At 51.1% G+C, this 56,923-nt stretch carries 55 protein-coding genes and 1 pseudogene (1 of these 56 cut by a window edge); 22 read left to right on the forward strand and 34 right to left on the reverse strand.

All coding sequences use genetic code 11. From position 1 onward, the window contains the following. The 3 genes in view from BLS62_RS02980 to BLS62_RS02990 are tightly spaced (at most 56 nt apart) and all read left to right on the forward strand, a layout consistent with a single transcriptional unit that may run on beyond the window. A protein-coding gene (locus BLS62_RS02980) for an ABC transporter ATP-binding protein (RefSeq protein ID WP_093176730.1) crosses the window boundary here: on the forward strand, nt 1-725 show its 3' portion. Its footprint begins 271 nt before the window's first position; the window shows 725 of its 996 coding nt (coding positions 272-996); its start codon lies off the left edge, out of view; its stop codon occupies nt 723-725. Then, entirely contained in the window at nt 722-1,723 is a 1,002-nt protein-coding gene (locus BLS62_RS02985) for an ABC transporter ATP-binding protein (RefSeq protein ID WP_093176733.1), read from the forward strand. Before BLS62_RS02980 ends, BLS62_RS02985 begins: the two co-directional genes overlap by 4 nt. Nucleotides 1,724-1,779: 56 nt before the next feature. Continuing rightward, the gene (locus tag BLS62_RS02990; protein ID WP_208990655.1) at nt 1,780-3,555 is read left to right on the forward strand and encodes a M24B family metallopeptidase; all 1,776 of its coding nucleotides are present in this window, start codon (nt 1,780-1,782) and stop codon (nt 3,553-3,555) included. A 75-nt stretch (nt 3,556-3,630) separates the two neighbouring features. On the opposite strand, the gene BLS62_RS02995 is transcribed toward BLS62_RS02990, so the two are convergent. The 7 genes from BLS62_RS02995 to BLS62_RS03025 form a co-directional block, all read right to left on the reverse strand. Beyond that, the gene (locus BLS62_RS02995; protein WP_093176977.1) at nt 3,631-4,794 is read right to left on the reverse strand and encodes an iron-containing alcohol dehydrogenase; all 1,164 of its coding nucleotides are present in this window, start codon (nt 4,792-4,794) and stop codon (nt 3,631-3,633) included. A gap of 5 nt (nt 4,795-4,799) precedes the next feature. After that, a complete protein-coding gene (locus tag BLS62_RS03000) occupies nt 4,800-6,179 on the reverse strand; it encodes an aldehyde dehydrogenase family protein (RefSeq protein WP_208990668.1) in 1,380 nt (459 codons plus the stop codon). A gap of 40 nt (nt 6,180-6,219) precedes the next feature. Further along, on the reverse strand, nt 6,220-7,617 hold the full coding sequence (locus tag BLS62_RS03005; protein ID WP_093176739.1) for a glutamine synthetase family protein: 1,398 nt from the start codon (nt 7,615-7,617) through the stop codon (nt 6,220-6,222). 134 nt (nt 7,618-7,751) lie between these two features. Further along, a complete protein-coding gene (locus BLS62_RS03010) occupies nt 7,752-8,807 on the reverse strand; it encodes a TRAP transporter substrate-binding protein (protein WP_093176741.1) in 1,056 nt (351 codons plus the stop codon). 137 nt (nt 8,808-8,944) lie between these two features. Next, nucleotides 8,945-10,270: a TRAP transporter large permease gene (locus tag BLS62_RS03015; protein WP_093176744.1), complete on the reverse strand. Its 1,326-nt coding sequence runs from the start codon at nt 10,268-10,270 to the stop codon at nt 8,945-8,947. Then, the gene (locus BLS62_RS03020) at nt 10,267-10,776 is read right to left on the reverse strand and encodes a TRAP transporter small permease subunit (protein WP_093176746.1); all 510 of its coding nucleotides are present in this window, start codon (nt 10,774-10,776) and stop codon (nt 10,267-10,269) included. The genes BLS62_RS03015 and BLS62_RS03020 overlap by 4 nt, the downstream gene beginning before the upstream one ends. Nucleotide 10,777: 1 nt before the next feature. After that, nucleotides 10,778-11,584, reverse strand: coding sequence for an N-formylglutamate amidohydrolase (locus BLS62_RS03025; RefSeq protein WP_208990669.1), 807 nt, complete (start codon nt 11,582-11,584; stop codon nt 10,778-10,780). A 183-nt stretch (nt 11,585-11,767) separates the two neighbouring features. Here BLS62_RS03025 and BLS62_RS03030 point away from each other — a divergent pair, with 183 nt between their 5' ends. Then, entirely contained in the window at nt 11,768-12,643 is an 876-nt protein-coding gene (locus BLS62_RS03030) for a MurR/RpiR family transcriptional regulator (RefSeq protein ID WP_093176983.1), read from the forward strand. Here BLS62_RS03030 and BLS62_RS03035 read toward each other — a convergent pair. Next, on the reverse strand, nt 12,640-13,617 hold the full coding sequence (locus tag BLS62_RS03035; RefSeq protein WP_093176986.1) for a TDT family transporter: 978 nt from the start codon (nt 13,615-13,617) through the stop codon (nt 12,640-12,642). The genes BLS62_RS03030 and BLS62_RS03035 overlap by 4 nt on opposite strands. 157 nt (nt 13,618-13,774) lie before the next feature. On the opposite strand from BLS62_RS03035, the gene BLS62_RS03040 reads away from it, so the two are divergent. From BLS62_RS03040 to BLS62_RS03050, 3 genes are all read left to right on the forward strand, one after another. Next, the gene (locus BLS62_RS03040) at nt 13,775-14,668 is read left to right on the forward strand and encodes a LysR substrate-binding domain-containing protein (RefSeq protein ID WP_093176752.1); all 894 of its coding nucleotides are present in this window, start codon (nt 13,775-13,777) and stop codon (nt 14,666-14,668) included. A gap of 531 nt (nt 14,669-15,199) precedes the next feature. Further along, entirely contained in the window at nt 15,200-15,535 is a 336-nt protein-coding gene (locus BLS62_RS03045; RefSeq protein WP_093176755.1) for a hypothetical protein, read from the forward strand. A 57-nt stretch (nt 15,536-15,592) separates the two neighbouring features. Beyond that, on the forward strand, nt 15,593-16,183 hold the full coding sequence (locus BLS62_RS03050; protein ID WP_093176758.1) for a hypothetical protein: 591 nt from the start codon (nt 15,593-15,595) through the stop codon (nt 16,181-16,183). Between the two features lie 10 nt (nt 16,184-16,193). Here the strand turns inward: BLS62_RS03050 and BLS62_RS03055 are convergent, their stop codons facing one another. Beyond that, nucleotides 16,194-16,475, reverse strand: coding sequence for a hypothetical protein (locus BLS62_RS03055; RefSeq protein ID WP_143521484.1), 282 nt, complete (start codon nt 16,473-16,475; stop codon nt 16,194-16,196). A 647-nt stretch (nt 16,476-17,122) separates the two neighbouring features. Between BLS62_RS03055 and BLS62_RS03065 the strand changes: the two genes are divergently transcribed. Next, nucleotides 17,123-17,557, forward strand: coding sequence for an RbsD/FucU family protein (locus tag BLS62_RS03065; RefSeq protein WP_093176766.1), 435 nt, complete (start codon nt 17,123-17,125; stop codon nt 17,555-17,557). Between the two features lie 183 nt (nt 17,558-17,740). On the opposite strand, the gene BLS62_RS03070 is transcribed toward BLS62_RS03065, so the two are convergent. Then, the gene (locus tag BLS62_RS03070) at nt 17,741-18,769 is read right to left on the reverse strand and encodes a 2-oxoacid:ferredoxin oxidoreductase subunit beta (RefSeq protein WP_093176769.1); all 1,029 of its coding nucleotides are present in this window, start codon (nt 18,767-18,769) and stop codon (nt 17,741-17,743) included. A 2-nt stretch (nt 18,770-18,771) separates the two neighbouring features. Beyond that, on the reverse strand, nt 18,772-20,754 hold the full coding sequence (locus BLS62_RS03075) for a 2-oxoacid:acceptor oxidoreductase subunit alpha (RefSeq protein ID WP_208990656.1): 1,983 nt from the start codon (nt 20,752-20,754) through the stop codon (nt 18,772-18,774). A gap of 246 nt (nt 20,755-21,000) precedes the next feature. Between BLS62_RS03075 and BLS62_RS03080 the strand changes: the two genes are divergently transcribed. After that, nucleotides 21,001-23,745 (forward strand): DUF2339 domain-containing protein, encoded by a 2,745-nt coding sequence (locus BLS62_RS03080; RefSeq protein WP_093176992.1) that lies wholly within the window; start codon nt 21,001-21,003, stop codon nt 23,743-23,745. Between the two features lie 54 nt (nt 23,746-23,799). Here BLS62_RS03080 and BLS62_RS03085 read toward each other — a convergent pair whose 3' ends face one another. Next, entirely contained in the window at nt 23,800-24,792 is a 993-nt protein-coding gene (locus tag BLS62_RS03085; protein WP_093176772.1) for a threonine dehydratase, read from the reverse strand. 259 nt (nt 24,793-25,051) lie between these two features. Here BLS62_RS03085 and BLS62_RS03090 point away from each other — a divergent pair, with 259 nt between their 5' ends. Beyond that, nucleotides 25,052-25,834: a helix-turn-helix domain-containing protein gene (locus tag BLS62_RS03090; RefSeq protein ID WP_093176775.1), complete on the forward strand. Its 783-nt coding sequence runs from the start codon at nt 25,052-25,054 to the stop codon at nt 25,832-25,834. 26 nt (nt 25,835-25,860) lie between these two features. On the opposite strand, the gene BLS62_RS03095 is transcribed toward BLS62_RS03090, so the two are convergent. The 8 genes from BLS62_RS03095 to BLS62_RS03130 form a co-directional block, all read right to left on the reverse strand. Next, nucleotides 25,861-26,637: an SDR family NAD(P)-dependent oxidoreductase gene (locus tag BLS62_RS03095; protein WP_093176778.1), complete on the reverse strand. Its 777-nt coding sequence runs from the start codon at nt 26,635-26,637 to the stop codon at nt 25,861-25,863. A 404-nt stretch (nt 26,638-27,041) separates the two neighbouring features. Beyond that, nucleotides 27,042-27,392: a RidA family protein gene (locus BLS62_RS03100; protein ID WP_093176781.1), complete on the reverse strand. Its 351-nt coding sequence runs from the start codon at nt 27,390-27,392 to the stop codon at nt 27,042-27,044. A gap of 41 nt (nt 27,393-27,433) precedes the next feature. Then, complete coding sequence (locus tag BLS62_RS03105; protein ID WP_093176784.1) at nt 27,434-28,549, reverse strand: NAD(P)/FAD-dependent oxidoreductase; 1,116 nt, start codon at nt 28,547-28,549, stop codon at nt 27,434-27,436. Next, nucleotides 28,546-29,961, reverse strand: a complete 1,416-nt coding sequence (locus tag BLS62_RS03110) for an FAD/NAD(P)-dependent oxidoreductase (RefSeq protein ID WP_093176787.1) — start codon at nt 29,959-29,961, stop codon at nt 28,546-28,548. Before BLS62_RS03110 ends, BLS62_RS03105 begins: the two co-directional genes overlap by 4 nt. Continuing rightward, a complete protein-coding gene (locus BLS62_RS03115; protein WP_093176789.1) occupies nt 29,954-30,283 on the reverse strand; it encodes a (2Fe-2S)-binding protein in 330 nt (109 codons plus the stop codon). The genes BLS62_RS03110 and BLS62_RS03115 overlap by 8 nt, the downstream gene beginning before the upstream one ends. Before the next feature lie 155 nt (nt 30,284-30,438). Further along, on the reverse strand, nt 30,439-31,443 hold the full coding sequence (gene dctP, locus BLS62_RS03120) for a TRAP transporter substrate-binding protein DctP (protein WP_093176792.1): 1,005 nt from the start codon (nt 31,441-31,443) through the stop codon (nt 30,439-30,441). A 95-nt stretch (nt 31,444-31,538) separates the two neighbouring features. Further along, a complete protein-coding gene (locus BLS62_RS03125) occupies nt 31,539-32,837 on the reverse strand; it encodes a TRAP transporter large permease (RefSeq protein WP_093176795.1) in 1,299 nt (432 codons plus the stop codon). Nucleotide 32,838: 1 nt separating this feature from the next. Further along, a complete protein-coding gene (locus BLS62_RS03130) occupies nt 32,839-33,354 on the reverse strand; it encodes a TRAP transporter small permease (RefSeq protein ID WP_093176797.1) in 516 nt (171 codons plus the stop codon). Between the two features lie 143 nt (nt 33,355-33,497). Between BLS62_RS03130 and BLS62_RS03135 the strand changes: the two genes are divergently transcribed. Further along, nucleotides 33,498-34,439, forward strand: coding sequence for a LysR substrate-binding domain-containing protein (locus tag BLS62_RS03135; protein WP_093176800.1), 942 nt, complete (start codon nt 33,498-33,500; stop codon nt 34,437-34,439). A 34-nt stretch (nt 34,440-34,473) separates the two neighbouring features. Here the strand turns inward: BLS62_RS03135 and BLS62_RS03140 are convergent, their stop codons facing one another. Genes BLS62_RS03140 through BLS62_RS03150 form a run of 3 tightly spaced genes read right to left on the reverse strand, consistent with a single transcriptional unit; the run spans nt 34,474 to nt 36,170 of the window. Then, complete coding sequence (locus BLS62_RS03140) at nt 34,474-35,091, reverse strand: pyridoxamine 5'-phosphate oxidase family protein (protein ID WP_093176803.1); 618 nt, start codon at nt 35,089-35,091, stop codon at nt 34,474-34,476. A 17-nt stretch (nt 35,092-35,108) separates the two neighbouring features. Further along, on the reverse strand, nt 35,109-35,573 hold the full coding sequence (locus BLS62_RS03145; RefSeq protein ID WP_093176805.1) for a nuclear transport factor 2 family protein: 465 nt from the start codon (nt 35,571-35,573) through the stop codon (nt 35,109-35,111). A 51-nt stretch (nt 35,574-35,624) separates the two neighbouring features. Further along, nucleotides 35,625-36,170, reverse strand: a complete 546-nt coding sequence (locus BLS62_RS03150) for a carboxymuconolactone decarboxylase family protein (protein WP_093176807.1) — start codon at nt 36,168-36,170, stop codon at nt 35,625-35,627. 130 nt (nt 36,171-36,300) lie between these two features. Here BLS62_RS03150 and BLS62_RS03155 point away from each other — a divergent pair, with 130 nt between their 5' ends. Then, complete coding sequence (locus BLS62_RS03155; protein ID WP_093176810.1) at nt 36,301-37,200, forward strand: LysR family transcriptional regulator; 900 nt, start codon at nt 36,301-36,303, stop codon at nt 37,198-37,200. 56 nt (nt 37,201-37,256) lie between these two features. Here the strand turns inward: BLS62_RS03155 and BLS62_RS03160 are convergent, their stop codons facing one another. From BLS62_RS03160 to BLS62_RS03170, 3 genes are read right to left on the reverse strand one after another with little or no spacing between them, the layout of a single operon-like run. After that, nucleotides 37,257-38,048 (reverse strand): enoyl-CoA hydratase-related protein, encoded by a 792-nt coding sequence (locus BLS62_RS03160; protein ID WP_093176812.1) that lies wholly within the window; start codon nt 38,046-38,048, stop codon nt 37,257-37,259. 2 nt (nt 38,049-38,050) lie between these two features. Then, on the reverse strand, nt 38,051-39,364 hold the full coding sequence (locus BLS62_RS03165) for a ferredoxin reductase domain-containing protein (RefSeq protein WP_093176815.1): 1,314 nt from the start codon (nt 39,362-39,364) through the stop codon (nt 38,051-38,053). Then, the gene (locus tag BLS62_RS03170) at nt 39,364-41,001 is read right to left on the reverse strand and encodes an AMP-binding protein (RefSeq protein WP_093176818.1); all 1,638 of its coding nucleotides are present in this window, start codon (nt 40,999-41,001) and stop codon (nt 39,364-39,366) included. The genes BLS62_RS03165 and BLS62_RS03170 overlap by 1 nt, the downstream gene beginning before the upstream one ends. Nucleotides 41,002-41,153: 152 nt before the next feature. Between BLS62_RS03170 and BLS62_RS03175 the strand changes: the two genes are divergently transcribed. Continuing rightward, complete coding sequence (locus tag BLS62_RS03175) at nt 41,154-41,975, forward strand: DUF6502 family protein (protein ID WP_093176821.1); 822 nt, start codon at nt 41,154-41,156, stop codon at nt 41,973-41,975. Next, entirely contained in the window at nt 41,972-42,865 is an 894-nt protein-coding gene (locus BLS62_RS03180; RefSeq protein ID WP_093176823.1) for a DUF5666 domain-containing protein, read from the forward strand. The genes BLS62_RS03175 and BLS62_RS03180 overlap by 4 nt, the downstream gene beginning before the upstream one ends. 58 nt (nt 42,866-42,923) lie before the next feature. Here BLS62_RS03180 and BLS62_RS03185 read toward each other — a convergent pair whose 3' ends face one another. Next, nucleotides 42,924-43,325 (reverse strand): VOC family protein, encoded by a 402-nt coding sequence (locus tag BLS62_RS03185; RefSeq protein WP_093176826.1) that lies wholly within the window; start codon nt 43,323-43,325, stop codon nt 42,924-42,926. A gap of 94 nt (nt 43,326-43,419) precedes the next feature. Between BLS62_RS03185 and soxR the strand changes: the two genes are divergently transcribed. Together soxR and BLS62_RS03195 are read left to right on the forward strand one after the other, a co-directional pair. Then, nucleotides 43,420-43,887: a redox-sensitive transcriptional activator SoxR gene (soxR, locus tag BLS62_RS03190; protein WP_093176995.1), complete on the forward strand. Its 468-nt coding sequence runs from the start codon at nt 43,420-43,422 to the stop codon at nt 43,885-43,887. A 216-nt stretch (nt 43,888-44,103) separates the two neighbouring features. Beyond that, the gene (locus BLS62_RS03195) at nt 44,104-44,457 is read left to right on the forward strand and encodes a DUF1330 domain-containing protein (RefSeq protein ID WP_093176829.1); all 354 of its coding nucleotides are present in this window, start codon (nt 44,104-44,106) and stop codon (nt 44,455-44,457) included. Between the two features lie 110 nt (nt 44,458-44,567). On the opposite strand, the gene BLS62_RS03200 is transcribed toward BLS62_RS03195, so the two are convergent. From BLS62_RS03200 to BLS62_RS03220, 5 genes are all read right to left on the reverse strand, one after another. Continuing rightward, on the reverse strand, nt 44,568-45,401 hold the full coding sequence (locus BLS62_RS03200; RefSeq protein ID WP_093176832.1) for a tyrosine-type recombinase/integrase: 834 nt from the start codon (nt 45,399-45,401) through the stop codon (nt 44,568-44,570). A 173-nt stretch (nt 45,402-45,574) separates the two neighbouring features. Beyond that, nucleotides 45,575-45,958, reverse strand: a complete 384-nt coding sequence (locus tag BLS62_RS03205; RefSeq protein ID WP_093176834.1) for a hypothetical protein — start codon at nt 45,956-45,958, stop codon at nt 45,575-45,577. Nucleotides 45,959-46,159: 201 nt separating this feature from the next. Next, entirely contained in the window at nt 46,160-46,672 is a 513-nt protein-coding gene (locus tag BLS62_RS03210) for a hypothetical protein (protein WP_093176837.1), read from the reverse strand. After that, a complete protein-coding gene (locus BLS62_RS31240; protein WP_200798442.1) occupies nt 46,669-47,319 on the reverse strand; it encodes a ubiquitin family protein in 651 nt (216 codons plus the stop codon). The genes BLS62_RS03210 and BLS62_RS31240 overlap by 4 nt, the downstream gene beginning before the upstream one ends. A gap of 603 nt (nt 47,320-47,922) precedes the next feature. Beyond that, nucleotides 47,923-48,729 (reverse strand): hypothetical protein, encoded by an 807-nt coding sequence (locus BLS62_RS03220; protein WP_093176840.1) that lies wholly within the window; start codon nt 48,727-48,729, stop codon nt 47,923-47,925. Between the two features lie 484 nt (nt 48,730-49,213). Here BLS62_RS03220 and BLS62_RS03225 point away from each other — a divergent pair, with 484 nt between their 5' ends. From BLS62_RS03225 to BLS62_RS03250, 6 genes are all read left to right on the forward strand, one after another. After that, a complete protein-coding gene (locus BLS62_RS03225) occupies nt 49,214-49,954 on the forward strand; it encodes a class I SAM-dependent methyltransferase (RefSeq protein ID WP_093176844.1) in 741 nt (246 codons plus the stop codon). Between the two features lie 981 nt (nt 49,955-50,935). Beyond that, the gene (locus BLS62_RS03230; RefSeq protein WP_093176842.1) at nt 50,936-51,466 is read left to right on the forward strand and encodes a GNAT family N-acetyltransferase; all 531 of its coding nucleotides are present in this window, start codon (nt 50,936-50,938) and stop codon (nt 51,464-51,466) included. A gap of 115 nt (nt 51,467-51,581) precedes the next feature. Beyond that, nucleotides 51,582-52,094: a YgjV family protein gene (locus tag BLS62_RS03235; RefSeq protein ID WP_093174758.1), complete on the forward strand. Its 513-nt coding sequence runs from the start codon at nt 51,582-51,584 to the stop codon at nt 52,092-52,094. Nucleotides 52,095-52,236: 142 nt separating this feature from the next. Beyond that, nucleotides 52,237-53,358 carry a type III polyketide synthase gene (locus BLS62_RS03240; protein ID WP_093174763.1) on the forward strand — a complete coding sequence of 374 codons (1,122 nt, stop codon included), beginning with the start codon at nt 52,237-52,239 and terminating at the stop codon, nt 53,356-53,358. Continuing rightward, complete coding sequence (locus BLS62_RS03245; RefSeq protein ID WP_093174768.1) at nt 53,351-53,851, forward strand: isoprenylcysteine carboxyl methyltransferase family protein; 501 nt, start codon at nt 53,351-53,353, stop codon at nt 53,849-53,851. Before BLS62_RS03240 ends, BLS62_RS03245 begins: the two co-directional genes overlap by 8 nt. A gap of 137 nt (nt 53,852-53,988) precedes the next feature. Further along, the gene (locus tag BLS62_RS03250) at nt 53,989-55,506 is read left to right on the forward strand and encodes an aldehyde dehydrogenase (NADP(+)) (RefSeq protein ID WP_093174773.1); all 1,518 of its coding nucleotides are present in this window, start codon (nt 53,989-53,991) and stop codon (nt 55,504-55,506) included. A gap of 441 nt (nt 55,507-55,947) precedes the next feature. Here the strand turns inward: BLS62_RS03250 and BLS62_RS32015 are convergent. Together BLS62_RS32015 and BLS62_RS32020 are read right to left on the reverse strand one after the other, a co-directional pair. Next, nucleotides 55,948-56,196, reverse strand: a pseudogene (locus tag BLS62_RS32015) (transposase); the annotation flags it as partial. 97 nt (nt 56,197-56,293) lie between these two features. Further along, nucleotides 56,294-56,446: a transposase gene (locus BLS62_RS32020; RefSeq protein ID WP_244283428.1), complete on the reverse strand. Its 153-nt coding sequence runs from the start codon at nt 56,444-56,446 to the stop codon at nt 56,294-56,296. Nucleotides 56,447-56,923: the final 477 nt, after the last annotated feature.

Raw genomic sequence — 56,923 nt, forward strand, 5'->3', positions numbered from 1 at the left:
GGGGCAGCCAGATCTCCATGATCTTTCAGGAGCCCATGACATCCCTCAACCCGCTGCTGAACATTGGCCTGCAAATTGAAGAGAACCTGAAAGCTCACACGCAACTGGACCGCCGCCAACGCAGGGCCCGCGCTATTGAACTGCTAGACACGGTTGGCATTCCCAGCGCCTCCTCCCGCTTGAAGGATTACCCGCACCAGTTCTCCGGCGGTATGCGGCAACGGGTGATGATCGCCATTGCCCTCGCCTCCAACCCGGAACTGCTGCTGGCCGATGAGCCGACAACGGCGCTTGATGTCACCATTCAGGACCAGATCTTGCAATTGCTGCTGTCGCTCGCCAAAAATCTCAACATGGCTATTGTTTTGGTTACGCATGATTTGGGTGTGGTCGCACAAACCTGCGATCGCGTCGCAGTTATGTATGCGGGCCGATTGGTTGAAAACGGATCCGTTCGCGATGTCCTCAAATCACCGCGCCATCCCTACACGCTTGGCCTGCTCAAATCGGTGCCGGAAAATATCCCCCCCCGCACCGCGCTCTATTCTGTTCCGGGGACACCGCCTGCCTTGGATGCATTGCCCGTTGGATGTTCCTTCGCTCCGCGCTGTAACAAGGCGCAGGAGGATTGCTATCAAGTGAAACCATCATTGCAAACGATCGGTGAAGGTATTTCAGCTGCCTGCCATCATCTGGACGTTGCGCGACAGGAGGAGCTGGCATGACCTTGGAAGCGCCGGTGCTGGAGGTAAAGGACCTCCATTTACACTTTCCACTCAAAAAAACCCTCTTCGACGCAATTCAACGCAAACCTCAACGCATAGTCAAAGCCCTGAATGGGGTTAGCCTTGAGGTCATGCGAGGGGAAACGCTTGGTATCGTTGGAGAATCTGGCTGTGGCAAGTCCACGTTAGCCCGTTGTTTGGCACGGCTTTACGAGGCGGATAAGGGCACCATTCATTATGACGGGCAGGAAGTAGCTGCCAAAGATGCGGCTGCGCTGCGGGAGTATAACCGCCGGGTCCAGATGATGTTTCAGGACCCCTACTCCTCCCTCAATCCCCGCATGAGTGTACGGCAGGTCTTGTGTGAAGCCCTGAGCGTTCACAAAATGCGCCCGCCAGAACAGATTGATGATCGCATTGCAGAGCTGCTGGAGCTGGTGCGTCTGCCGCAAGATGCTGCGGAAAAACTACCTCACGAATTCTCGGGTGGGCAACGCCAACGCATTGCAATTGCACGGGCTTTGTCCGTAGAGCCTGAGGTGTTGGTGGCCGATGAACTGGTCTCCGCGCTGGATGTCTCTGTTCAGGCGCAGGTGGTGAATCTGCTGTTGGAGCTTCAGGACAAGCTCAAGCTGACAATCCTGTTTGTGGCGCATGATCTGCGACTTGTCCGCCATGTATCCCACAGGGTTGCGGTGATTTATCTGGGCTCAATTGTTGAGATCGGGGACTCAGAACAGCTGTTTAACGCCCCAAGACATCCCTATTCCAAAGCCCTTCTCGCAGCAGCTCCTTCTTTAGATCCAGACAAGCGCAATACCCGGCCTTCAATCTCCGGAGAATTACCCAGTCCTCTTAACGTTCCCAAGGGTTGCGCTTTCCATGCAAGGTGCCCTCATGCTACTGCAAGATGCCAGAGTGAAACTCCCCAATTGAGAGCTATTGACGAGCTGGGTCATGTTGCTTATCACCATGCCGAAACCCTCATCCAGTCATAGAATAAAAAGTATATATCAGGCAAATTATGTTGGAAAATCAGAAGTTTGAGACCATAATGGATCGCCTTTCCCTCCTGCGGGAGGAGATGAAAAGCAACTCGCTGGATGCACTTATCATCCCTCGCTTTGACGAGCATCAAGGGGAGTATTGCGCGCCTCACGATGAGCGCTTGGCGTGGACAACCGGCTTTACCGGGTCCGCTGGTCTGGCACTTATTACCCTCAAAGAGGCCGTGGTTTTTGTGGATGGGCGCTATACCGTTCAAGTCCGCAACCAATGCAGCGCTGAAACGTTCGCTTTCCAACATTTGTTTGAGGAACCGCTGGAACACTGGCTTTCCGCCAACGTGAACCGCGGGGAAAGAGTGGGGGTTGATCCCATGCTTATTCCCTCCAACTGGTGGGATAGATTTGACGGAGGCGTGGAACAGGCCAAAGCCACACTGGTCGCTACACCGTACAATCTGGTGGATGAAGTCTGGGAGGATCAGCCAGAAAAACCACTCGCTCCGGTTACCCCCTACTCCGTTGAACATGCGGGCAAAACCAGCTTGCAAAAACGCGGAGAAATCGCTGCTCAGATGAAAGAGGCTGGTGCCAAGCTTCTGGTGGAAACACAACCGGACAACATCGCATGGCTGCTCAATGTGCGCGGGGATGATGTGGAATTTAATCCCATCCCGCATTCCTTCCTTTTGTTGAAAGATGACGGCTCAGCCTGTTGGTTTGTGAATTCCCGTAAACTCTCCAACACTCTAGAAGACTATGAATTAGACGGCGTTGAAACCGCTGATCCTCGCGATTTTCTGGATGGCATTGAAAACCTGACTGGCGAGAACGCGCAAGTCCTTGTTGATCCAGACTTTTCTCCCGTTGCTGCACGCATATCAGTAAAGCAGGCAGGCGGAATTCCGCTGATGCAACGCGGTGCAATCACCCTCACAAAGGCACAGAAGAACTCCTGCGAACTCAATGGCTTACGCGCCTGCCACATCCGCGACGGCATTGCATGGACCGAGTTTGCAGCTTGGCTGAAACGAGAAGTTCCCCTTCGTGCAAAAGCTGGTAATCCGGTTTATGAACTGGAAGCAGAAGAACGCATACTAGGCGAGCGCCAACGTCAAAGCGGTTTCGTCTATCCAAGTTTCCGAAGTATTTCAGCAGCTTCCGGCAATGCTGCCATGTGTCATTATGCTGCGAGCGATGCTACCAACACGGAAATTCTACCAGAACAGACCTACCTTCTGGATTCTGGCGGCCAATACATTGACGGCACCACAGATGCAACGCGCACCTTCGCGTTTTCCGAAGTCAATGATGAGTTCCGCCGCGCCTACACCGCTGTTTTCAAAGGCTTTATCGCACTGGCTTCACTACGGTTTCCAAAAGGCACACAAGGCTATCACATAGATGGCTTCGCCCGCAAACCGCTTTGGGATCTTGGTCTGGACTATGACCATGGAACCGGCCACGGTATTGGTCATTACCTCTCCGTCCACGAACAGCCGCAACGCATTGGAAAGCCGTACAATCCGGTGGATCTTTGTGCAGGCATGGTGATGTCCATAGAACCGGGTTTCTATGTGGCGGATAAGTTTGGTATCCGCATCGAAAACCTCTTTGAAATCATAGAGGAAGCCGATGGGTTCCTCTCCTTCAAGAACCTCACCTACATTCCGATTGAACCGCAAATGCTCAACATGGTGGAGCTGACGCGAGCGGAAATGAAGTGGCTTGGCGATTACAACGCTGACCTCAAGACCATACTCGGCCCTGAGCTCAGCCCTGATGGATTGGACTATCTGCACGATTGCATCGAATTGCCGGACTAAATAGTACTATCTCAAAACGAAAAAGCCCCGCAAAACAACTTGCTCTGCGGGGCTTATCTATTGATATGTAACAGGTTAAGCGCTTACTGGCTCACCGATCACTTCAACAAGCAGAGCCTTCGCCGCCTCCAGCGTCAGCTCAACGGGGTTACCACCAGCACTTGGATCTTTGATTGCCTCAGCTGCCAACACATCAATTTTATCTGTGCCAACACCCAACGCGCTCAAAGTCTCCGGAACGCCCATGTCCGCCCGCATCTTCATCACAAAATCATAAAACCCATCAAACCCGCCAGAAATACCCAGATAAGACGCAAGCATCTCAATGCGATCCTCAATTGCAGCGCGGTTGAACTTCAACACAGCGGGCATAATCACTGCATTGGTCATACCGTGATGTGTGTTGTAAACCGCACCAATCGGATGCGCCAAAGCGTGGATGCCGCCAAGGCCTTTCTGGAAAGCCACTGCACCCATCGCCGCTGCACTCATCATGTGGCCGCGCGCTTCAATATCATTCGGATCAGCAAAAACCTTTGGCAAGTTCTCTTTGACCAGTCGCATACCCTCAAGCGCAATGCCTTGAGACATTGGATGATAGTGAGGGGAACAGAATGCCTCCAGCGAGTGAATAAACGCATCAATGCCTGTACCAACAGTGATCATCTGCGGCATACCAACAGTCAGCTCAGGATCACAGATCACGATGCTTGGCAGGATCTTTGGATGGAAGATGATCTTCTTCACATGTGTTTGCGAGTTGGTTATGACGCTTGCGCGGCCCACTTCAGAGCCCGTACCAGCTGTTGTCGGCACGGCGATATTCGGGTAGATCGCATCCGCATCTGCGCGGGTCCACCAGTCCCCAATATCTTCAAAATCCCAAACCGGACGCGTCTGTCCAGCCTGAAAAGCAACCAGCTTGCCAAGGTCAAGACCTGAACCACCGCCAAACGCAACCACGCCGTCATGGCCACCTGCGTTAAACGCAGCAACGCCAGCGGTAAGGTTAATCTCGGTTGGGTTTGGATCAACATCGCAGAACATGCCGCGACCAAGGCCAGCCGCTTCCATAATGTCTAGCGTGTTAGATGTGATCGGCAGGCTGGCAAGGCCTTTGTCGGTCACCAGCAACGGCTTTTTCATGCCAGCAGCAGCACAGGCCTCGGCCAGTTCTTTAATGCGGCCAGCTCCAAAACGGATAGCAGTTGGGTAGCTCCAGTTTGCTGTCAACGACATTTTTCTCATGCCTTCTTGAGATGGTAGGATTTAGGACGGGTCAGGTTCTGATAGCCGATGGACGACAGACCGCCACCACGACCAGTGTCCTTGCAACCAGTCCAACACAGAGCAGGATCCAGATAGTCAGCCCGGTTCATGAACACGGTCCCAGTTTCAACCTGCCTCCCAATTTTAGCTGCACGTACAGGGTCTTGTGTCCAAAGCGATGCTGTCAGCCCATAGTGACTGTCATTCATCAAAGCGATCGCTTCTTCGTCGCTCTCAACCTTCATGATGCCAACAACGGGTCCAAAGCTTTCCTCCCGCATGACATCCATAGAGTGCGTCACGTTGGTCAGGATCTGCGGTGCAAGGTAGGCCCCGCCATCATCCTGCGGGAACAGGCTTGCATCAATCATCGGGGTTGCGCCAGCAGCAACAGCGTCTGCTGTTTGCTTGCGAACAACTTCGGCAAAACGGACATTTGCCATTGGACCGATGGTTGTTTCTTTATCCAGCGGAGACCCGAGTTTGTAGCTGGAAACGATCTCAACAGCCTTCTTCACAAACGCATCATATTTGGAAGAATGCACGTAGATCCGCTCGATCCCACAACAACACTGACCGGAGTTGAACATGGCACCGTCAATGAGCGTTTCAGCTGCAGCCTCAACGTCTGCATCATCCATCACATAACCGGGATCTTTACCACCAAGTTCAAGGCCAAGACCGGTGAAGGTGCCAGCTGCTGCGATTTCCATTGCACGGCCACCACCAACAGAGCCGGTGAAGTTCACGAAGCCAAAGTGACGCCCTGCGATCAGGTGCGATGTGGTGTCATGATCAAGGAAGAGGTTCTGGAACACCTGTGCAGGCACACCCGCTTCAGCAAATGCGGAGGCCATACGCTCTCCAACCAGCAAGGTCTGGGTCGCGTGTTTTAAGATCACAGCGTTACCGGCAATCAGAGCCGGGGCAACAGTGTTGATCGCGGTCATGTAAGGGTAATTCCATGGCGCGACAACGAGGATAACACCGTGAGGTTCTTTCTCGATCCGACGCTCGAAATTGTCGCTTTCCTCAACCACAATCGGCTTGAGGCTTTCCGCCGCAATTGTCGCCATGTGAGAAGCCCGCTCGTTAAAGCCACCAAACTCACCGCCATACCGGATAGGACGACCCATCATTTTCGCGAGCTCAGGCACGATCTCGTCGTTCTGTTCACCAATCCTGGCAACACCAGCCATCACCAGCTTAATGCGCTCTTCCAGCGGGCGAGAGGCCCATTCCTTTTGAGCGTATTTTGCTTCAGCGATGACAGCTTCTGCTTGTTTTTGGTTTGCCACCGGACGTTCTGCAAACACAGATCCATCTACAGGCGAAATACATTTTAGTGTCTTGATCATGGTCAACTCATCATTCGCAGCGTAAGGGCCGCATAAATCAGGATCGTTCAAATCCGCGCATAACTTCCCAGTCAGTTACACCGCGGTCGTACTCGTCTTGCTCGATTTTGGCTGCGTGCGCATAGTGATCAATCACATCGCTGCCAAACGCGTTTCGAAGCATCTCAGAGGATCTTAGCTCTTGCGCCGCATCGCGCAACGTCTTTGGAATCTCGCGAATGTTCTCGGTGCCGTATGCATCTCCGCGGAACTCTGGTTCCAGCTCCAGCTTATTCTCGATACCATCAATTCCAGCAGCAAGCAGAGCCGCCATCGCAAGGTATGGGTTGAGATCAGCGCCGCCAACACGGCATTCAACACGCACGGCTTTGCCGCCTTCCCCACACACACGGTAACCAGCGGTCCGGTTATCAAGGCTCCAAATCGCTTTGGTCGGCGCAAAAGTGCCTTCCGCAAAACGTTTGTAGGAGTTGATGTTTGGCGCAAGGAAATAGGTGATCTCGCTGGCGTGTTTCAATAGCCCTGCCAGATAGTAGCGCATCAATTTGGACATGCCGTATTCGCCAGCTGGATCGTAGAATAGAGACTCGCCGTCCTTACCCCAAAGTGACTGGTGAACATGTGAGGAGTTGCCAGATGCCTCATTGCTCCACTTCGCCATAAAGCTCACGCTCTGGCCTTGCTGCCATGCAATTTCTTTACAGCCGTTTTTAGTAATTGAGTGGCGATCTGCCATCTTCAACGCATCGGAGTAGCGAACGTTGATCTCTTCCTGACCTGCATCAGCTTCGCCCTTTGAGCACTCCACTGGAATGTCCGCGCCGTTAAGGCCATTACGAATGGCGCGCATGACGTTCTCTTCCTTGGTGGTCTGGAAGATGTGGTAGTCCTCATTGTAATTGGAAACCGGAGATAGCCCGCGATAGCCCTGAGCTCCAGCTTCTTCATAGCTTTGTTTGAAGATGAAGAATTCCAGCTCAGTCGCCATATTGGCGGTCATGCCCATGCCTTCAAGACGATCCACCTGTCTCTTCAAGATGGCGCGAGGCGAATGGGGAACTTCTTTATGGGTGCGATGATCCAGAACATCACAGAGAACCAGTGCGGTGCCATCAAGCCATGGAATGACACGCAAGGTATCCAGATCCGGCTTCATGACATAATCGCCGTAACCCGCTTGCCAACTGGTGGATTTGTAGCCGTCTGGCGTGCTCATCTCCATATCCGTTGCCAGCAGATAATTGCAGCAGTGAGTTTCTTCCCATGCGCTGTTCACAAAGAATTCTGCCTGAAACCGCTTGCCCATCAAGCGGCCTTGCATATCAACCTGTGCCGCGACAACGGTATCGATCTCACCAGCAGTGACCAGCTCACGCAAATCGTCGAGGGTTAACTTTCCGGTTCTACGTGTCTTTTTAGTTTCTTCTCGCAACATACCTGTTCCCCGAGGACCAATTTGAAAGTGGCTGATGTGATCGCCTCTCCTGCGAACACCAGTGGCACTGAGACCTTAAAAGAATTGGGTGGTCAGCCCCCATAGGGGCCAACCGGTTTCAAATGCGTCGTCACTTAGCTGTAACGGTATGGACGTCCAGCTTTCGTCATTGCAGCGTTGTATTCCTTGAGGATTTTAACAACACGTGCATTACGCTCGGATTTGGCTGCAATTTCATCCCAGAACTTGTGAGCTTCTGCTTCAACAGTTGCCCACTCCTCATCAGGAATAGTTGTCAGTTCCATCTTCTCGCCTTGCGTGCGCAGCTTTGCTTCGCCTGCCCAGTACCAATGCTGACGGTAGTAATGTGAACTATCCATGCACAGGTTGAAGAGGGTTTTCAGGTGCTCTGGCAACTCATCCCAACGCTCGGAGTTGGCAAAGTAAGAGCCTGCCCACGCGCCGGAAATGTTGTTGGTGAGGAAGTAGTTGGTGACATCTGCCCAACCTACTGTGTAATCCTCAGTGATACCGGACCATGCAATACCGTCCAGTTCGCCAGTTTGCATCGCAACTTCAATGTCTTCCCATGGCAATGTTACCGGCACAACGCCAAAGCGTGTGAGGAACTTGCCAGCTGTTGGGAAGGTGAAGACGCGTTTGCCTTTAAGGTCAGCAAGGCTGCGGATTGGTTCTTTTGTCGCAAAATGACAAGGATCCCACGCACCAGCTGAAAGCCATTTAACGCCTTCAACTTCATCGTAAGCTTCTTCCCAGATTTCCTTCAAACCCCAATGGTTAAACAGGGCAGGAACATCAAGGCTGTAACGAGAAGCAAACGGGAAGTAGCCACCGAAAACGGAAACATCTACTGGCGCAGCAATGGAATCATCATCAGACTGCACTGCATCAATTGTGCCGCGCTGCATCGCACGGAACAGCTCGCCAGTTGGAACCAGCTGATCTGCATAGTACAGCTGAATTTCCATCTCGCCATTGGCAGCCTTGTTGAAGGCATCAATGGATGGCTTGATGACGTGCTGTGCAAGTGCTGCACCAGCATAGGTCTGCAAACGCCATGTAATTTTGCGGCCTGCTGCGTGAACGGCAGGCGCTGCAAGAGTGGAAGCACCAGCAGCTGCAACGGTTGTTAAACCGGCTTTTTTAAGAAAATCACGTCTATTGGTCATACTCATTTCCCCTTGGAATATGAATTTCAAACCCTCAGCACCGGTGGAACTTTTTATAGTGAGGGAGGTGATTTTTCTCTCTCCAGCCGGTATTCTCAAATAATATCAATCGTTACGCTGACAAAACAGCTCCTTCGTCAGCGTGCATAATAAAGATTTGGTAGCCACAGAGCGATCTGCGGGAAGATCGTAACAAGAGCCAACCCAAAGACCATGATCGCCACAAACGGAACGATGGACTTATAGATGTCAGTCAGCGAAATCTCCGGCGGTGCCATAGCGCGCATCAGGAACAGGTTGTAGCCAAACGGCGGTGTCATGTAGGCGATCTGACAGGTGATGGTGTACAGCACGCCGTACCAGACAAGATCGAAACCCAGCACTTTCACCAATGGGATGTAAAGCGGAGCCACAATCACCAGCATGGCCGTGTCATCCAAAAACATACCCATGACAATGTAGGAAAGCTGCATCAGGAGCAGGATTTCCCATGGACCAAGGCCAAGGTCGCCAACAAAGAAGCCTTCAATGGCACGCACTGCGCCCAGTCCATCAAACACGGCCCCAAAGCACAGAGCTGCCAGAATGATCCACATGAACATACAGCTGATCTGAAGCGTCTTTTCCGTGGTGATATGAATAAGCCGGAAGTTGAGGCGACCTTTTAAACCAGCCGCAATTGTTGCAGCTGTTGCCCCAACCGCAGAACTTTCCACCAGACTGGTGATGCCCATCAAAAACAGGCCGGTCATGCAGAAGAAAATAGCGACCGGAATGATGCCAGCCCGCAAAAGGCGCAGTTTTTCAGAGAACGTTATTTGCGCACGCTCTTCCGCAGAAATAACCGGCCCAAGTTCGGGTTGAATCTTGCAGCGGACCACAATGTAAAGAATGAACAAACCAGCAAGCAACAGACCCGGCAACGCACCGGCAAGCCAGAGTTTACCCACGGGTTGACGGGCAATCATGCCGTACAGAACCAGCACAACACTTGGCGGAACAAGAATGCCCAGTGAGGAACCGGCCTGAATAACGCCCGTCACCATCACCTTGTCATACCCACGGCGTAGCAGTTCGGGCAGAGCAATGGTTGCTCCAATTGCCATACCAGCAACAGACAGACCGTTCATGGCAGATATCATCACCATGAGGCCGACTGTGCCGATCGCCAATCCACCAGGCAGGTTTCCGGTCCAGACGTGGAACATCTTATAAAGATCCTCCGCAATCCCGGATTCAGAGAGCATATACCCCATGAAAATGAAGAGTGGCAGCGTGAGGAGCGGATACCATTTCATCAGCTTCATGCTGGCGGAAAAGGCCATTTCAGAGCCGCCATTGCCCCACAAAAGCAAGGCAGCAATAACAGCAACAGACCCGATTGCAGCAAACACGCGTTGCCCGGTGAGGAGCATCAGCATCATGCTGGAGAACATAAGAACGGCGATTAGTTCATAGCTCATGGCATGGGCCTCCCAAGGGCGGCTGCCAGATCTTTAAAGAACGTCGCAATTGCTTGGAGCAGCATCAAAAATATTCCAAAACACATAACGGCTTTAATGGGCGCCATTTTAGGGGCCCAGGCCGAGTAGCTCTCCTCGCCGTATTTGAGGGCATATTCCAAGCTGGAAAGACCGCCATACAGAAGGAAGATAAGGTAGAAGATCAAAAGCAGGATGGTCATGACATCCATGGCCGCTTTGCGCCGCGGAGACCACGATCCGTAAAACAAATCCATGCGCACATGTGATTGGGTTTGCATGGAATATGCGCCGCCAAGCAGGTAATAGGCCGCCATGGTGAACTGTGCTGTTTCCAGCGTCCACAAAGGTGGTGCTAAAAACGTCTTTGCAAACGAGGAGTAAAGCAAAACCCCCAGCATGACGAAGATGAGATACATGGCAAACCGACCAACATACTTGGTGATCCAGTCCACATATCTGATGAATACAACTATTCCCCTTGGCATGTTATCTCGCTGCCCTTGTTGTTGAATCAGATCCTTCGTCGCGGCGATCAGAGCTCTCTTTGAAGCCCGACAAACCATGCAAAATTGCATCTCCCAACAGCTTTGCCAGCTTCTCCTGCCCTTCCACCTTTGCGATTAGATCGTTTCTTAGTTCAATCATGACGTTTAAAATACCGCGTGACTGTGCCTGACAAACGAGGGTATGCGTAACCCCGTCTTCCGGCCCATATGGCTCATTTCGCTGGACATTAAAGTCCGTATTGCCTTCCAGAACGGCGAGCAAAGCATCTGCAAACCGCGTGTCATCATCATGCAAAATTCCGAGTTCAACATCACGCTGTTTGCCGTTGTAAACGGGCGTGAAGGAATGCACGGTCACCATGATGGGCGATTGGCTTGCCGCCAGCTTCCCATCCAACGCTTTGCGAACGGCCCTTTGAAACGGGCGGTAGTATTGCTCGGTACGGGTCAATCGCTGCTCGTCACTCAGACAAACATTGCCCGGCACATCGTAGATCTCGCTTTTTTCCGGCATGGCGCTTGGCGCTTCCGGCGGGCGATTACAATCATAGACGAGGCGCGAAATTCTCTGAGCGACGAGCGGAGCGTCTAGCTGTTTGGATAGAAGTAAAGCGACGGCCAAGGCACCCGGATCCCAGGCTGCATGGCTTTCGGCAGCCTTCCGGCTCAATCCGAGCCCATCCAGAGAAGCAGGAATTGTTTTTGAGGCATGTTCACAAACCAATACAATCGGTGCCGAACCGCCTGTATTAATCGTTTCAACCGTTGCGCCCACGGTAGAATCTATCTGGTCATTGTTGACCTGAGACAAGACCACCCCTCCGATACATCTTGTTTTTGCTTGAACTTTCAGAGATTTTACCCGTAAAACAGATTCTGAAAGAAACGTTCCTGAAGAAGGTAATCTGAATGGATCGTTTCACAAAGCCTAAAAACTAGGCAAAATTACATATAAAAACAGGTGACACGCGTGCAGGACCCACAAGAACAGACAGTAGCGGAGAAATTACGGGGGCATTTTAATGGGTTAACACGCGCTGAGCGCCAGCTTGCGGTCGCGCTTCTTGCAAATTACCCGGTTTGTGGACTAGGCAGTGTTTCCGAGCTGGCAAAGGCTGCAAACGTGTCCAGCCCAACCGTTGTTAGAATGTCACAAAAGATTGGGTTTGCAGGCTTTTCCGAGCTTCAGGCAGCCTTGCGGAATGAGTTGGAGGCCACCCTTTCAAACCCCATCGCCAAACAAGAGCGCTGGACCCGCAATGCACCAGATGCACATATTTTAAACAGGTTTGCTGACGCAGTAATCGACAACCTGAAACAAACATTACAACAAATTGATACGCAGGAGTTTGATAGGGCGGTGCAGATTCTGACTGACCAGAGCCGTGCAGTCCACATTGTGGGCGGACGAATTACACGGGCGCTGTCGGATTATTTTTTCACCCACCTGCAGGTTATTCGCGATGACGTGATCGCCATTGCCTCCAATGCAAACACATGGCCGCATTACCTGCTGAACATGAAACCGGGAGACATTGTTGTTGTCTTCGACATTCGCCGTTACGAGCACGACATTCTACGCTTTGTAGATCTCGCCCGCGAGCGCGGTGTCGTCGTCATCGTGTTTACTGATCAATGGACCTCACCAGCGGCGGTCAATGCTGAGTACGTTTTCAACGCCCGCATTGAAGCGCCCTCCGCTTGGGATAGTACTGTTGTCATCATGTTCATTCTGGAGGCGATGATTGAGGCAATGACCACCTCAACATGGGACATCACCCGCGAGCGCATGAACACCTTGGAAAAACTGTTTGACAAAACCAAGATGTTCAGCAAATCCAGTTAGTTGGCCCGTCGCTCTGGTGCTTTGGCTGGCAGGAACGCCGGTGCGAAGAACATCAGGTATTTAAAGCTGACATAGGCGACGATTGCAGTTGCCACATAAAGCTCAAAAAGGGCCAGAGTATTCACCTGAGACACCAACTCTGCTGGAGCGTCCAGTGTTTTCATCCAGTTGACGGTTCTGAAGAGAGCCGTTGCGCCGATCACCAACGGGAAGGTGAAGGCAGAAAACCCGGGTGAGAACGGAAGTCGGAGCAAACGCAGGAATGAGATATAAATCAACGCTGTCATTGAGACAGCGATACCGCCAAGCACCGCAACCATAATCGGGGATGGTTGAGAAACAACACCCAGATACCCAGCCAGTGAAAGACTTGCTGGTGCTGCCAATATGGCGATTGTTGGCTTTGCAGCATCCGGCACCTCGGGATGGAAAATCAGGCGGTACAGCATCATTGGCAACATGACCGCATAGGCAATAAGACCAAACCACAGAAGGAAAAGAGCAAGCCCTTCGAATGCGCCTCCCGGATAGGCAACAGGTGCCACGATGATGCCGACCGGCGGAACAAACCAACTGGGCACCATTTGCTGGATCTTAAAATCTTTGGCACGGTGGTATATAAAGGCCGCCAAAAAGGCCAGATGCAGCGCGATGCCCGCAAGCCAGATGACCTCTCCATAATTTACATTGATCTCGGAAAGTGCTTTTGATGAAATCATCAGCGCCATGGCCGTAGTGGGGACAACACTGCCAACAACAGGGTGGCGAAGGTCCTCAAAAAGCGCTTTGTGAGCCAGCGTGATTTTTCCGATCAGGAAGATGAGCAAAACGCTCGCCAAGACTGCGCCTGTGAGTTGTAGCGCTCCGCCAAAGTCTCCGGCGTTTTCCCAACTCCAACCCAAACTTGCGATGCCGAGGGCAAGCCCGCCCAAGGGTGCGGGAACGTTAGCAAGGCGGTTTCTGAGTATGTTCATAGGAAAGGCCAATAACTTAAAGGTGAAAAAACGATGACTTACAACTTTTTCAACCTAGTTGATTTGCAATGTTATGGAAATTTGAATATTTTGAATACTGTGTTCAATTAAATTGAACGAATAGGTAAAATACACTCAGGTTAGGCCACTTTAAGAAATGAATGTAACGTTTCGTCAGCTAAAAGTGTTTGTCGCGATTACGCAGGAAGGGTCCTTAACCGCTGCGTCAGGACGCCTGCACCTCACTAAATCGGCAATTTCCATGGCTTTGAGTGAGCTGGAGCGACAACTTGGGCGGCGATTATTCGACAGAGCCAACAAACAACTCATCTTAAATGAACAAGGCAGGCGGTTGTTGCCACTGGCAGATGAGTTATTGGACAGAGCTGCTGCCATCTCCCAGATCTTTGAGGCTGATGATGCAACCAACGGTAATTTGCGCCTTGGCTCCAGCTACACGATTGGAAATCATCTGCTGCCCACGCTGCTCGGTGATTTTCGCCGGGATACGGGGTATCTGCACCAATCTCTCATGCTCTCCAACAGCACCAAAACCTGCCGGATGCTTTTGGACTTCGAACTGGATTTGGGGTTCATCGAAGCAAAAATCCGTGAGAAAAAGCTAAAAGTCGAACCGTGGATGTCAGACGAGATGGTTATCGTGCGCGCGTCCACCGGTGAACAGGATAGGGGGGCACCGCAGCCGCTTTCCATCTTAGAGGGAAAACAATGGGTATTGCGCGAACCTGGGTCTGGTACACGGGAGTTCTTTTATAAAGAGATCGGGTCAGACCTGAATGAATGGGTGGAAGCGTTTGAGCTGAACAGTACCACCGCCATTGTAAATGCCGTTGCTGCGGGCCTTGGCCATGCCTGCCTCTCAAAACGCTCGGTTGTTGGCGCTGTTGCAGATGGGAGATTGGAGGTGATTGCACTCCAAAAACCTCTGCAGAGACAGTTCTCGCTCGTTTACAACACGGAGAAGTACCAGAGCCCGGTGTTTAAATCCTTCAAAGACTACGCGCACAAATGGGCTCTTGGAAAAGATTAATGCATCTCATTAAAACTTCGAGAGACTTCTTTCGCAAGAATTCTCCGATTTCTGAAAAATTAACCCATTCGCACCACTGAAAATACTAACCCAAAATACTCTGAGTGATTTTTATAAATGAATTCAATTCCGCTATAGCATTCTGCATTTAAAGTGATTTCGGCCAGAACTCCCTAAAATATGAAAGACTAAATGAGGGGAGTTGCGTTCTCATTTTATGGTTTTGCATGTATGCAGCTCAGGATACACGCACACTTCAATTAACACTATTTCGCGCGTTTTCAATAGCATAACAAAGTCCGCTCGCCATTTTAAATTCCATGTTTACTTCATATTACAAGTGCAAATTATATACGCTACAGCAATACTTTTCTTTTCATTTAAATTTTCAAATTAAATATTGATTATCTCACGTATTTAAACTTTTATATGCCCAGATGAGCCATGTTCATCGGAAAATATACAAGCATACAGAGTATTTATCGTGCCTATACTTTATTGTATTGGTACATCTACCAGATGAGGGTTGTAATGAAATTTAGCCATATCTTTAAAGCTTCCACCTGCGCGACACTTGCTTCAGTTTTTGCTGTGTCTCTTCCTTTGGCAATGACAGCTGCCCAAGCCGAGACATTCACAAAACGTGAATTCCAGAATAAAGACCGCTGCTTTGAAGTGAGAAAAGTAGGCGCGCTCATTGAGTTCAACACACGCGGCATCAAGCTGCGCAGTGCATCCCGCTCCTGGCAGGGTAACATGCAGATGAACGGTGCGAGGGTTGTAAACAAGCATCATGATCCTGTTTTCATCCAGACTAAGCGCACTCTTGAAGAGCAGCACACCACTTTGATCCCAGTAGGTTGCTAAGTATCAGCGGCATTCCCAGTGGGGAGTGCCGCGTTCTCCCCCGCATTGTGAGGAAGCATGTGTAATCATCGCATAAAATCTGCACGGCAAACTACCCGTGATCTGTTCTCCAAACTATTGCTGGGAGGAATTGCAATCCTGTCTGTGGGGTTACTGACAGCGGAAAACAGCTCTGCTGAAACCACTGTTCAACATGCAAACGCGCTCTATTTTGAGTTTCTTGGCAATACCAGCGAGATGAGTGCTGGCTCTCCGAAGGTGAAGCAAAATGAGCAAAACGATGGCGGCATATTTATCGAAGGCGCAAAACTAAAGGGCGCGGAACTGTTTGAAGAGCTAAACGCCAGCGCAGATAATGGCCGAATAACGCCAGAAAGCCATATGCGCGATGCCTACTTGGTGGCTCGCCTCTGGAACGTGAGTGAAGAGATTTTCTCCCACGGCATCGTCGCCTACTGCAACGAGTTGGATTTTCTATCAGCCCAAGCTGCGCCACTAGATCAGCAAGTGCGCTGTGACGACAAGATATTCAGCGTAGATATTGATGATAAAGGGATAATGTTATTGGAGAACGGCAAGCCGCGTATTCGTTACGAACTTGAAGCGGGCGTTTATGCACTCAACGACATTCCATTTCTGGTGGAATAGGCCGCCTTGTTCAGCGAACAAGAGCCTGCGGGTTCACACCAGTTTTTTCAATGGTCTCGGCATAGTCGAACAAAGCGATCACCGGGGCTGGTAATGGTCCTGGAGGGGTATTTTTTAGGACGGGATACGGGCGGTATCTCAACTTACCCTTCAGGTCGCAGACCTGAGCGACGGCCTCATTACCTTTTACTTTGGTGTAACACCAGTTACGTCTTTCTTTATGTACATAGAAGTATTCAGTCGTTTGCTTGTGAGCAGATTCAAATATGCCGGTTGTGCTACATCCGCCCAAAAAAAGCACTCCCAAAAGGAGTAACTGTAATCTATGCATTAACGAATACCCTGCGAAATGTGCAGTAATTAAAAAACTCACGAATAGATGAGATATGGTGATTTATACATAGTAAAAACTAACTAGTTAAAATATAATAAATACAGCAATTTTTCACTTGCGAATGCGTTGCCCCCAACCGAGATATACGGCTAAACGTCATATCATGTATGGCATCTAATATGCAGACTTCTCAATCATACGAGTATTATTGCTCCAACAGAGGATGCGAATGAACGGTGTCGTATGTGAGCTCAAGTTACCAGTTGGGAACATCTCGCTGGTGCCTCCTACGCCAATCATCCAGCTCATTCCGCTGTCATATACTCTCCAAATACACGGATGAATTAATTTCCGCATACCCTGCCAGTCAATGGCCTAGTGGTGGGTGTCACTGTCCTACGGTTGTACCGATATCAACAATTCTGCGTGGGATATTGAGGGCACAAAGCTTGAGCAAACCAGCAAAATCCTGAGCGCTATCTTTGACCTGACTTTAGGGCTTTACGGATGGGATCAATATCCTGAACTGCATTCCACCTTGGCAATCTCTCCCGGTTCTGCGAAGACTATTATAGCGTCTTTTCAAACACCTAATGAGGTTTTCCATGCTGCGCGGAATTGATCCTATCCTGTCCCCTAATCTTCTTCACGCTCTTCGGGCGATGGGCCACGGCGACACCATTGTCATAGCCGATGCCAACTTTCCCGGCGAAAGTACTGCCAAGCGTCTTATCCGTTTGGATGGAATTTCGGCAACAGATGTTCTGAAGGCCGTCTTGGAAGTACTTCCCGTCGAAGAAAAAGAGGATGCGCCCGCCAGCGTCATGCAAACGCCAGAGGATATGGAAGACGCCCCAGAAGTGATTTCCGCGTTTCAGGAGCTGCTCAACGAGCATACCGATACCCAAATCCGGCTCAATTACGTAAACCGGTCCCAGTTCTATGAAAATGCACGAAACGCTTACGCGGTGGTTCAGACTGGGGAAACCCGCCACTATGGCAATATCTGCCTGACGAAAGGCGTGTTGCCAGAACACTAATTTTGCACTCTTGCGGCGTGCAGTTGTTGTGCGTGGGGCAGTTTGTTGAAAATACGAGGAGATGGTGCGCCATCCCCTCGTTATTTTGCACTTGAGATCTTGCCGCACACCCAACAAGGCCATGAGCGGTCAACAATCGTACACCAAAAACGCCTGCACACATCGTCTCATTTGCGGTTCGCGTTACTGCACCTCTTCGCCAACATCCCACGTTTCAGCTTTGCGCAGGGTTGCGGAGAGGCGGCTGAGTTTTTCGTTCATGCTCAGGGGGTATTCCGGTAGGCCGACATGGCTGGCGGCGCCAAATTCGGGAGCGTCTTCGCGGAAGAGAATGCCAAGCACAGTAGGTTCACCGTCTTTGTCGCCAAGTTCAGCAAGCGCGAGGGCGAGGGAGTGGTTGGTTTCATCGTGGTCCAGAAGATCTATTTCAGTTAAACTACCCTCTTCCAGTGGAACGATTTCCAACCCAAACCCGCCGGGCATGACGCGTATGCCTTTGTCGCGTTTGACACCAAACACCATTGGCTTGCCGTGCTCCACCACCAGAGTATGGTCCGGGCTCAGCTTTTTGTCCTTCAGATCATCAAACGCACCATCGTTGAAGATGACGCAATTTTGCAGCACTTCCACAAATGCTGTTCCATCAAACGCGCGCGCCGCTTCCAAAACTGGCCCAAGCACCTTGGCCTGCGTATCAATGCTGCGGGCAATGAACTTCGCCCCTGCTCCAATAGCAAACCGGGCCGGATTAAGCGGCATTTCCACTGAACCACCGGGAGAACTTGGCGTGCGCACGCCTCGTTTGGAGGTTGGAGAGTACTGGCCTTTGGTCAGGCCGTAAATCTGGTTGTTGAACAGTATGATCTGCATATCTAGATTACGGCGTAGCGCATGGAGTAAATGATTGCCGCCGATGGAAAGGCCGTCACCATCGCCCGTAAACACCCAAACATCCAGATCCGGATTGGCAAGCTTTGCACCGGATGCGATGGCAGGCGCACGGCCATGGATGGTGTGAAAACCATAGGTCGCCATGTAATAGGGCAAACGCGAGGAACACCCGATACCGGAAATGCACAGGGTGTCTTCCAGCTTCGCGCCTGTATCTGCCAGCACTTTATGCAGGCTTTTCAAAACAGCGTAATCACCGCAACCCGGACACCAGCGGACATCAAGGGAGCTGGCGAAATCTTTTGGTTTCAGATCAGTCATGGTCACGCCCCCAACACATCTTCGATGATTTTTGCAATTTCACGTACAAGGAACGGACGCCCCTTGACGCAGGTGACGCTTTCAAACTTCAAGTCCATCTGACTGCGCAGGATCGTTGCAAGCTGACCGTTGTTCATCTCAGGAATAAGGATGCGGTCAAAACCGGAGAGCAGCTCCTCCAAGTTGAGTGGCAACGGCCAAAGATGGCGAAGGTGAATGTGGGAGACAGATTTACCGTCCAGCTCAGCACGTCTGGCAGCCACGCGGATCGGTCCCCAACTGGAGCCCCACCCCAGCAACGCCAGCTTGCCGGTGGTTTGACCGGATTCCACATGTTGTGGCGGAATGCTCTTGGCAATAGCTTCCAGCTTTTGCGCTCGGATCTGGGTCATCAACTGATGGTTTTCACCGTCATAGGAGATAGCACCACTACCGGCCTGCTTCTCTAACCCACCGATGCGGTGCATGAGGTCTGCGGTTCCCGGAACGGCCCACGGGCGTGCCATGGTTTCCGGATCATGGTCAAACGGCAGGAACCCGTTCGGGTCACTGGCTTTTTTAACGGGGAATGGCGCATAAGCCGGATCGCTGAAATCTGGTAGTTTCCACGGCGCACTGGCGTTGGCGATGTAACCATCCGAGAGCACCATCAATGGTGTCATGTGTTTGGTGGCAAGCTTTACAGCTTCCACACCCATATCAAAACACTCACCGGGATGTGCTGGCGCAATAACGGGTAGCGGAGCATCGCCATTGCGACCCCAAACGGCTTGGAATAAATCCGACTGCTCGGTCTTGGTTGGCAAACCTGTGGAAGGCCCGCCGCGCTGGACGTTGACAATAACCAGCGGCAGCTCTGTCATGATCGCCAGACCGATGGCTTCTGTCTTTAAGGCAATGCCGGGGCCGGATGATCCAGTCACCCCCAGATGCCCTGCATAGGAAGCCCCGATGGACGCACAGACGGCGGCAATTTCATCTTCTGCCTGAAACGAGATCGCGCCCAGTTCCTTCAGTTTCGCAATTGTGTGCAGCAAGGGAGACGCGGGCGTGATGGGATAGGAGCCGTAAAACAATTCAAGACCAGCAAGCGCTGCACCCGCATATAGGCCGTAGGCCATGCCCTCGTTGCCGTTGATAGAGCGGTACTCGCCCTCCATCAGCGGGGCTGGTTGAATGCGGTAACGCGAGACATCCGGCGGAAGGTCGCTTACCTCACCATAGAGGTGCCCTGCCTGTAGGGCGAGGACGTTCGCTTTTGCAAGCTCAGGCTTTTTGTGAAACTTCTGCTCGACCCATAGTTCAACGTCAGCGGTGGACCGTTCAAACAGCCACAGAACCAGACCAAGGGTCCACATGTTCTTGCAGCGTTTGGCATCCTTGGAGGAAAGTCCTGTTTCCTTCAGCGCCTTTTCCGTGCTGCTGGTGATCTCCAGCGGCAAAACGCGGAAGTTGGAAAGGGAACCGTCTTCCAGTGGGTTGCCGGCAAACCCGGCCTTGGAGATAGCCCGCTCGGTAAAGGCATCTACATCGATAATCAGCAGGCCGTTTTGTTTGACACCCTCAAGGTATTTGCGCAGGGCAGCTGGGTTCAGCGCCACAAGTGCATCTGTCTCATCGCCAAAGGTGTCAACTTCTGTGTGGCCAATATTGAGAGAATACGCCGAGACACCGTAAATAGTGCCGCTTGGTGCGCGGATATCGGCCGGGAAATCAGGAAAAGTTGCAATGTCATTGCCAAAGCGTGCCGCAGCTTCCGCAAGGCGTGTGCCGGTCATTTGAACGCCATCGCCAGAGTCTCCCGCAAAGCGGATGCGCACGTAATCCACCTCCGGCTGCTGGGAAACAGGGAGTTCGCGCGTTGACCTACCGTGTTCCAGTCCGTTTTGCATGTTCAGCTCCAAATCACTGGCTACAGCAGCGGGAATGGTCATGTTGTTCTTGTTCTTACAAACACCACCGCTCAGCTGAGCCAGAATACCCACTTCACTCTGATTTTTTGTAAACTGTTCTCCTATGATTGGAGTTGTGACCCAGTAACGCAGTCGCTGGGTAAGCTGTCCAACGAAGCAAGAAAGTATGTCTTATTTCCAGCTATTGAATATGGTGTATTTGACCATTCATGTGTATGAATACATATTGCATTAGGAATTATTTTTGAGGGCGTAAGGCTTCCAGTGGATATTATTATATTTTTGCTTATTGCCGTTCTATTGGCTGTTGGAATTGGCATGCGTAGCCTTCTTGTAGAGATTTCTCGCAAGCTAAATTTCCTGAATGATCAAGTTAAAGAGCTGCATAAAAGCATTGCTGACCTGCGTACTCAGGCCCCGAACCAAACCAGGCAACAACCAGAGGAAGCAGTGGTTGAAAACCCGCCTGTATCAGCAACGACCAGCGGTGTTGCAGAACAGGTTGAAGCCTCCAAAACGGCTCGAAATGCTGCTGCCTTAGCAAATACCCGCGCGGAAATCGTGCAGGCGGTGCTGTCCAAACGTGCCTCTGAAGCTTTGGAAGATGAAGGTGTTGCGACTGAGAGTGTTGCACCGTCCGTTGCTGATGCAAAACCTCAGCAAAGTGCTCCTCATTACTCGGCAAATCATCGGAGCCAAGGGGATCGAGCAGAAGCTTGGATGGGCAAGGTCTTCAGGGCGATGCTGGGGAACTTTAAAAAGAACTGGGTTGTCTGGCTTGGTGCGCTTTCACTCGGGTTTGGCGGCATTTTCTTTGTCCAGTACGGTATTGAAAACGGTGTCCTTTCCCCGACCATGCGGGTCAGCAGCTCGATCGGCTTCGGACTCCTTTTGATCTGCGGTGCCGAGTTTATCCGCCGCAAACAAGGTTCCCAACCGGTTGATCCGTTTGGCCCGCTTGTTGCTGCCGCCAGCGGTGGTCTGGCATCTTTGTTTGGCGCAACCATTGGCGCCTACTCGCTGTATGGGCTTATCGGGCCGACAACAACGTTTATTGGTTTGGCAATCGTCTCATGGCTCGCAATAGGTGGAGGGCTTCTTTACGGACCCGTTCTGGCGACCGTTGGTATTTTGGGCGCTTACTACTCGCCGCTTCTGGTGAGCAGTACAGAACCTTCTGCGATGTTATATCTGTATTTTGCGATGGTTCTGGCAACAAGCTTTGTTGTTGAACGGTTGCGAAAATGGATTTGGCTCTCCGCCTTGAGCGTCCTTTCCGTTTTTGTGTGGGTTTTTCTGCTCCAGTCCCAAATGCCGGAGCTGAACCTGACACCCGTTATGCTTGCGGCTATTCTTGTGCTTACGTTCACTATCCCTGCATTTGGAGTGCCGCCTAAATCCTCCTACTCTTGGTGGCCTCTGGATACGGAGTTCAAAAACTATCGGCAAACATACCCCGCGATCCTCAGCTACGCAGTTGCAACACTTGTTGTGCTGTTCGGCCTGTACTTCGCTCACCTGAATACAGAGTTGATAAAACCAATGGTGCTGGTGTTTGGGTGTCTTCTCGTCGGCCATGTATTCTTTTTATCCAAAGCTGAAACGCTGGACCTCATCGCACCGGCTCTCCTGTTCGGATTTGCGTTGACCTTCTCTGGACTCGTGGGTTCGCCATGGGGCATGGGAGCGGGGGACATGAGCTATTTCCTTGGCACCCTGACTGTTGTCGTTGCGGCTGTAACAGGGGGGAGCTTGCTGCGCGGGCGTGGTTCTGTTCGCTCAACCTATTGGCACTGGGCAGCTGTTGGCCTTCCCGGTATCGGCACACTCGTCTACTATGTGTTTGTGTCGCTCCAAGCGCCGGATCTTTATGGCAAAGCTGGATCGTTTGGCTATGTTGTTGCGCTGGGGTTGGCAACTTGCGTGGCCGTCTATTTCCGGCGGTTTTACAAAAAGTTCGAGATTGGTGTGGAAGCCAGCTCAGCGCTTGCGTTTTTGTTATTCTTACCTTTCGCCTATCTGTTCCTTGGAGAAATAGCGTTGCCCATCGTCTTGATGATGAGTGCAATTGCAGTTCTTGAAATCTCAGATATTTTTGCCCTTAAACACGCACGGAAAGCTTTTTATGTCTTCCTGAGTGCCGTCATTTTCTTCAGCACACAGCGCTATGTCAGAGAGCATGGCGAGGCCACTTATGGGGACCTTGCCCTCTTGTTCCTACCAGTTCTTTTGCTGTGCGCAGTTGGCTGGTGGCGTGGCAATAAGAGGGATAGTTCCAGTGAAGCCGTTGTTTTTGAAACGACGGCTTGGGCTGCATTGTCCTTGTTTGGATGTGCGTTGCTCAATGTGTTCTATCGCGACCAAGCCTATATACCGAACTACGTCACATTCGGGACTTACGCTTTGATCTTCGCCGTACAGGTAAGCGTGCAACTGAAGCGGATGAGTATTTCAAGTTCATTTGTAAAACTCCGGTCCAACCTGTTCTTGGTTTATTGGGGGCTTGCTCTTCTCAGTTGTGTCTTCATCATTGTGATGAACCCATTATCCGGTGCTTATGTGTTTGGCTATTTCCCGATTGATAGTCTCAGCATCGCGTACCTTTATCCAGCACTCGCCTTGCTTTTGGCGACAGAGCGGTTCTGGACACTTGATGCGAAGCTCCAGAACGTAACACGCGGCATCTCCGGACTAATGTTACTGTTGTTCGTTGGGTTGGAAATTCGGGCCTTCTGGCAAGGACCAGTGTTAACAAAGCCAGGTGTCTTGCTTGAGGAACTGTACAGTTACACCGTGGCTATGCTCATATTCTCGGTTGGCCTCATCAGCTTTGCATCCATCAAGCAACGTAAGCGGGTCGGACAACTCGGGCTTGCATTTATATGTGTGACCTGTCTCAAAGTGTTCTTCATCGACATGTCTGGTCTTTATGGCCTTGCTAGAGCCACATCCTTTATTGGCCTTGGGCTGACGCTGGTTGGCATTGCATGGGCGAACAAGAGATTCCTGTCGTTCGATTCAGACGACACTCCGATAGAAGACCAAAACCTCCAACCGGAGTGATGATTACATCAATACTGATCTGGGGAGAGGAGAGTATCCCCTCCCCGATTTGACCTAGGCAGAGACTGGCTCGGCTGCGCCTTGGAGGTGTGTGTTCATTACCTCTAGGAACGTGCTTAGATCTATATTGCCTCCGGTGAGGATGACACCAGCGCGTTTGCCTTGGTGGGCTTGTTTGTTCGCCATCAAGGCCGCCAGTGGAGCTGCACCTGCGCCTTCTGCCAAATTGTGTGTGTCGGTGTAGTAGGCCGCCATCGCTTCTGCGATTTGCGCCTCGCTCACTGTCACCACATCCTCAGCGCCCTTGAGAATAATCTCCAGTGGTTGCTGCTGCGGGTCACGGCAGGCCATGCCGTCTGCAAAGGTGTTCGCCGTTTCGGTCTGCACTGGTTTGCCAGCGGAAAATGACAGGGCGAATGCCGGCGCGTTTTGCGCTGTTACACCGATAATCTTGGTTTTCAGGCCCAGCAGATCACGGGTGGTGATCAAGCTGCAAATGCCAGATCCCATACCGATCGGGACGTAAACCACATCCAGATCGACAACCGCGCGGAACAGCTCCAACGCATAGGTTGAGACACCTTTGACAAGGTTTTCGTGAAAAGCTGGCACTGGATGATAGCCATGTTCTTCATGCAGTTTTTGAGCGACTTTGCGGCTTTCGTCAAAATCCTTCCCCGCGATGATCACCTTTGCCCCAAAAGCGCGCATGGCGGCGTTTTTCTCAAGAGAATTACCCTCGGGGACAACAATGTAGGCTGGGACACCATTGCGGGACGCACCAAGGGCAATGGACTGGCCATGATTGCCGCGTGTCGCTGTCACCAAACCGGTCGGCTTTGCGCCGGATTTAACCAATGAATCCACATAGATGAACCCGCCGCGGGCTTTGAAGGACCCTGTTGGCGTGTGGTTCTCGTGTTTAATGTAGACATCAACGCCCGTGCGCTCGGCAAGCAAAGGCCAGGCATAGGCTGGCGTTGGCGGCACAAACTGGCCAACAGTTTTGTGAGCGGCTTCAAGGTCTTCCAGCGAAAACAGGGGCATAGGGCATCCTTTAGCAGAGGAAAAATAGATAAACTTGCTTCAGTTTAAATCTGCAGCGCTGTGTTGGCTTTCAAAAAACTGACCTTATCAGTGTCCACGGCCTCGGTATAAAGGGTGCAGAGGGCAAATTGATTTTCTGGATTGAATGGAAGCTGGAAAGTATGCGGCTTGTCTTGTTTGAAAAGATGTATTTGGCGTATAGCTATCAGTAGGGCTGGCTAAGTCTTATGAGGCACTGCGGAATTGGATAAATGAGAGCATGAGCTCACTGGCGCATATCATTGGCAAATGGAACATTCAGCTGCTTCCCAGCAATGCCTATTGTGCTGCCTATACAGCAGAGCAGGCTTCCATTGGCTTTGCGTTTGAAAGCCAGCGCGGGGCCCATGCTTTTAACAGTGATCGACTGGTGGATTTCTGGACACGGCCCAACAGCCTGGCTTATGTTCCGCAGGGCTGTGCTGTTACATCTGAAAGTGCGTGTGGCGGTGAGTATCTGACCTTTGCAATACCTAACGGCTATTGCGCTGAGCTTTCAAATCAGCATCGTTTCAATCATGCGATCTCACCCAAAGCAATCACCAGTGCGTATGTGCTGCGTAAGACATTCCTCTCTGGTGAGGAGGTTGATCCGCTGGAGGTAGAAGCACAGTTGCTTGCGCTGCTGGACGTGGTTGAACAGGTTCAAGCGGGAAGCCACAGCACCTCGTCGGCTTTTGCGTCTATGACGGATGCACGGTTGAAGAAGATTGAAGAATTGGTTGAGGACGAACTGGCCTCTTCCCTCACGGTTGAAGATCTGGCGCGCTGTGTAAACCTGTCGGCTGGGTTCCTTAACCGCTCCTTCAAGGCAGCGACCGGCAAAACGCCTCACGATTTCATAATTGAGCGGAGACTTGCGCGCGCACGGAGATTGTTGCGTGCCCAACCGAACAATCTCAGCAGTGTTGCCTATGAATGTGGGTTTTCATCTCACGCGCATATGAGCTCAATTTTTAAAAACCGCCTTGGTCTAACGCCAAGCCAGTTTGGGTCGCCTTGAGTTCATTTCAGCGCAAAGTGCTGCTCTCAAACGGTGCTGCTTCCACCCGAAACATTAATCGTCTGCCCTGTTATTTTTGCTGAATTCGGCCCGGCCAGAAAGCAGATCGCCTCGGCAACTTCGTCAGGCATGATCTCACCCAGCTGAGCGTTTTTCTCGACTTTTGAAATGATATCAGACGCAAAAGGATCTTTCTTGAGCCTTTCGTAAAGTGAAGTTCCGTGCACAATACTTGGGCTAACACAATTGACCCGGATGCAGGACAGTTTTGCTTCTTCTGCCAATGTGCGGCAAAACATAACAATGCCTGCCGAACCAGCTCCGATGACGGTGCTGCCATATGTAGGATTAAACGCAACATCAGACGTTAAGCAGATAATTGAACCGCAGCGTTGTTTCGTCATAACGGGCATAACAGCGCGAACTGGGTGCAAAATGCTGGACATCAAAGCGGTGATTGATGGCATGAGATCTTGCATTTTGACTTCTTCCAGTGGTCTGGGGAGAGCTCCAATGCTCCCGGAACTGACAAGTATGTCTATCCGACCCATCGCGAGTTCGGCATGGGTAATTGCTGTTTCGGTCCGGTGAGGATCAGAGGCATCACACTGCACGAAATGCAAGTATGCGCCGGGGAATTCAGCAGCCAGTTTGCTCAAGGCATTTCGGCCCTTGGTCACATCACGGGCGCAAATGGTCAGTTTCTGGAGACCAGACTTTAGAAGCGTTTTTGCTGCGGCAAATCCAATGCCAGATGTTCCACCAACGATAACTGCTGAGGATTCATTCAATTTCCGCGCCACCCTGACCTCCAGTCATCAATGAAAAGGCTGTATCCTTAAACCCGCTGCCCCTGTTTCATGAGAGGTTGGAGGACAAGTTGAAAGCTTGCAGGGCATTGGGAAACTCTAAGGGCATATGTGGGCTCATAAGGTCTGCTCGCATTGATATCTGGAGTGGTGTTTTAATACAGATCCCGTGTGTTTTTGCTCAACAGTTGGTTAGAAATGCGATGAAACCGCAAACAAAGTAACCGGAGCGATAAGAGCAACGAGACATGTATATCCATTTGCGGATTGCTCTACGCAAATGCGTGCCAAAACCGGGAAGCGGGGCTATGCTTTCCGGTTATTCAGTATGTCTTTCTGGCGGTGCGAAAGGGGCAGATAATGAGCCCGCTGATGAGGACCAGCAGGCTCTGATGTTATTATTGAGCTGCAACTACAGTGAACTCAACCAGAATGTCTGGGCGTGCCATGCGGGCTTCTACACAAGCGCGTGCTGGCTTTTCGCCTTCTGCAACCCATGCATCCCAAACAGCATTCATTGCCGCAAAATCCTTCATATCACGCACATAAATGGTGGTGGAGAGGATCTTGTTGCGGTCACTACCAGCCTGTTCCAAAAGCGCATCAATCTTAGCAAGGCAGCGTTTGGTTTGCTCGGTCATGTCCCAGCTCGCATCATCAGCAGCCGTTTGCCCGCACAGGTAGATCGTGCCGTTGTGCTTTACGATTTTGCTCATGCGGTGGTTGGAGTCCATGCGTTCGATGGTCATGGGTTTTGTCTTCCTGTTTTTATTTGCAATGTTTGAACGTGTCAGAGAACTTTGCGGTCAAATCGATCGATGCGAAATGCGTTGAGATCCCAAGTGCTTTTGCCCGTTGTAATGAGCTGGGTCAACACATCACCGACGATTGGTCCAAGCTGAAACCCGTGTGCGGAAAAACCAAAGGCGTGATAGGCGTTTTTGGCATTCACCCCTGCCCCGATCACCGGAAGGTTGTCAGGCATATAAGCTTCTAGCCCCGCCCACATGCGGTTGATAACCGCCTCTTTCATAATCGGGAAAAACGTTTTGGTGGTTTCGGCTGCTGCAGCCAGTTTTGCGTAATCAAGCCGTGTTGTATTGGTCTCGCGGTCTGCAAATCCCTTTGCACCGCCGCCAATGAGCACTGTACCATTTTCAAATTGTTTGAAGGACAATTGCCGCGAAATTGCACCAACAACGGGACCTGCAAAGTGAGGCATACGAGCCGTGATCATCAACATCGGAGCGCTGTAGGACATCGGAGTGTTATCACCCATCATCACAGCAGTTTTGTCTGCCCATGCGCCAGAGCAGTTGACCAGAACGCCTGCATCATAGGTGCCTTTGTCGGTGCGAACCTGCCAGCCCTCACCGATCTGCCGAAGGCTTTGCACAGCTTCACCCTCGTGAAACTTTGCGCCAATCCGCTCCGCAGCACGGCGGTACGCACTGGTTGATTTATAGGGGATCGCGTAACCATCCAGTTCGGAAACAACACCGCCGACGCAGTCTTGCGCTACATGGGGCAGGCGCTCGCGCAGTTCCTGCTGGTTGAGCTGTACTTCATGATCGTAACCCAGCTCTGCAAGGCGGTTGATGCGAGTGCTGATCTTTCTCATGTCAGCATCATCACTGGCGATGTTGATCAGGCTGCGGCGACGGAATCCCGTATCACCACCCAGTTCCTCATCCAGCGTTTGCCACCGTGCCATCGCGACGCGTGAAAGCGAAATTTCGACTTCATCCCGGCCAAGCAAGCGCACCCCACCTGCATTTACACCCGATGCATGACGCCCAACGTAGTCCTTCTCCAGCACCAGCGGCTTAAGGCCGGCCTGTGCGAGATGGTAAGCGGTGGCGCTGCCATGAATGCCGCCACCGATAATGATCACGTCAAAGCTCATGAAGGCACCTCAGCTGATTTCATGGAAGGCTGAACCTGCTGGAAGTGGCTGAGTTCTTCCAAGCTCAACAGGCGCTGAGGCGAACGCAAACGATAATACCCGACCTCGGAGACCGGCTTCTTCTGCCAATCAGCCAGCAATTCACTGACCGTATGCCCGCATTGGCGGCCCTGACATGGCCCCATGCCACAACGGGTCAAGGCTTTGAGAGCATTGGGGTCCGTTGCCCCTTGCTCAAATCCGGCGCGGAGCTGGCCCATAGTTTGTTCTTCGCAGCGGCATACCAGTGTTGTCGATTGAGTTGGAATGCGGTTTTCCCGAGCTGGCGGGTAATAGGCATCGAGAAACTGGCGAAACTGTTTGAACGCCGCAATCGCCCGCAAATGCGGTGTGCTTTGTGCGCCCAAGTCTGCTTTGCTCACCTTGCCAAGATTACACAGCGCGTTTAATCCCGCGAGCTGGCCTGCATGTTGCGCAGCTTCCGCGCCTTGAATGCCAGCAGCATCACCAACAACGGCGATGTGTGGGATGGAGCTTTGGCCCCACTCATCCAAGGTGGGTGTCCAGCATAACTGTTGCTCGGACCAGTGATGTTCCATCCCCAATGCGCGGGTCATGTTGAGGTTAGGAATAACGCCCTGATGCAGGAAAACATGGTCTGCATTGACGGAGTGGGTTCTGCCGTGCTGCTTGAACTGCAATCCAACAGCTTTGCTTTCGCCAATGACGTTTAGATCGGAGGCCTGTTTGAAGACAGGAACACCAGCGCGCCGAATCTCATTAAGCAGCAGCAGGCCCTTCACGAGGTAAGCAGGCTTTTTTAGCGCTCCACCTACATGTTTAAAGGCCCGGCCAATCGATCCGGCTGGTGTTGTATCAACCACCGCATTTATCGTCACACCAAGGCGCAGGTATTGAGCCACGATGAGGTAAAGCAGTGGGCCGCATCCGGCAAAAATCGCGTTGTCTTTTACAAGTCCGTCAGATTTAAGCATCACCTGCGCGCTACCGGCGGTCATAACGCCGGGCAATTGCCATCCCTCAATCGGGAATGGTCGTTCCATTGCGCCGGGGCTAATGATGAGTTCACGGGCAACGAGGCGGCGGGTTTGATTGTTCACGGAATAGAGAACTTCACCATTTTCGCCAATGTGCCAAACATCTGCATTCTGGTGACGCTCGATATCAGCACTCAGGAACGCACGAACCAATTTCTCGCCATCCGTGTAATCTGAGCCGAGTATGGAAGGGTTCTCCAGCGGACTATCTGTCACGTTCCGGTAGATCTGACCACCGGGCGTCGCTTTGCGGTCCAGCACAATTACGGAGGCACCGCTTTGTGCTGCCTGCAAGGCTGCGGACATGCCAGCGGGGCCAGCTCCAATGATTGCAATATCAAAAACGTCACTCATGATCAGCTCTCTCTTTTTGACAAAGCGGAGCGATGGTCTGTTCCGTCAGCTTTTGGCTGCTCACGCTCATGCCGTCCACAACAGTGGTCAGGCAGGCTTGCTGGTTTGAAACACCATCAATCTTCACAAGACATTCAAAACAAACGCCCATTGCGCAATAGGCTGAGCGTTGCTCACCGGAAACAGCGGCAAGCCGTGTGTGTGTTTCGCCATGCAACGCCATAGCAGCCCAAAGGCTGGAGCCTTCTGCCACCTGAACGGTTTGACCGTTGAGTGTGAGCGAGACATTCCGAGTCTCTGATTTACGCAGTGAACGAAACATTGGAACCTGACCTGTATTGATTAGCTTCAAAACGGGGAAGACTGAGTTCTTACTCGAAGTATGAGTGGATCAGGCAGCTTGGTGACCGGAACCAGTGGGGGCCGGTTGGGGGTCAGTGCTGCCTGATCCCTATGAAGACCTAACGGTGTAAGTCTTTATTTCTCGATTTTGTCGAGAATGGACTGACCCCATTCTGCGCCAATGTCAGACAGAATTTGTGGCCAAACCTCTGTGCGTACTTTTTTCGCAGCAGCGGCCAGTTCATCATCGGAGAGAGGAACGATAGTTGCACCATAGCCAGCTAGTTTTTGTTCAAACGCACCCTGATCAGATTCCGCTTTAGACCAACGCTTTGCTTCAAATTCCTTCGCAGCTTCAATCAACGCAGCGCGGGAGCTGTCATCAAGATCGGCAAGGCTTTCGGAGTTGATGATCAGGTACCAGACTTCAAAGTGAGTGTTCACTGGGATGTAGGTTTTTGCAACATCACGGAAGGAAGCGTAATAGCCTTCTGCGCCGGAACCAACCACACCATCAACAACACCGGTCTGAACCGAGGTGAATGCTTCTGAGAATGGAATTGGCGAGCTGATGTAACCCAGTGCATCTGCTGTCAGCTGAAAGCTTTTGATGCCGGGAACACGAACTTTGATGCCTTTGCTTACGTTCGGATCACCTGGAGACACAGCCTCACGGTTGAGCGCGATACCGCCGAAGTAAACCGGGTAGGCTGCCAGCATGGTGATGTCCTGCTTGGCGTAAAGGCCCTTCATTGCATCATGAATAGCGCCGCCCGGACCGTAGATCTTTTGCGCCTGCGCCCAGTTTTCTGCAACGTATGGGAAAGCGCTGATCTGCATCTTGCGTTCAACAGCGGTAGCTGCTGGCTGCACTGCCATGTCGATAGCACCAACTGAAATACGTTCCTGAACGGTTGTGTAATCACCAAGAGCGCTTGCTGCGAAGATCTTAAGCTTCAGATTGCCTTCAGTTAAGGCTTCCAGCTGCTTGGAAAGGTCCTTCACTTCCAGATCAACAGTTGCCCCTTGTGGGCGAATGTGGCTGATCTTCAGCGTTTTAGCCTGCGCCATGGAAACTGCGCTCATACCACCGACAATGGTTGCAAGGGCGAGAGTGGTTTTTAATGCTATTAAAATCATAGTTCACCTCTGTGTTTTCTTTTCAATCGCAACTTAGGTTGCTGTTATTGGAGCTGCTCCCACAACCCACTTTCGGTTCTTATGTGCTGATGGGCTCAGTAACCAAAGTACCGCGGAATGAAGAGAGACAGATCCGACCAGAAGGAGGTGAGGAACACCACCGGCAGATACCCAAACAAGATGAGGACCATGGCTGGACGGATGACCTGAGTAACTGGCACCTTGCCGATGCGGGCACCCAGATAAAGGATAGAAGCGTAAGGTGGGGTCACACCGCCCATTGCGGTATTGACGCCCATAATTGCGGCAAACTGGATTGGGCTGATGCCAATTGCATCCATAAGAGGCAAAAGCAGCGGCGCAATCAGAATGATCGCAGTCACATCATTGACGACCATGCCAACGAGGAACAACAGGACGTTGATGAGGATCAGCAACATGACCTTGTTGTCTGTGATGGCGAAGATAGCTTCCACAAGTTCCTGAGGAACACTTTCCAGAACGAACATCTGAGAGAGGATCATGCTGAACAGGATCATCAGCATAATCGCGCCAACGGATGTTGCCGCTTCTTTACCTGCACCAAGGAAAGTTTTGATAGTCAGACCACGGTAGATAAAGAAACCAACAGGGATCGCGTAGATCACAGCCACAGCGGCCGCTTCTGTCGGGGTCATGATGCCGCCGTAAATGCCACCAAGAATGATGACCGGCATAAGCAGTGCTGGAGTTGCTCTGAACCCGCGAGAGCTGGCCTCTTTTACAAAGGCTTTGCCCTGCGGACGTTCTTCAAGCTTCAGGTCAAACTTCCGTGCAAGACGCAGGTTCACCACCGAGAAGCTGCACATGATCAGCAGACCGGGGCCAAGCGTTGCGAGGAAACAAGCCAGAATGGACGTGTCCGTGACCCAGCCATATACAATCATAGTCACGCTTGGCGGGATCAGCAGGCCAAGCAAGGATGCATTGGCGATGAGCGCTGTTGCATAGGCACGCGGGTAGCCTTGCTTTTCCATCTCTGGAATGAGCAGAGGACCAATCGCAGCAACACCTGTGAGGCCGGAACCGGAAATTGCGCCAATAAGGGCACAACTGATTGTTGCCACAACACCAAGACCACCACGCAGATGGCCGATGAAGATATTGACGAAATTGAGCAAACTGGCGGCGATGCCACTCACACTCATAATCGTCCCAGCAAGGACAAACAACGGAATAGCAAGCAGGACCGGGTTGCCGAGCTGGTAGAAGCCCCACAGCATGTTGCCCTTCATGACAACATCACCAACAAAGTACATGGTCATCAGACCTGCACCAAAGCAATACGGCAGGGGCACACCAAGCGTGAGTAGAATGACAAGAACGGCGACGGATAAAAGTGCAATCTCAACCATATCAGGCAGGCTCCTTTTTTGGGGATTCTGTGCTGCTAGTGATCGGTGCAGGGAAATCCCCGGTCAGGATCTGATTGAAATGTCTCCAAAGCTGGAAAGCGGTGAAAAGCATCATCAAGACAAGGCCAACAACGAGCGAGATATCAACGTAGAAAGTCGGAATGTAGAGCGTTGGGCTTTCTCTCCAGACCCGAATAGAATAGCGGGTAAAGTCCCACGCCCAGTAGGTAAGCCAGCAGCCAATTGCAAGACTCAGGGCCTCGCCAATCAAAGCCAGAATGGCAATCTGTCTAGGTGTTTTGAGAACGATTTCAAGCACGTTTGCACGGATATGGCTGTTCTCGCGAGACGCGTTCACGGCGCCAAGCATGTATAGCCAGAGTGTTGGAAAAAGCAGGCTCTCTTCCAGTCCCAGAACTGGAATTTCAAGCAGGTAGCGCGTAATCACCTGTACGAATTGGCCTAATGCAACAAGACATATCAGCCCCGTCAACAGCAGGCTCATAAAGCGATCCATCAGCAATCCTCCCTAAGTAGATGTCCGCGGCTTTCTGACGGGAAGATTTAGATTTTGACCTATAAAATCAAACTAATTTAATCTATGGGAGTATAGATATTATTTATAGTATGCAGAATAGCTACAAGATAACAGAGGACTAGATGAACCTTAGTTTTCGACAGTTGCAGGCATTTCGTGAAGTGATGCGCACTGGGTCCATCTCCGAGGCAGCACGTACCCTTGGCCGGACGCAACCTGCGATAAGTTCCCTTATCGCGAACCTTGAACAGGAACTTGGGATTGAACTGTTCCTGCGTCAGCGCGGAAAGCTGATCCGTAAGCCGGAAGCGCAGTTCTTTTTGGGTGAGGCAGAAGCTATTCTCGACCGCCTTGCGCGTTCCACTCGTACAATGCGGGAAATCGGATCGCTGAAACAAGGGCGCTTGAATGTGGCGTTTATGCCAGCCTCCTCACAGGTGCTCATCCCGCAATTGATCTCGGATTTTGTGCGCGACAAGCCCGAGGTGAAGGTCTCGTTGATGATGCGCGGCTCTCACATGATTGAGGAATGGGTCGCCTCTCAGCAGTATGATGTGGGACTGGCAGAAACTCCGCCGCACAATTCCGCTCTGACCACACATGATTTTCTGCTCAATTGCATCTGTGCTGTACGCAGCGATGATCCCCTCAGCCGCAAAGACGTGATAGAGGCCAAAGACCTGTCTGGCCGCCCCTTGGCAACCCTGCCAGAGATGCACCCGAACTGTGTTTCAACGCGCATGGCGTTTGACGAGCAAAAGGCCGTGTTTAACCAGCGTTTTGAACTGCGGAATTTTCTTCCGGCCTTGAAACTGGTGGAAGATGGGCTGTGTTATTGCATCTGTGATCCGATGACGGCAGACGGGTACCTCAACACAGCACGGGAGCAAAGCTCACTGGTGTTCCGCCCCTTCACACCAAAGGTGGTGCTGGCGATCTCAATTCTGCTGCCATCACAGCGGCCCGCGTCCGCACTTGCAAATGCATTTAGCGAAAAGCTTCTGACAGCGGTGAAAGAGATTGAGAAGAGGCAGTGGGGCGACTTCTTCTCGGGGGCGCAATAGCGGATCAGCTCGGCTCACCCGCTATCACATAGATTTAGCTAAGCGCCACTGAACCCTGAAGGTCCTTGATATGGGCTTCAAGCATTGCGATCTTCTGGTCTTTCTCATCCAATGCGGACTTCACCCATTCTACATCGATGCGAGCAGGAATGTGTTGTGGGCAATTGGCATCCCATGCATCAATGGTGAAGATGATCGCCTGTTCTGGTGCAGCTCTATAGGGTTGGTCGTACTGCATCAATTGCGCAACCAGTTCAGGATTATCCTCGATAACCTCAGCAGTTCCCCAAATCTTGATCCGTGTCTTCTGCACGTAATCAATGAGGAAGATGAAGGCCTTTGAGTTATCTAAGAGATTGCCTTGACTGATGTACTGCCGGTTGCCGCGAAAATCGGCAAATCCGAGCCGGCGATTGTCCAGCACCTTCAGGAAACCCGCAGGCCCGCCGCGATGCTGAATATAAGGCTGACCATCTGCATTGACAGTCGACAGGAAGAAACTGCGCTGATTTGCAATATACCCAGCAAGGTCCTCAGTTACTTCTGTTTTCCAACCCCCGCCCTCTTCCATGCTGGCGTACCCACGACGGGACCCCTTGCGGCTTTGGATAGCTTTCACGGTTGGGGTAAAGCCAATGTCACTGGAATACATCTTACCAACTCCTGCTGTTAGAGACCCAGATCACTCAGGCTGGCATGATCATCCGGGCGACGCCCCAGCGGCCAATGGAATTTGCGGTGCTCTGCCTTGATTGGATGTTCGTTGATGCTGGCAATGCGAAGCTGCATCAGCCCATCCTCGGCAAATTCCCAGTTTTCATTGCCATAGGCTCTGAACCACTGTCCGGAGTCGTCATGATACTCATAGGTAAAGCGAACTGCGATCCGGTTCCCTTCAAAAGTCCAAAGTTCCTTGATTAGGCGGTAATCAAGCTCTCGGGTCCATTTACGAATGAGCAATTGCTCAATCTCAGGGCGGCCAGTTACAAATTCAGCTCTGTTCCGCCACTTGCAGTCTGGCGTGTAGGCCAAAGCTACCTTTTGCGGATCCCGAGAGTTCCACCCATCTTCCGCAGCACGGATCTTGGCGATGGCTGTTTCTCGCGTAAACGGAGGCACTGGTGGTCTGGTCATGACGATCTCCGGCAGGGTGGCAGGTGGATTGGGCTCCTCCTGCCTGTGGTGTTAGGCTAGTTCTTTAACAGCGGGGAAATCAACTTCTGTTCCCAGAACTTCATTCATGTAATTGGTCAAGGTGTTGAGCGCGACATGGCCAACAATTTCGACAACTTCCGCATCGGTGTAACCCGCATCGCGGACGGCTTGCACAGCAGCGTCTGAAACCTGACCACGGTGCTTCACTATCTCGACGGCAAACTCAACAGCAATTGCTGCTTTTGCGTCTTGGGAGCTGCCTCTGCGGTTGGTTGCAATTTCCTCAGCGCTTAGCTTTGCCAGATTGGTGGCAAGGTATGTGTGAGCCGCGAGGCAGTAGTTACACCCGTTTTGCTCACCAACAGCCAGTGCAATACGCTCACGCGTTGCAGCTGGTAGAGAGCCTTTGCCCAGAGCGCCGTTCAAACCCAAGTATCCTTCAAGGGCCTGTGGGCTGTTGGCAACGATGCGGAACAGGTTAGGCACAGACCCAAGCTGGGAGTTTACAGCCTGAAGGGAAACCTGCGAGCCCTGTGGTGCAGCATCAATGGAGGATGGGGTAGGAATGCGTGACATGGAGTATCTCCTTATTATTGAATTCCGATGATGCACCTTATGTAATCCGTGTTTGAGCAAAAATAATTAGGCCATAATGCAATTCACTATTACGGTGAGTGCAATAAATGAGCATTATGACGGGATTGAAATGGATAAACTTGAAACAATGCACGTGTTTGCGGAGGTCGCAGAACGAGAAAGCTTTGTGGAAGCCAGCAAGAAGTTGGGCCTGTCCGCTCCTGCCGTTACCCGCTCCGTTGCACGACTGGAACAAACCCTTGGTACGCGTTTGTTCAACAGAACCACGCGGCACGTCCGCCTGACTGAAGCTGGCCGGCATTACCTGTGTGATGTGAAGGGTATTCTGGAAAGCATTGAACACGCTGAAGCAGCCGTCACAGGTAGCTTTGCCAAGCCAATCGGCGAGCTTTCTATCACTGCGCCTATTTTGTTCGGGCAGAAATACATCATTCCACTGCTCACAGATTATCTGGAGCTGTATCCGGAGGTGACCGTGAATGCCGTGTTTTATGATCGCATCGTCAATTTGGTGGAAGACAATCTGGATGTCGCCATCCGGCTGGGTCATCTGCAAGATTCCGGTTTATATGCGACCCGAGTGGGTAGCATTCGGCGTGTGGTTTGTGCCTCTCCTCACTATTTTGCAAAGCATGGTTTGCCGACAAAACCCTCGGATCTTACCGAGCATAAGATCATTCATCCAACTGCGGTTGAGGCAACCAACCAATGGAAATTTTCAGGAGAGAAGCCGGAGACCGTCAAAATCAACGCTCATTTACGGTGCAACCATAACTGCGCGGCTATTCAGGCAGCCATTGGCGGCGCTGGTATCACGCGCTTGCTCTCCTATCAGGTCGGCAAGGATGTGGAGACTGGCGCTCTTCAAATCGCACTGGAAGATTACGAGCCAACTCCGCTACCCGTTCATATAGTGCATATGGAAGGGCGGGGCGCCAGCGCAAAGGTGCGTTCGTTTATTGACTTTGCTGCAAAGCGACTGCGCGAAAACCCGTTTCTTGGAGATTGAGGTTTTGCATATTAACCCGCCCGACCATAGTATTTTCAAAGCCGGGCGCGTTGTTTTTAGTATGCGTTGTCCAGCTCACCAGCCTGATTGAAGTTTGGGGAGCGCTTTTCCAGGAACGCAGCCATCCCTTCCTTTTGAGCGTCTGAGCCGAACAGGGCATGGTACATCTGGCGTTCAAACCTTATGCCATTTTCCAAGCTGTTTTCATCTGCTGCATTCACACAAGCACGGGCCATCATGGTGATGTCCTTGGCATAGCCTGCAATGATCTGCGCGGTTTCCATGGCAACAGTCTGGAGTTCATCGGCAGGGACAAGGCGGCTGATGAGACCCATGTCATAGGCTTCCTGCGCTTTGATCATGCGGCCTGTCAGGATAAGGTCCATAGCACGCGCTTTGCCAACAAGTTTGGTGAGCCTTTGAGAACCACCAATCCCCGGAATACACCCGATTTTGACTTCAGGTTGACCGAACTTGGCCGTATCTGCCGCAAGCAGAATATCGCAGATCATGGCCACCTCACACCCGCCGCCAAGGGCATAGCCGGAAACAGCCGCGATCTTAGGAATGCGCAGGGCTGCAAAGCGATCCCACCCCGCGAAGAAGTTGCTGGCATACATGCTGGCGTAATCTTGCTGGTTCAGTTCTGCAATGTCAGCACCAGCGGCAAAGGCCCGTTCATTCCCCGTCAGAATAAGGCACCCGATAGCTGGGTCTGCATCATACTTGGTTGCCGCCTCCAGCACCTCCTCCAACACTTGTGAGTTAAGGGCGTTCAGCGCTTTGGGACGGTTGAAACGAATTGTTGCAACACGGCCTTCGACAGAGGTTTCAATGGTTTCATACATAATCAGCTATCCCAAATTGCGCCGTAGGCCGGAATGCCGAGGCTTTCCATGTCGTGAACGAGCTTGCGTGTCAGTTTCTGGTTGGAAATAATAATGACGGCCTCTGCTCCACTGTCCCGAACAGCTTTCAGCGTCAACACTGCCAGATCAGGTTTGCCAAGCGCATCCGTATCCCAAATCACCGGATTGTCTGTATTGGCTTCAATCTCATCAACGAACGCGTCGCCATAGGTTTTGCGTGGATTACGCGTGGACCAGATCAGCTTGTTTGGCACGTCTCCCGCCAGCAAATGCGGCAGGATCGGACCGATACCAGAGCCCGTCCCCACGTAGACGACCTTTTTGAACAGAACCTCAATGCGTGCCACACCAGAAGTCGTGATGCCTTTGACCCAAACATGGCTTGGCGGGTTTGCGATAAACTCACTGGTCCAATCCCCTGCCCGGCTAATGGCAAGGCGGTAGCCTGGATCATGAGGCGAGGGAATGTTTGCAAACGCGTGGTACTCCCCAAACGGGGTGTGGCTGAGTGAGTTGGAGCTGCCGGGAAATGGCGTATCGCCGTAATTAAAGCGGGCAATAACCGCATGGTCAGACGGCTTTTCGATATCCACTTTCACGCGCTTCAAGGTCAACCACGGGGAAAGGATGGACAGTGTGATCAGGCACAACATCCAGAACGCAGGCGTTTCCAGCAAAACACCGCCGGTATCCTGCGTGATGGAGAGGGTTTGCGCCCAGAATAAGCCCAGCACGGACCAACCAACGAAGCGATGGATCTTCTCAAACGCATTGTGAAAACGAGCCCGGAACTTGCCTTGTGCCGTGACAATCAACACCACCAGCAGAGCAACCATGGCCCCGCTTAGGCCAAGCGTTTGGTTTGACGGCAAAGCAGCTCCCTCAACCCGATTCATGACCATGGCAAACAGCAGGAACGCAAACCAGAGTGTGCCAAAAACTGTGCTGCTTGAGTGCAGGCCGCCAAAATGGAACACCTTACCGGCCCCCCACCGCATCCACAGCGGCCAGCTGGTTGGAATGCGTGTCGCCAGCCAGAACAGCACATTCACCACACGTTGTTGGCGGATTAAAATACCCAGAGACAGGTTGATCAGCGCCAGATCTGCGATGGCATTGAGCGCAAAGCCAGTCTCTCCAAACCAGCGCCCATCTTGCAATCCCATCACAAACACGGCGATGTTGGCGGCTGCAATAAAAAACACGAGACGGTTGTATTCCATCAAGGATGGATGGCGCGTGACACGACGCCAGTTCATGGCGCGAGGCTGCGCAGCCGTTGCTTCAATTGTCATTAGTTTAACTCCACGCCCTGCGTATCAATATGGTCCTGTGCCAGTTGTAAAAGCACGCGTTTGTCCAGCTTGCCGCGCGGGGTGCGGGGCAACTCATCCATGGCAACGATGAGGGTTGGACTGCAATAATAAGGAAGCTTGTCTTTGACCGACTGAGCCGCCGTTTTGGTACAAACCGTGGCGGGGCTGACGAAGGCCACCAGATTGCGATTGTCGAACTTGAGTGTAACCGCCTGATCGCATTCATCAGTTGCTTCCAGCGTGTTGGAAACGCCGTCCAGCTCCACCCGAAAGCCGCGGATTTTGACAAGGTCATCAACGCGGCCAAAGTGTTCCAGCTCACCTGTCTCGGTCCACCGGCCCAGATCTTTGGTGCGGAACACCATATGGCCCGGACGGAATGGATCTGACCGGTAGCGGTCTGCGGTCAGGCCTTTGTTGGCCAGATAACCAGCGGTGACACACTCCCCCCCAGCCCACATTTCCCCCTTCTTGCCAATTGGCACAGGGCGGAGGTTCTCATCCAGCACATAAACAGTGTTGTTTGGTGTTGGTCGTCCAATGGAAAGTACTTCTTTTCCCGGAAAGTGAGGCTCAGCTGTATTGATGATGGTGGTTTCAGTCGGGCCGCAGGAATTGTAAAAACGGCAAAAGCTGCCCCACGTATCCGCGAGTGGGCGCGGACAGGGTTCACCTGCAACCGCTGCTGTTTGAATCTGTCGGCACCGATCCTGATCAAGCGAATTCAAGATGGATGGCGTTGCGATCAACACATCCACCTGTTCCGCAGTTTCCTGAATGCTCTTGCCGCGAATAACCAAAGTCGCGCCATTGGAAAGCGCGCCTAATGTTTCCCAAGCAGCCATATCAAATGCAATGGAAAGGATTTGACCCACCCGTACCCCCGGACGCATACCAAGATCCCCCGGAGAGGTCTGCAAGATGTTGCAAAGGTTTTTGTGCGTGACCTGCACACCATTGGGCACACCCGTCGTGCCGGAGGTAAACAGGATCATGCAGAGATCCTCTGGCCGCGCCTGATAGCGATCTCCGGTTGGCGTTTTACCGCCAGTTGTTACATCCGCAATCACGTCATCTATCGCGATCAATCTCTGGTCTTCAGTTGCCGGAATCTGATCGGCGAGACTGCTTAACGTGAGTATGACTTTGGCACCGGTAACACTGGCAATGTGCCGAAGCGTTTTAGCAGGCGCTACGCCGACGTGTTGCGGTACATAGGCTGCCCCAACGCGCAGGCTGGCGACAATACCCACCAACATTGGAATGGAGCGGTGCAAGTAAAGGCAAACGGCATCGCCGCGCTGCACGCCATATTCAACCAGAACGCAAGCCAATCGGTTGGCAGCTGCATCCAGCTCGCCATAAGTGAGCGTTTGGTTTTGGCACTCCGCAGCGATCGCATCCGGTTGCTGGGCAGCATGGTGGTTTATGGCGGATATGATCGTCGGAAACCGTGGTGTAATTTCTGGCCCCCAGCCAAAATCCAGAAACCGTTCCTGATCAATGTCACTCAATACCGACAAGGCCGGGTTGCGTGGTGCCCTAGTTTGCACCTTTGGCATGGCCGGAAACACTGGCCGAATGTCTCTCAAATAATCTGCAGCAATATCCCACATGGCGAATCCTCTCCCTCTGAAAGTTCTCGTCTTCTTGGTAATGGGAAAATTTCCCATTATGGGATAACAAATCATCAACTACCGGTAACGAAATCGTAGGATGAAAAGTTTTGGTGTAATGGTTACAGAATCAGACAGCACAGGAAACCCAAATGAGTCCCGAGCAAACTGACCCTTTTGAGACTGCCCTCACAGCGCTTCTTGCACCGCTTGCAAAAGCAATGGTGGCGCGTGGCGTCACAATTGGGCCTGCGACGGAGGCTTTGAAGCGCGCCCTTTTGCAGGCAACACTGGATGAAAGCGGACCGAAGACATCCGACAGCCGCGTGAGCCTGAAGACGGGCCTGCATCGTAAGGATGTCAAACGCTTACGGAGCGAAACAGAGCCATCTACAGCTCGAAAATCAGTTAACGCGGCGGCGCTGGCAATTAGTTATTGGGCAACAGCTCCAGAGTTCCAAAGCGAGAATGGTGTCCCCCGAGATTTAACAAGGCACAGCACCCAGAGCACTCCCGGATTTGATGATCTCATCCGCTTGACACGTGCCGATATGGCCCCCGGAACAGTGCTTGAGGCCTTGGTTGAACAGGGTGTGGTAAAGGAATTGCAAGACGGACAGTATCGATTATTGATGCATGCGTTGCTGCCAGCACCGGGAAGTGCAGAACAAGTGGCAGCTTATCAAGCGACACTTTCTACACATATGGCGGCAGCTACCCACAATTTAATTGCAACTCAAGGTACTTCCCTCAATTTTGATCGAATTCTTCGCTACTCCCATTTGTCAGAAGAATCAGTTGAGGAACTGAACAGGTTGACGCAAGAGAAAGCACAGATGCTTTTGGAAGACGTCAACGCTCAGGCACGGGAGATGCAGATGAACGATGCGGAGAAAAAAGCCGCGACTGGCCGGTTCGCCTTTGGCGCTTATGTCCTGCCAATAAAACCAAAAGCTGACGAGGCCGCCTCATGACAGCCCGAAGGCATTTATTATCTGCTCTTATTGCATCGACCCTTATGATTGCCCCTGCTTTTGCGAGTGAAAAGGACGAACGCGAAGGTGGTATCCTGGGAACAGGCATTGTCGGAACCATTACCCGCCTTGGCAGTATCATCGTCAATGATCAGCGCATCACCTTCCCGCCTGATCTGCCGGTGAAGAATGCACTCGCCCCTCTTATCGCATCGCAATTGGTGCCCGGTGATACGGTGGCTGTGATTGCTGATTTATCCGGACTAAACTGGACGGCACAAAGCATTCGCCGGATTTTGCCGATTATCGGTCCGGTTACAGACATTATAACCAGTCAATCGGGTCGGACCCTCAGCATCATGGGAACACAGGTTCTCGCCGGTCCCACACTTGCCTCAACGGTTAACGAAGGCGACTGGGTTGCTATCAGTGGCCTGTGGCAGGATGAGCTGGTCATCGCGACCCGTGTAGAGGTGGTCCCACCAAGGAAATCGGCAACAATCATCGGCAGCAACCTGTCTGTGGGGGCCAGCAATCTTCTTCAGATCGGCAGCACCTTGATTACGGGGATTGTTCCAACCCACATCAGGCCGGGGGATGTTGTGCGCGTCACCGGCGTTCCAGAGGCAGGCAGCATTCGGGCAACCTTGCTGGAAGCAGGCATCTTTGATGGCAAAGTGGGGCTTGTACAAGCGGAAGGCTATCTCTCCCCGCCGAGTTCAACAGGGCTTTACACACTGCTGGGGACTGGCATGATCGCCTACACTGATCAGCCAGACATGATCGACAAAACAGCCAAGGCGCTGGTGTGTGGCTATGATGATAAGTTAGGCGGCACGTCAACAAGTGCTGCAGATCCTGAGCTTCTCAGCAAGCTGAACTGCCAATAATTCGAGTGTTTTGCGCTCTGTACACTCCTTACAGAGCGCAAAACAAGCATTCAATATCCTAAACGCTCACGCCTTGTTTTGCGTAGCTGACAATTTCAAATTCAATTGCATCGTCATCATAAAAATAGAAACGACGACCCGGCTCGTAATCGGCGTGATTGATGGTCTTGTATCCACCGGCAAGAATTCGTTTTTCAACCGCGTCAAGATCATCAACAACAATTGCGATATGGTTCAGTCCGCCTTTGAAACTACCGCTGTCGGCTTTCTGGTCTTCAGGTGCCCCTGCTGAGTACACCGCCAGATAACTGGTGTCATTGCCCACATGAACGGTTGTGCCGCCATTCTTGGCAGGGCCTTTCCAGCGGATGCGCCAGCCAAACCAATTCACCAGCCTGTTTGCAGTTGCGTCAGGGTCAGAAACTGTCACGTTTACGTGCTCCAGAAATGCGCTCGTCATCGGTGTATCCTTTTGTGTTTGACAACTGATAACACCCTGTCTAATCCTTCAAGTTAAGTTGAAGTCAAGGACAATTTTCCAAATGAAACCAGCGCTGAAGAAAACTGATCTCCTGTCCATTGGTGAACTGGCAGAGCGAACTGGCATTTCAACTTCTGCGATACGGTTCTATGAGGAAAAAGAGCTGGTTATGCCGGCTCGTAATAATGGCGGGCAACGTCGCTTTATGCGGGCCGACATTCGCCGGATTTCGTTTATTCTGGTGGCACAGGAATTTGGCTTCACCATTGCCGAGATTGGCGTGCAACTGAAACGGTTGCCAGAAGGACGCGCCCCCAACAAAGCGGACTGGACCAAACTCAGCACCCACTTCAAGATACATCTGGACGCACGCATCGCCAAGATGAATGCCCTACGAGAACGTCTTGAGGGGTGCATGGGGTGCGGGTGCCTCTCGTTGAACAAATGCCAACTTTATAATGCCGGTGATGCTGCCGCCAGCTATGGCCGCGGGCCGCGCTATGTAATGGGAGATGATCCTATCCAAACTCTGGATGAGTAGACCACAGCTGTTTGAGCCTTCATTGTGAATGATGCGTGTTCCGGAAGTCGAATTTCTGCTGCCTTGGACCAACTTGATCTCAATATATAAAAATACATTTTTCCTTGACCTCAACTTAACTTGAGGAATTACAAGACGAGTGATCACTGGGTATTAGCGGAACTTACACACCATTTTGCTCAGTTAAAACAACAGGTAAAAGTAACGGAGCTCAAAATGGCTAAACAAATACCTGCTTATCTCGTCGCAAGTTCATTCATGGCAGAAGGTCATGGATCTCTCGATCCGTACGGCAATGCAATTCACCCACTGATGGAAAAATACGGCGGAGAGTTGCTCGTCGGGGGTGATCCAAAACAATTTATGGATATGTATGAGGGGGAATGGAAAGAAGGTGCTCGGTTCACGCTTTTCCGGTTTCCATCCATGGACGCTCTGCAATCCTTTTGGAACTCTGAGGACTACCAGAAGGTCAAACATCTACGCACAGATGTAATTCCACCAAACTTCACCTTCGGCGTCGAAGGATTTGATATGGAAGCTTGGGAAAAAGAACACAGTAACGCCTAATGGATGTTTCGAGCATGAGAGACATGAGGAATCTCATGGTCTCTTAGCTTGGCAAAAAAAACAACCCTGCCAGATTATGGCAGGGTTGTAAGTAATCCGTGCTGGTTTGCTTAGGCCTTGTCGACGAACAGCAATTTAGAAACGTGCTCAGCAGACAGGCTGTTGATCTCGGAAAGCTCCAGCTCTTCCTGATCCCTCACGAAGGAGTAAAACGCAATACGGATACTTGCCAGCGTTCCTTCGAGTCGAGCTTCTTCCATGCGTGTCGCGAGGATATTTCCAAGCGATAAGCCGTGACCACGGCCGCCACTCATTGGGAAGACGTGGAGATCTTCCTCGTTTTTCCGCAAATCTTTAGCTTCGCGCAGAATTTTACGCTGGAGGCTCGTAAGCTCGCGGGTAAATACCTTTGTGCGTGCGTTGGTCAGCTCTAAAACACCCGCTTCCAAATCAATGGAAGACCATTCCAGTTTCATGACCTCTGATTTACGCAAACCAGTCGCCATAAGGAACTCAAGTGCCAGTGTTGCAGACAGACTGTCCCTGCGGTTGTACTTGGATTTCTCCAGCATTTTCCAGACTTGCTTGTACTGCAACTCACTGAGTGTAGGGTTTTTGACCCGAACCTCTGGTGGGCGTTCAAGCATCTCTGGCAGTTCCAGCCAGTAAAATGCACCGGAGACCAAATTCTCAACACAGGCTGCAAGCGGAGCACTGAGCTCTTTCTTCGCTTTTGCAAACAGGTTTTCAGAATGTTCGAGCGTCCACCCTTCAACCGTAATATTCGCAATATCAGCTTTAACGAACTCAAGAGCGGTCTTCATCAATGCGATCGTCTTGGGCTTCAAAATGCGGTAGGTCGATGCATCGGTTTCACGCACGTCAATATATTCTACGAGAATCTGTGCGAGAGGAAAGTTCTTGATTTCGTCTTGGGAGGTCATTGTGTTCCAGTTGCCTTAGGCTTTTATCTTGCCGCCTTATAGGTCACTTCAGACTAATGTAAAACCAAAACTCAATAAATGACGCGAACGATTGCATTTGGTGGCCGGAAAGGGCGCTGAAGACTTAAAAAAGCCCTCGCAAACAGCAAGGGCTTTTTTGAATTTATAGGATGCTAGCTCTTGGAGGCTTTAACAGTCTTAGAAGGGGCAACTGGTTTACACCGCTTCTCGGTCGCAGCTGCTTTCAGGGCGTCATATTCCCCTTTCAAGCGTCCCAGCTCTTCCTTGTTGTCCTCTGTCGCAGCCAGCAGGAACAAGCTCGGCCAAAACACCAGCAGGCCAACACCCATGATGACAGCATCTGCTGTTGCTGCACTTTTCTGGTCGCCGGAGACTTCCTGAACACGAGCGCCAACAGCCAACAATTCCTCATTGAGCTCACTACATGTAAAAGAACTGTACTTGTTTGCTGAGACATAACTTGGCTTAATGCTGCTTGGTGAGGACGCACAACCAGCTGCACTGACAAGCAAACAACCGGAGATCGCAAGGCTCATAAATTTCCGCAAAATCAAAACAACACCCACACTTTTGAAACTAATAACTCAATCCAGGGTTGTTTTGCCTGAGTCCTGCACATGTTGTCCAGCCGAAACTAGTAGAATAACCGAATTACCCGCGTATTTTCCCGTAAGAAGTATTGTACTCGGATTCCCGGCACACCATATAGTTCCGTTCGCTTCAGGCACGTTCGCCTCTTAGAAACGCAGCGCGGCGTTGAATTGAAGCAGGCTTCTGTCATTATCTCCAAGATTTTCGTAGGACGCTTTAAGCTTCAAAAATCCTTGGTTCGCTGCAAAGCTCTGAGCAAAGGATAGCTCTGCACCTCCTCCGCATTGCGTAGAGATACGTGCAGATTGAATGCGCTCACAGGCGAAGCGAGGAGACGCTGTGATATTCAAGGCTTCACCTGGAATAAAAGAAGGAACCAGAGAAAACGCAAGCGTTGGTTGCAGTTGAAGACGGGTCAAATCTACAGCTTCAAACTTCAGTTTGTTGTTTTGCTCTTCCCCATCAATGTCATAGGCAACGGTCTCGCCTGTTCCATGTGCATGGGATAGCTGAGCATTCGGAGAGAAAACAGCCCATCCGAAATCATAGGAACCTTCAATCACAGCACCTGCTTGGAATACTGCTCTGGAATAGTCGTAGGAGTAAGAATTTTCATCCCTTGAAAGGTCTGCAAGGGTTTGATTTAAACCAGCGATCACATAGGCCGCTGCAACACATTCGATGAAAGGTCCAATGTGCTGTAGACGCCAACTTCTCCGCCAAATGCTTTCGCACTGCCTTGGAAAACCCCATCGTTATCTGTGATAGCTGCATCCAGACCGACATAGAATCCGAATGTAGAGTTGGAAGTGAATTCAACATCTGCACCAAATTGAGCGTTGAACTCTCCTGAAACGCCCAAACCGCTTTCATTCAAAAGAGTGACAGACCCCGAAGTCCAGAATCCAAGTTCATCATGAGAACGCTGAAGTGCGCTCAGAACAACACGGTTTGAGTTGCGCATTTTTTGCCGAAGCGACCGCTCTGTCTCCAACTGTGCATTCCGCTGCAGCGCTTTGAGAGTATCCGATAAGGTCACTTCTCCCAAGAACAACACAAGGTGCAGCGTAGATTCCTTCTGAATATTGTAGTCGGAGAGTGTTCGTCCACCCTCAAGCTGCTTGCCCGCAAAAATCAGTCGTTGCTGGTCAGGTGGAATACCCTCTTTGTCCTGAATTTTAGCTTTGACATTGTCGATGGTATCGGAAGCCTCTACCTTCAGCGTGATCGTCTTACCCGTTAATGTCTTGACGAAGATCTGCATGGCAGACGCATCAGCTATTGTGCCCAACAAACAAAATGCCATTGATAAAATCAAAATACGCAAGTGAGGGAGATGCATAATAAATATCTTTTATTGATTCAAGTTGAACAATTCTACACATATAAATTTAGAATATCTGATCCTTATCAAAAAATAGATGCGGAAATCAACTTTGGGATATTTCATGAATTCCTGTAATATCCTCGTATATATTGCTCCAATATTTATCAAAGATCTTGAAGAAACAGAGCGGCATACCTTCCAAAAGTGCGTGGGCAAAGGGTCTAGGAAAGTAAGGCAACAACCTTTACCTAATAAAGAAAGGTCCAACCCTCCGCGGCTGGATCTTTTATGACGAGGAATCTGTTGGTATCATCGTTGGACCGCATAATTTAACAGATCAACGCAAAATCTACCACTTCCTTGCAATTCAACGCACATAGCAACGCAGATGGATGATAGTTGGCTGCTCTAAAACTGGTGTGAGGTTTTCGACTTGTGCCCCTATATCCGTTGGAATCACAAGACGAACAGAAGTCATAATCCCTCCAAGGTTAGGGGTTTTTCCGGATTCTGGAACCACAATTGCGGTCACCGCCTCGCCAAACTCAGGGCAGACATAAATCCGCCCTGAGTTATCAACGGCTACGCAGCTTCTTGTACAGCATACTGGTTTTCCCAGAAAGCACACCAGCGATCACAGAACGCAAAAGCGAGTTCGTGCGCACGGGCATGGTCTTCTGGCATCATGAACTGAGACAGAATAACAAGGATATCATTCTGATGCTCATCGTCTTCAGCGTCGGTCTCATCATCTGAGCTACTTCCGTGAGCATTGTAGTATCCCGCATCGACGGAGACACCGACTGCACGAGCAGCCTCGCGCATTGGTGGGCTGTACACCATGGCCTCTTCTTCTGTCACCGCGATGTACATCAGGACGCCAAGGAAATCATTCATGATTTCCTCAACATAGCGGTGAAGTTCTACAGCTGGGGCGCCGCATTTGTAAGCATCACGGCCTTCGCGAGGTACACCCAGTTGATCAATCACCTGCTCAAACAAGAGGTAATGTGAGTGTTTTGGTGTTCCTTCATAATCACCCTGACCGGCATAAAAGCCGAGTTCATCAAGAAGATTCAGCGTGATAAGGAACCGCGCGGACATATGGTCCATGTTCCGTTTGCTATCAATTTCACGCGTCAAAAACTGCGCCATCAAAATCACATCAGTGAACTGTTTGGTGAGCAGACGAAAATCCATGTGTAGATCTGTGACAGCAGCTTTAGATAAAACGCCGTTTTGAAGATCAGAAATCACCGGGTGAGAAAATAGCCGATGCTCTTTAATTTCAACCATCAGTTGCTCGATGAACTTGTAATTCTGCGCGTATCTGTCTGTAGGTGTCTCTGCCTTAATAAGGTCTTGAACGACGTAACGAGTAGCCTTCATAATAAGTTCCCTCTCCCAAAACATCCTGAGATGACAAATTTGCAAATTCAAAGCTAGTAATTATGCGGGATGATATTAATCATCACTAAGTATATTTATCAACACTACCTCCAAAAATCCTGCCCACTGAATGGTCTTCATGCAAATTTTGCAATCGCAAAAGGAAAATAAATATAAAATTTCTAGTTGATCCAAATTCATCAAGCTGGAGTGATTGATGAATTGCTATATCTCGTAAATATATTCAGGCCTTTGATTTTCTTACTCTAGGTCAATTTTGCACATCACCAAATGTGAACAATATTCATCATTATATTTTTACTGTTCGCTCTGAAGCCATGTGCGTTTAATTTATTTCAGCAATGCAGCACGCATTTATTTTTTTTGTGAATCCAAAGGTTATCCAGACTTGTCCAAGTCTTGTTCAGAGACAGGGAGCGAACTAAACTCTTTTTTGCCCCTATATCGAAAGCCATTCATTCAGATGATTCACCACACAATCTTTACTGACCCTTCCGTTGCACAGTTTTATGAGCTTGGTGAAGTTGTCCGCTCTGACTATGATTTTTGCAAAGCTCAGGCAGCAAACGCCCGTTCAATTTTGGACTTAGGCTGCGGAACGGGTGAGCTCACTGTTCAGCTCACAAAAGGACGACACGTCGTTGGGTTGGACCCCGCCACAGCAATGTTGGATATTGCGAGAGCTAGAGCGGGGGGAGAAAATGTGACGTGGATTGAAGGCGATGCGCGCAACTTCTCTCTCAATGAGCATTTCGATCTTGTAGTCTTGACGGGCCACTCCTTTCAGTTTTTCCTGAATGAAAAAGACCAACTGTCCGCTTTGAACTGCATAGCAAAACACCTCTCTCCCAATGGGCGCTTTATCTTTGACACCCGCAACCCGGATTTTGGGGGCCGCAAGACAAGAGAAAAACACGAAACACTGCAGTGTCGTGTGCATCCAGATCTCGGTGAAATCGAAAGCTGGAACATCTCCGAGTACGATGAGGAAAATCGTATCCTCAGTTTCGTTAATGTCTACAAACATCTGGAGACGGGCGAGGTCTATAGTGCACCCTCTCAGATCAAATACACCAATCAAAACAAGATCAAGGCTCTGATAAAACAGGCGGGCCTGCACGTAGATGAATGGCTAGGAGAGTGGACGGGCGAGCCGTACAATCCGGCTTCTCGTGAGATCATCCCGATTGGAAGAAAAGCGTAGGCCTCGGCGCTCAATACGAGCGAAGGCAAAGCGGATGCCAGAGCCAATGAATAAGGCACCGGTCAACTGGCAATTCCCCAATCTTTGATCGAGTCGATAAGATCGACAGAGGACGAGCTTCGCCGCTTCATGAAATGTACGCGGAGCTCATCCTACAAGAAGAATTTTTGAAAGAAGCTCTGGGAAAAAGGACGAAGTCCATCTCAACGTAAAGAGATAACCCGCACAGCCGTGGCAACAAGCAGATATCGATTTCTTGGGAGTAAACCAACAGTGTTATCGCTATGAGCGAGCTTGCCGCATTTACCAGTATTTGGAGCTAAACCTTCGGACCAAACCACGTAAGCGGCAGAAACGGGATAAGCCGAATAAGTTAGAAGCTCCGGCAACAACCAATCTAGTTTGGCCAATGGACTTCATGTCTGACAAAAAGGACGACGGTTCAGAACTTTGAATATCCTTGATGACTTCAACTGGGAGAGACCGGCTATTGAAGTGGGTATTTCATTCCCAGCACTGCGGATCATACGTGCTTTGAAACAAGTGACGGAATGAGTGGGATGCCTGAGACCAATCGGGTTGGCAATGGGCCCGAGAAGATCAGTGAACTATTGTTGTTCCGGGTAGAAATCAGGGCATCAGGATTTTGCATATTTAGCCGGCCAACCAGCGCAGGATGCATATATAGAGCGTTTTAGCCGGACTGTTCGGCAGGAATGACTGGATCAAAATTGTTTTGCAACGATCAAACAAGCCCAGACGGAAACAACCAATTGGCTCTGACCTTACAATACCGAACAGCTCATCATGGTCATCCGCGGTGTTACACCCGCAACCAAAATGAGTTTGGCAGCATAACTCTACTGCCAAACTCATCCAATAACGGGAGGATTACTCCCTCGCACATCCGTGTGAGGGGGTTTCACTTTTCTGTTGCATGGGTATGGTTGGACGAACCCAATATTTCGAGAAGATATTTCCATGGCAACAATTCCAATTCCGCAAACGGTACACATTCATGAGTTGGCCGAGAGTGATGCCATTGATTTACTGAAATTTGAAAGAGCCAATAAGTCTTTCTTTGAGAAATGGGTTCCAGCTCGCACCGAAGACTATTTTGAACTGGAAAGCCTCAAAGAGATTATCCGCGAGCTTGTTATGGACGAGGATCATTTTTTCCTCGTTAGAAACGAAGAGTACCAACTGATCGGCAGAATTAATCTGCGTGCAGCAGGCGCTAGTACTGATGGAGGTGCAGAACTCGGCTATCGCATCGGAGAAGCATTCGGCGGGAAGGGATTTGCCAAAGCCTCAACCCTCGCGCTTATTCAACATTTGAAGGCGGAAGGCGGGCCGTCCTCCCTAATCGCCTTTGCCGCAGTTAATAATCCGGCATCCTCAAGCGTCCTCAAAGCCTGTGGCTTCCAACAGGACGCGACAGGCACCAAATCTGTTCAACTGAACGACCAAACGCTGACCCTGCACAAATATACACGTCTCCTGGAGGCATAAGTTCGTAAAGTATGCGCTTTTTCTGAACTCTAGCCAGTATTCTTCGCGATAATACAGACGCGGCGAAATCCTTTTTCGGCTTAATGTCTTCGTCCCAGACGAAAGACGCCGACATATGGATCTCTATATTATTCAAGCCCTTGGTATAACGGCTTTTGCAGTCAACATGGTTGGCTTTTCAACTTCCCGAGATCAGTTGCTCCGCAGCCTGATTTTCCTCAGCGCCAGTCTGTTTTGCATACACTACGTATTACTGGGTGCATATGTTGCTGGTCTAAGCCTTGCGCTTAGCGGTTTGCGATCCTTAATATCGTTGAAATACAAAGGAAATCGCTGGTTTTTTGGCTTTGCTATTGTGCAAACGCTGATGAGCCTTGCCATTTATGACTCTCCCTTCGACCTTTTACCATGGTCTGCCTCCCTCCTCAACGGCTATGCCATGTTCTGCTTAAGCGGCATCCGTATGCGCGTTGTCATGCTGGTTGGTGCTGCCCTCTGGTGTTCAAATGCTGTCATCGTCGGGTCCTGGGGCGGCGCAATAAATGACCTGACAAACGGCACACTGTTGCTCGTAACCATTTATCGCATGAAAACGGCCACAAATAAGGAAGTGCTTAACCAAGCCTGATAAAACCCTCCACCTTTTCACACCAACAATCCATCCCCAGCAAAACAACCCTAAAAAACGCCGGATTTTCAGAGGTTTGTTCACCGCCTATAACGTTGAAGAGCAGAAATGGCATAACAATAAATCAGGGTTGGAGAGCCGAATGCCCGTTTATCTGACCGGCCTTGCGACAGCGGTGCCGCCCTACGAATTAACTCAGAACCTGGTGTTGGAGTATGCACGCCGCATCCTCGGTCCAAAGTTCGCCCAGTTTGAGCGCATGTCTGGCACTTTTTTAAATGCAGGCGTTGAAAAACGCTATTCTCTTGCGCCGCTGGAATGGTTTTTAGAACCACAAAACTGGCGGACACGCAATGAGGTGTACCTACGCGGTGGAACAGAACTGTTTATTGATGCTGCCCGAAGAGCGCTCTTGAAGGCAGGCCTGCGTGCACAAGACATAGACACAATCGTAACAGTTTCATCCACTGGCATTGCCACCCCAACATTGGAAGCACAGGCATGGAGCCAAATGGGGTTTCGGCAGGATATTCTGCGGGTTCCGGTTTTCGGCCTCGGTTGCGCTGGCGGTGTATCCGGCATGGCAATCGCGCGCGAGCTTGCCCAAGCCAAACCCGGTACCAACGTACTGCTGGTTGCACTGGAAGCCTGCACGCTCTCATTCCGGTCTGATCGTCTCACCAAGGCTGATATCATCGCAACTGTATTGTTTGGGGACGGCGCTGCAGCTGCATGCCTTTCCACCAACATGCCAGAAGACACGCGCAAAACTATAGAGCTGGGTTCGGGCCAGCAGGAGATTTGGCCCGATACACTCAACATTATGGGCTGGAATGTAGATGAGAGCGGGCTTGGTGTGGTGTTTGATCGGTCCATTCCTGACTTTGCTAGAGACCATTTCAAAGATGTGACGGATCGCAGGTTATCAGCGCAAGGGTTGTCCATGCAGGATCTTACCCGGTTTGTCTGTCATCCCGGCGGCGCTAAGGTTGTTCAAGCGTTGGAGCAAGCACTGGACCTGCCCTCCAATTCCCTTGATGCGGAACGAGAGGTATTACGGGATTATGGCAACATGTCAGCACCGACTGCTCTGTTTGTTTTAGAACGCGTGCTGGAACAACCAAAACCAGGTCTGATGATGATGTGCGCACTCGGCCCGGGTTTTACTGCCTCGTTCCTCCCAATCACGGTTGTGGCGCAGCCATCATCATCTGCAAGCCTTGCCACCGATCACACTGAGCCAACAGGAGTAATCAATGCCTGATGCCTCGCTACCCGCCCTGCTCTTCCTCGCGTTTATCGTCGTTCAACGCCTTTCTGAGCTCGTAATCGCAAAACGCAACACGGCTAGGTTGCTAAAAAAAGGAGCCCGTGAAGTTGGTGCCAGCCACTATCCGCTTGTTGTGAGCGTTCATGTGGCATGGATACTTTCACTTGTTGTTCTGGGTTACAACAAACCGGTCGCAATGCCGTGGCTCTATATTTTTGCGGGCCTACAGATTTTTCGATTATGGATTTTGTTGTCTCTTGGTTCCAGATGGACAACACGCATTATTGTGCTCAAGGAGCCTTTGGTGAAAAGGGGTCCATTCGCCTTCATAAAGCACCCCAACTATCTTCTTGTGGCATTGGAGATCTTCACCGCACCGATGGTTTTGGGTTTATTCCCCGTTGCCTTTCTGTTTTCCGGCATAAATGGCGCAATACTCGCTCTGCGCATTCGCGTGGAAGATGAAGCTCTGGTAGACCTCAGGTAACATGAGTTTCTCCGTAAAACTTAGTTAAGTGCTTGAACTGGATAAAACATAGTGATATATCACTATCCAATTACCATGCGAGTTGATCACGGTTGCTCGCTAATCTGACTTATCAAAGTTTTTGTGCCGAGGTCATCATGCTAACAGGTTGCCATCTTATCGCTGGAAAATGGGTCGATAACACCCAGAAATTCCAGTCCACTCCGTACTCAGGTGACGCCAGCTCTTATTCCTGTGGCACTGCTGAACTGATCGACAAAGCCGTTCAAGGCGCAGAAGACGCTTTTATGAGCTTTGGCTGGTCCTCCCGTTCAGAGCGCGCCACCTTCATTCGCAAAATCGCTGAGGAAATCGACGCACGCGGTGCGGAAATCACCAAGGTTGGCTGTGCTGAAACTGGCCTTCCAGAAATGCGCCTCAATGGTGAGCGCGGTCGCACCGTTGGTCAGTTGCGCCTGTTCGCTGATCATATTGAAAAAGGCGATTACCTCGATCTGGCTCATGATAAAGCTATACCAGACCGCGCGCCGCTTCCACGTCCTGATATTCGTTTGAGCCAGCGCCCTGTTGGGCCGGTTGCTGTATTTGGCGCCTCCAACTTCCCTTTGGCCTTCTCCACTGCCGGCGGAGACACAGCGTCCGCCCTTGCAGCAGGGTGTCCGGTTGTTGTCAAAGGCCATGAAGCTCATCCGGGTACTGCTGAGCTGGTAGCCCAAGCCATTGACGCGGCAATCAAATCCTGCGGCATGCATCCCGGCGTTTTCTCACTGGTACAAGGTGGCAGCCGCGAAGTTGGTACAGCCCTTGTCAAGCATCCATTGATCAAAGCAGTTGGGTTTACCGGGTCACTAGCTGGTGGCCGCGCTTTGTTTGACCTTTGTGTTTCTCGCCCTGAGCCTATCCCGTTCTTTGGTGAACTGGGCTCTGTCAACCCTTCCTTCCTGTTCCCCAATGCTCTCGCCAGCCGCGGCGAAGCAATTGCCGCTGGTTGGGCTGGTTCTCTGTGCATGGGTGCAGGTCAGTTCTGTACCAATCCAGGCGTCATGCTCGTGGTTGATGGTCCGGATACAGATGCCTTCATCGCCAAAGCAAAAGGCGCACTGGAAGCAGCTGGCGAACAACCAATGCTCACAGACGGCATTGCCGCAGCCTATCGTGCAAGCTCGGCCAAAATCGCAGACGAAGCCGGCGTAGAAGAGTTGGTAGGCACAGCTTGCACAACACGCGGCGCTAAGCCTTACATGTTCGTGACCGACGCTGCTAACTGGCTTAAAAACAAAGAGCTGCAAGAAGAAGTATTTGGGCCACTCGGCATCGTCGTCAAACTGGAAAACCTTGATCAGATGCACGATGTCGCCAAGCAAATCGAAGGTCAGTTGACTTGTTCCGTTCATGTGGATGCTGCCGATTATGCTGATGCCCGCAAATTGATGCCGCTTCTGGAGCGTAAAGCTGGCCGCGTGCTTGCCAATGGGTTCCCAACCGGTGTTGAAGTTTGTGATGCGATGGTTCATGGCGGTCCGTACCCGGCTTCCACCAACTTTGGCGCAACCTCTGTGGGCACCATGGCAATCCGCCGCTTCCTACGTCCAGTAAGTTATCAGGACATTCCGCTGGAGTTGGTCTCCAGTTTTGAAGTCGAGGAAATGGCGTAAAGCTGTCTCAATATAACCATCAATAGCCCTGAACGTAGCTGTTCAGGGCTTTTCTTCGTCTACTGGTCGCTCTGGAGTGGTTAGGCTGCCAGGTTTTTCAGGGTACCTCGGCCGTGTTGCACAACTCCAATTTAGATTGCGGCTTGCCCAAACCCATAAATTGAGGTGTCCTGAAACCCTTTCGAACGGCGGCTGTCCGAAGGACGTTATTTTATTTAGAACAGCAACGCCAATTTGCGCTTCTATCCTCTGATGTTTAAAGTTTCTTGAGCTCAGTTTTCCCCCGACCACCCGCTTTAAACGACCCATCGGGGTTTCACCTCGCGCCCGCTGCCCGTATCAGGTGTATTTCTGCCAGTCCATTCTGCCGCACTTTTGAATTGCAAGGATATGCGCGTCACGCGATGTCAGGTCAGTCTCAGTGTCTCGACTGAGGATTGCCTATTTAGGCGATGGAATAACAACCTCAACACTTTCAAAGCACTCTGCCAATTCTTGTCTGGTTGGCTCGCCGTCGTAAGCGCCATCACCCAGAAACTTCGCCACCGTGTCGTCAATTTGATCCAACAAATCCGTTAGGGCTGACGGCTCGTCAACGCTCTCTTCCGTCAACTCACCGCACAGGATTTTGCGCGTATTCAGCTCTGTCCCCAGATGCAGTTTGCGCCAGTTTCTGCGTTTTATCTTGGTTCTCTGCCATTCACCCGCCCAAAGACCTTTAGTCCTGTGCTGTCTATTACTAGATGAGCCGGTTCAGCTATGCGTGTAGCCCGCAGCTTTGTCAGCTTCAAACCTTCCGTCCGACGCGACAGCGTAGAAAATCAGAAACAGGCAGGTCCAGTTGTATCAGGCGAAACAGAGAGCGTGCAAATCCTTGGATCGGGCGAAGCGCGAGACCGAATAATGACCTCACCTGCAAACAGGTTTCGATGGCAAGCACTGAGAATTTGGTAGGACGACCGCGGCGCTTGCTGTGTGGGGCGTGCCAATAAACCTGGCAATGTCCTCATCGATTCAAACGCTCACATCTCAGCGCTGGCGAAGACTTTCGTTAGACTCTGGCCAGTTGGTGAGACGATATCCGGTTTTTGTAAATATCTCCCGCCGAGCAGCATTATGTTTGAAGGGCATGAAAAGACTACCTGACCAAAAAATAGGCTGCCTACATACACGCTGGAGGCGGATTTGTGCAGCAAGGCCGTTATACCCCACGTCGCGAACGACAGTTACTCGCGCATGTTCTTCAGTTGTTCTGAAACGAGGCCAATTTTGCAGCTTCGGGGCCACTGGGCCAAGTTCGTGCATTTTAAGCGAGCTGAACTCAACGGGTAAGGGCTATCTGTAAGCAAGTTCCAAATTAGGCAGGAACGCTGCGTCTTTCCATTAATTCAGAGCCTGTCCATTCCTAGCTTTTCTT

Source organism: Pseudovibrio sp. Tun.PSC04-5.I4, from assembly GCF_900104145.1.
Lineage (GTDB): Bacteria > Pseudomonadota > Alphaproteobacteria > Rhizobiales > Stappiaceae > Pseudovibrio.

Excerpts from the sequence above, each read along its gene's own strand:
- BLS62_RS03105 (WP_093176784.1), bottom strand. The coding sequence starts at position 28,549 with ATGAGCTTTGACGTGATCATTATCGGTGGCGGCATTCATGGCAGCGCC.
- BLS62_RS03070 (WP_093176769.1), bottom strand. The coding sequence starts at position 18,769 with ATGACTGATCTGAAACCAAAAGATTTCGCCAGCTCCCTTGATGTCCGC.
- BLS62_RS03225 (WP_093176844.1), top strand. The coding sequence starts at position 49,214 with ATGATTCACCACACAATCTTTACTGACCCTTCCGTTGCACAGTTTTAT.
- BLS62_RS03155 (WP_093176810.1), top strand. The coding sequence starts at position 36,301 with ATGGATAAACTTGAAACAATGCACGTGTTTGCGGAGGTCGCAGAACGA.
- BLS62_RS03245 (WP_093174768.1), top strand. The coding sequence starts at position 53,351 with ATGCCTGATGCCTCGCTACCCGCCCTGCTCTTCCTCGCGTTTATCGTC.
- BLS62_RS03185 (WP_093176826.1), bottom strand. The coding sequence starts at position 43,325 with ATGACGAGCGCATTTCTGGAGCACGTAAACGTGACAGTTTCTGACCCT.
- BLS62_RS02990 (WP_208990655.1), top strand. The coding sequence starts at position 1,780 with ATGGATCGCCTTTCCCTCCTGCGGGAGGAGATGAAAAGCAACTCGCTG.
- BLS62_RS03200 (WP_093176832.1), bottom strand. The coding sequence starts at position 45,401 with ATGACCTCCCAAGACGAAATCAAGAACTTTCCTCTCGCACAGATTCTC.
- BLS62_RS03125 (WP_093176795.1), bottom strand. The coding sequence starts at position 32,837 with ATGGTTGAGATTGCACTTTTATCCGTCGCCGTTCTTGTCATTCTACTC.
- BLS62_RS03150 (WP_093176807.1), bottom strand. The coding sequence starts at position 36,170 with ATGTCACGCATTCCTACCCCATCCTCCATTGATGCTGCACCACAGGGC.
- BLS62_RS03230 (WP_093176842.1), top strand. The coding sequence starts at position 50,936 with ATGGCAACAATTCCAATTCCGCAAACGGTACACATTCATGAGTTGGCC.
- BLS62_RS03250 (WP_093174773.1), top strand. The coding sequence starts at position 53,989 with ATGCTAACAGGTTGCCATCTTATCGCTGGAAAATGGGTCGATAACACC.
- BLS62_RS03100 (WP_093176781.1), bottom strand. The coding sequence starts at position 27,392 with ATGACCATCGAACGCATGGACTCCAACCACCGCATGAGCAAAATCGTA.
- BLS62_RS03115 (WP_093176789.1), bottom strand. The coding sequence starts at position 30,283 with ATGTTTCGTTCACTGCGTAAATCAGAGACTCGGAATGTCTCGCTCACA.
- BLS62_RS03110 (WP_093176787.1), bottom strand. The coding sequence starts at position 29,961 with ATGAGTGACGTTTTTGATATTGCAATCATTGGAGCTGGCCCCGCTGGC.
- BLS62_RS03160 (WP_093176812.1), bottom strand. The coding sequence starts at position 38,048 with ATGTATGAAACCATTGAAACCTCTGTCGAAGGCCGTGTTGCAACAATT.
- BLS62_RS03240 (WP_093174763.1), top strand. The coding sequence starts at position 52,237 with ATGCCCGTTTATCTGACCGGCCTTGCGACAGCGGTGCCGCCCTACGAA.
- BLS62_RS03130 (WP_093176797.1), bottom strand. The coding sequence starts at position 33,354 with ATGGATCGCTTTATGAGCCTGCTGTTGACGGGGCTGATATGTCTTGTT.
- BLS62_RS03040 (WP_093176752.1), top strand. The coding sequence starts at position 13,775 with ATGAATGTAACGTTTCGTCAGCTAAAAGTGTTTGTCGCGATTACGCAG.
- dctP (WP_093176792.1), bottom strand. The coding sequence starts at position 31,443 with ATGATTTTAATAGCATTAAAAACCACTCTCGCCCTTGCAACCATTGTC.
- BLS62_RS02985 (WP_093176733.1), top strand. The coding sequence starts at position 722 with ATGACCTTGGAAGCGCCGGTGCTGGAGGTAAAGGACCTCCATTTACAC.
- BLS62_RS03085 (WP_093176772.1), bottom strand. The coding sequence starts at position 24,792 with ATGCCCCTGTTTTCGCTGGAAGACCTTGAAGCCGCTCACAAAACTGTT.
- BLS62_RS03020 (WP_093176746.1), bottom strand. The coding sequence starts at position 10,776 with ATGCCAAGGGGAATAGTTGTATTCATCAGATATGTGGACTGGATCACC.
- BLS62_RS03205 (WP_093176834.1), bottom strand. The coding sequence starts at position 45,958 with ATGAGCCTTGCGATCTCCGGTTGTTTGCTTGTCAGTGCAGCTGGTTGT.
- BLS62_RS03175 (WP_093176821.1), top strand. The coding sequence starts at position 41,154 with ATGAGTCCCGAGCAAACTGACCCTTTTGAGACTGCCCTCACAGCGCTT.
- BLS62_RS03065 (WP_093176766.1), top strand. The coding sequence starts at position 17,123 with ATGCTGCGCGGAATTGATCCTATCCTGTCCCCTAATCTTCTTCACGCT.
- BLS62_RS03170 (WP_093176818.1), bottom strand. The coding sequence starts at position 41,001 with ATGTGGGATATTGCTGCAGATTATTTGAGAGACATTCGGCCAGTGTTT.
- BLS62_RS03010 (WP_093176741.1), bottom strand. The coding sequence starts at position 8,807 with ATGACCAATAGACGTGATTTTCTTAAAAAAGCCGGTTTAACAACCGTT.
- BLS62_RS03045 (WP_093176755.1), top strand. The coding sequence starts at position 15,200 with ATGAAATTTAGCCATATCTTTAAAGCTTCCACCTGCGCGACACTTGCT.
- BLS62_RS03050 (WP_093176758.1), top strand. The coding sequence starts at position 15,593 with ATGTGTAATCATCGCATAAAATCTGCACGGCAAACTACCCGTGATCTG.
- BLS62_RS03165 (WP_093176815.1), bottom strand. The coding sequence starts at position 39,364 with ATGACAATTGAAGCAACGGCTGCGCAGCCTCGCGCCATGAACTGGCGT.
- BLS62_RS03220 (WP_093176840.1), bottom strand. The coding sequence starts at position 48,729 with ATGAAGGCTACTCGTTACGTCGTTCAAGACCTTATTAAGGCAGAGACA.
- BLS62_RS03180 (WP_093176823.1), top strand. The coding sequence starts at position 41,972 with ATGACAGCCCGAAGGCATTTATTATCTGCTCTTATTGCATCGACCCTT.
- BLS62_RS31240 (WP_200798442.1), bottom strand. The coding sequence starts at position 47,319 with ATGGCATTTTGTTTGTTGGGCACAATAGCTGATGCGTCTGCCATGCAG.
- BLS62_RS02995 (WP_093176977.1), bottom strand. The coding sequence starts at position 4,794 with ATGTCGTTGACAGCAAACTGGAGCTACCCAACTGCTATCCGTTTTGGA.
- BLS62_RS03080 (WP_093176992.1), top strand. The coding sequence starts at position 21,001 with ATGCGTAGCCTTCTTGTAGAGATTTCTCGCAAGCTAAATTTCCTGAAT.
- BLS62_RS03145 (WP_093176805.1), bottom strand. The coding sequence starts at position 35,573 with ATGACCAGACCACCAGTGCCTCCGTTTACGCGAGAAACAGCCATCGCC.
- BLS62_RS03140 (WP_093176803.1), bottom strand. The coding sequence starts at position 35,091 with ATGTATTCCAGTGACATTGGCTTTACCCCAACCGTGAAAGCTATCCAA.
- BLS62_RS03015 (WP_093176744.1), bottom strand. The coding sequence starts at position 10,270 with ATGAGCTATGAACTAATCGCCGTTCTTATGTTCTCCAGCATGATGCTG.
- BLS62_RS03090 (WP_093176775.1), top strand. The coding sequence starts at position 25,052 with ATGAGCTCACTGGCGCATATCATTGGCAAATGGAACATTCAGCTGCTT.
- BLS62_RS03235 (WP_093174758.1), top strand. The coding sequence starts at position 51,582 with ATGGATCTCTATATTATTCAAGCCCTTGGTATAACGGCTTTTGCAGTC.
- BLS62_RS03135 (WP_093176800.1), top strand. The coding sequence starts at position 33,498 with ATGAACCTTAGTTTTCGACAGTTGCAGGCATTTCGTGAAGTGATGCGC.
- BLS62_RS03035 (WP_093176986.1), bottom strand. The coding sequence starts at position 13,617 with ATGAACATACTCAGAAACCGCCTTGCTAACGTTCCCGCACCCTTGGGC.
- BLS62_RS03005 (WP_093176739.1), bottom strand. The coding sequence starts at position 7,617 with ATGTTGCGAGAAGAAACTAAAAAGACACGTAGAACCGGAAAGTTAACC.
- BLS62_RS03195 (WP_093176829.1), top strand. The coding sequence starts at position 44,104 with ATGGCTAAACAAATACCTGCTTATCTCGTCGCAAGTTCATTCATGGCA.